The sequence below is a fragment of the Bradyrhizobium sp. NBAIM01 genome (genome assembly GCF_020194115.1).
Lineage (GTDB): Bacteria > Pseudomonadota > Alphaproteobacteria > Rhizobiales > Xanthobacteraceae > Bradyrhizobium > Bradyrhizobium yuanmingense.
The window spans coordinates 847194-904864 of record NZ_JADYVU010000001.1 but is presented as its reverse complement, the minus strand read 5'-3'; the positions used below and the strand labels follow the sequence as shown (position 1 = coordinate 904864).

Genomic DNA, 57671 nt, shown 5'->3' with positions numbered 1-57671 from the left:
TGAAGGCGGGCATCTCGGTCGAGCAACTCGCCGAAAGCATCGCGGCACGCACGCTCCTGCAGAGCCTCAACGTTCGGGCGGTCGTTGATGCCGAAGGCACCGAGACCGGCATGTTCGAAGTGCCTGCAGGCGGCAGGCGCTATCGCGCCCTCGAACTACTTGTGAAACAAGACCGCATGGCGAAAACGCAAGCGATTCCGTGCGTGGTGCGCGACCAGGGCATCGCGGAAGACGACTCGCTTGCGGAGAATGACGAGCGGGTCGGCCTGCACCCGCTCGATCAGTTTCGCGCCTTCCAGTGTCTCCACCAAGGTGGCATGAGCGAGGAAGACATCGCTGCCCGGCATTTTGTGACGCCGGCGGCAGTGAAGCAGCGGCTTCGACTGGCCTCGGTTTCTAACAAGCTGCACGAGGTCTACGCCGAGGACGGCATGACGCTCGAGCAACTCATGGCGTTCTCGGTGACTGCCGATCATGCTCGCCAGGAGCAAGTCTGGGAGCAGGTCAGCCGCTCAGGCTACGACGAGCCCTACCAAATCCGGCGCTTGCTGACAGAACAAACAGTCCGCGCGTCCGATCGCCGCGCTCGGTTCGTTGGCCTCGAGGCTTACGAACACTCAGGCGGCGGCGTTCTGCGCGATCTGTTCGAGCATGACGATGGCGGATATTTGCAGGACGTTGCGTTGTTGGACCGTCTTGTCACCGACAAGCTGAAACTGGAAGCGGAAAAGATCGCCACCGAAGGCTGGAAGTGGATTTCGGTGGCGGTCGATTTCTCGTACGGGCATACCAACGGCCTGCGCGAGCTCGAGGGCAAGCCTGTCGAGCTCTCCCCAGAGGAGCGGGCTACCATCGACGCACTCAACGCGGAGCAAGCCAGGCTTGAATCTGACTATCAGGATGCCGACGAGCTGCCCGACGAGGTCGACCAGCGGCTCGGTGAGATCGAAGCGGCACTGGTCGCGTTCGAAGATCGATCGATGATCTATGAGCCGGCCGAGATCGTCCGCGCCGGCGTCTTCGTCAGCCTCGATTCTGAAGGGCGCCTGTCGGTGGACCGGGGTTACGTCCGGTCCGAGGACGACGTCTCTGCGGTCGATCCTGATGACGGGCAGGGCGCTGATACACCGTCGATTGCGGGCCGGGAGAGCCGTGCTTCCGTCCAGCGGACGGTCATCGCGATCGCAGCTAGCGCTGCTGACGCCGAAGAGGAGGATGAGGACGCGACCAAAGCTCTGCCGGATCGGCTGATCACCGAGCTGACGGCGCATCGCACCTTGGCATTGCGGGATGCGCTAGCACAAAATCCCGCGATCGCGTTCCAGGCGGTGCTGCACAACTTCGTGCTGGCGGCCTTTTATCGGCTCGCCTCGTCCGGAAGCTCTCTGGAGATCGGACTTCGCACGCCGACCTTTCCCGCTCAAGCCCCCGGCTTGCGGGAGAGTGCGTCCGCAAAGGCCGTCGAGGCGCGGCATGAGTCCTGGAAGGCGCGGTTACCGAAGGGCGAGAACGATCTCTGGGATGCGCTCACAGCCCTGGACGGCGCCGCTCAGGCGTCCCTGTTCGCTCACTGTGCGTCATTTGCGGTCAACGCCGTCTATGAGCCAGCTAGCCGCTATAATCAGGGCCGCGTCTCCGCGCATAATGTCCGCACGCGTCTCGACCAAGCCAATGTGCTGGCGCGCGCGGTCGGGCTCGATATGGTGCAGGCCGGCTGGCGACCGACCGTCGATAACTATCTCGGCCGGGTCACCAAGCCTCGCATTCTGGAGGCCGTGCGGGAAGCAAGGGGCGCATCTTCCGCGCAACTGATTGACCACCTGAAGAAGGCGGGCATGGCCAAGGAGGCCGAGCGTCTTCTCGATGGTTCAGGCTGGTTGCCGGAGCCGCTGCGTCTCGTCGATCCCGATGCGGCGCCAGTTGAGCAGGAGGGTGAATTGGGCCCACTGCCCGAATTCCTCGCCGACGATGAGGATCGGGAGAACGCCGTCGACGACGATCCGGAACAGCTCGACGCGGCTGAGTAACACAGAGTGGGATGGCTTGGGCCATCCCACAGTTGCTTGGGGACCGGTGTGTAACGCTGGTCCCCATTTTTATGGGCGAGCGCTGAGAGTGAGAGCTGGGCCGGGAAGGGTTTGAATCGCCGTGGTCTTAGGGAGAGCGCCGCGCGGTTCGACCTGTTCCTGCTCTCCCGAGACATCCTGCCATGACCGAATCTCTCGCGGGCGGCACTGCCGCCGCGCCGCTCTCGATGCGTGCCGCTGCCACTCTGACCTCTGCCGCCCTCAAGGCCGCCCGACAGATCTCGACTGATCTGGAACGCGGCCGTCGCATCAATGCCGCCGTCCTGCGTAGCGCCATGGAGGCGGCCTTCGGCGCCTCGGACGCGGCCGGCGCCTGGAACTGGAAGACCGCCTATGACGTCTGCGAGGCGGCAACCGTTCTCTTCCTTCGTAAGTTCGGCCCGGCCATGCGAGCCAGAGCGGGCTCGACGGCTGCGATGCTGCCAATGCTCGCCAGAATCGCGAGCTGTCTGCCGACTCATACGCGGCGTTCCGAGGACAGTCAGGCGCTTCAGCAATTCTCGACGCCGATCCAGCTTGGGCTGGCCGCATGCACCGCAGCCGGGATTACGCCTGCGGACCGCGTTTTGGAGCCCTCCGCGGGGACCGGCCTGCTCGCCATCCTTGCCGAGCTCGCCGGCGCCTCTCTGATGTTGAACGAGTTGGCCGAACGCCGCGCGGCGCTGCTGGATCATCTGTTCGCCAACGTTGATGTCACGCGCTTCGACGCCGCGCAGATCGATGATCACCTCGACGCGAGCGTTGTGCCGAGCGTGGTTCTGATGAACCCGCCGTTCTCCGCGCTGGCGAATGTGGATAGACGAATGGCGGACGCCGCTTTCCGGCACATCGCTTCGGCCCTGGCGCGTCTTTGCGATGGTGGGCGCCTCGTCGCCATCGCTGGCGCAGGCCTTGCGCCCGATAACCCGCCGTGGCTAGAGGCCTTCGTTCGCCTGCAGGAGCGCGGACGGCTCGTGTTCTCTGCCGAGATCGGCGGCGCCGTCTACGCCAAGCACGGCACTCACACGGACACGAGGCTGCTCGTAATCGACAAGTTGCCCGCCGCCGATCCGAAGGTATTTCCCGCCTCGCAAGGCGTGGCCGGCGATGTCGCCACCTTGCTCGAGTGGGTCACCCAGCATGTGCCCCCGAGGCTGCCCGTCGCCGCGCCAGTCGTGGCCGACACCGTTAGGCGCCCTGCAATGCCCGGATCGGCCGGCGCCATTGCACCAAGCCTCTCTTCTACTTTGGGGGACGCGCCGGAAGGTGTGGAACTTACGTACAAAACCGTCGAATGGTCTCCGCCGGAAGGCGCCCGCCTCACCGATGCGCTGTATGAGGAGTACGGATTGCAGTCGATCCTTGTTCCCGGATCGTGCGCGCATCCGACCGAGCTCGTGCAATCCGCGGCGATGGCGTCCGTTGCGCCACCGAAGCCGTCCTACCGTCCGCATCTGCTTTCAAATCTGGTGGCAGACGGAGTTCTGTCGGGCGCACAGATCGAGAGTGTCATTTATGCTGGCGAAGCGCATTCCGAATTTCTCGCGGGCTCCTGGACGGTCGATGCGACGTTTGATGTTGTGACCGCCGCACGCGACGAGGCCGAGAATGCCGTCCGCTTTCGTTGCGGCTGGTTTCTCGGCGATGGTACCGGCGCCGGCAAGGGGCGGCAGGTCGGTGGGATCCTGCTCGACAATTGGCTCAAGGGCCGCCGTCGCGCGGTCTGGATCAGCAAATCCGACAAGTTGATCGAAGATGCCCAGCGCGACTGGTCCGCGATCGGCATGGAGCGACTTCTCGTTACGCCGCTGTCCCGGTTTCGCCACGGTACCACGATCCGGCTTTCGGAAGGCATCCTTTTTACCACCTACGCTACGCTGCGCACCGACGAGCGTGCCGAGAAGCTTTCGCGTGTCGGGCAGATCGTTGAATGGTTGGGCTCCGACTTCGACGGAGTGATCGTCTTCGACGAGAGCCATGCCATGCAGAATGCGGTCGGGGGCAAAGGCGAGCGTGGCGACCAGGCGGCCTCTCAGCAGGGACGCGCAGGCCTGAGGCTCCAGCACGCCTTGCCCAACGCTCGCGAAGTTTATGTGTCGGCGACGGGCGCTACCACGGTCCACAACCTCGCTTATGCCCAACGCCTAGGCCTTTGGGGCGGCGCCCACTTCCCATTCGCCACGCGCGCCGAATTCGTCGAGGCAATCGAGCAAGGGGGAGTCGCGGCGATGGAGGTGCTGGCGCGCGACCTTAAGGCGCTCGGTCTCTACGCCGCCCGCTCATTGTCCTATGAGGGCGTCGAGTACGAGCTCGTTCAACATCAGCTTACGCCAGAACAGGTACGCATCTACGACTCCTATGCCGATGCGTTCAGCATCATCCATAACAACCTGGACGCGGCGATGCGGGCCGCCAACATCACTGGCGAAACCGGAACGTTGAACGGGCAGGCAAAATCCGCGGCTCGATCCGCCTTCGAGAGCGCCAAACAGCGCTTCTTCGGCCATCTGCTGACCTCGATGAAGACGCCGTCGCTCATCCGATCGATCGACCGCGATCTCGACGCCGGCCATGCCGCTGTCATCCAGATTGTTTCAACGGGCGAAGCATTGATGGAGCGCCGGCTCGCCGAGATCCCGACCGAAGATTGGGGCGACGTCCAGGTCGACATCACCCCGCGCGAGTACGTGCTCGACTATCTCGCCCATTCCTTCCCGGTCCAGCTCTACGAACCCTTTACAGACTCGGAAGGTAACCTCTGCTCCCGGCCTGTCTATCGCGATGGCCGGCCGGTTGAGAGCCGGGAAGCCGTAGAACGACGCGGACACCTCATTGAGAAACTTGCCTCCCTTCCACCGGTCCCCGGAGCGCTGGATCAAATCGTGCAGCGCTTCGGCACCGACATGGTCGCCGAAGTGACCGGCCGTTCGCGCCGTATCATTCGCAAGGGCGATCGGCTGACGGTCGAAAACCGCGCCGGTTCGGCCAATCTCGCTGAGACCTCGGCCTTCATGGACGACGTCAAGCGCATCCTCGTGTTCTCCGACGCGGGCGGTACGGGAAGGAGCTACCATGCCGAGCTGTCGGCCAGGAATCGCCGCTTGCGGGTCCATTATCTGCTCGAGCCCGGATGGAAGGCGGATGCCGCCATCCAGGGACTCGGCCGGACAAACCGGACCAACCAGGCTCAACCACCGCTATTCAGGCCAATCGCGACCGACGTGAAGGCTGAAAAACGCTTCCTCAGCACCATCGCGCGCCGGCTCGACACATTGGGGGCCATCACGCGCGGCCAGCGCCAGACCGGAGGGCAGGGGCTGTTCCGGTCCGAGGACAATCTCGAAAGCCAGTATGGCCGTGACGCGTTGCGTCAACTCTACACGCTGCTGGTGCGAGGCAAGGTCGACGGATGCTCGCTCGCGAGGTTCGAGGATGCGACCGGCCTGAAACTCACGGATGTCAATGGGCTTAGGGATGACCTGCCGCCGATCACGACCTTCCTGAACAGGTTGTTGGCACTCACCATCCACCTGCAGAATGTCCTGTTTACCGCGTTCGAGCAGCTCTTGACCGCCCGGATTGAGGGCGCTGTTGTGTCGGGCACCTATGACCTCGGGCTGGAAACGCTCCGCGCCGAAAGCTTTGTCGTCAGCGGACGGAGGACAATCTATGTCCATCCCCGTACAGGCGGCGAAACTCGGCTGCTTACCATCGTCCAGCGCCAGCGTAACCATCCTGTTGGTTTGGATGACGCTCTTGCTCGTCTTTCCAATCATGGTGTCCTGCTGATCAACGAGCGCTCGGGACGGGCCGCCGTGCAGGTTCCGGCCCCGAGCATCATGCTCGAGGACGGCGAGATCGAGCGCCGCGTCCGCCTGATCAGGCCTATGGAGCAGCACCACGTCCCCTTGAACGTGATGCTGGAGAGCCGTTGGGTCGAAGCGGATCGCGAACGTTTTGCCACGGCCTGGCTCGCGGAGCTTGCCGAGGTGCCTGAGTTCACGGAAAGCACGATCCACGTCGTGGCCGGCTTGCTGCTGCCCATCTGGAAACGATTGCCGAACGAATCGACCCGCGTCTATCGGCTCCAGACCGATGCGGGCGAACGCATCATCGGCCGCAAAGTTTCTGCCGCGTGGGTCGCAAACGTCGTCTCGGCGGATGCGCCCACGCTGACCCCGGACGCTGCCTTGGCCGCGCTGATGGAGGGGCGGACCATCTTCGACCTCGCGGAGGGGCTTCAGTTTCGCCGCGTCCGGGTGGTGGGCGCATGCCGCATCGAGCTATCGGGATTCAACGACACGATGCGCGATCGCCTCCTCGCTTACGGCCTCTTTGGAGAGATCATATGCTGGAAGCTGCGAATGTTCTTGCCCACGGACGAAAGCGGCGTCGGGATCCTGACAAAGGTGCTCAACACCTACCCGGTCGCGCGTGTCAGCGAGCGGGAGGCCGCGTGATGTCCGCCGCGCCTTGCGAACTGGCACGCCGCCTCGCGCGCGAGGCCGAGGCCGTGTGCCGATACTATCTCTCCAATGGCAAACGGGCGGGGCGGTACTGGGTGGTCGGCGACGTCCGCAACACGCCGGGCCGCTCGATGTTCGTGCGGCTCCAGGAATCACCTAAGGGACCCGCCGGCAAGTGGACTGACGCTGCCACCGGCGAGCATGGCGACCTCCTCGATATTATTCGCGAGTGCCGGGGGTTGCGCGACTTCAGCGAGGTCACCGAGGAAGCGAGGCGGTTTTTGAAGCTGCCTCGTCCTGAGCCGCAACTGGCCTCCAAACCCGTTCGTTCGGTGGCGCCAACTGGATCGCAGGAAGCCGCCCGACGGCTCTTTGCGATATCCAGCCCGATCGAGGGCACCATGGTCGAAACGTATTTGCAGTGTCGCGGAATAGCTCACGTCCATCATGGTAGCAGCCTGCGCTTCCACCCTCGTTGCTACTACCGGCCGGACGAGCATGCGCCGACCGAAACCTGGCCGGCGATGATTGCCCGCGTCACGGACCTTGAGGGGCGGATCACCGGAGCGCACCGAACCTGGCTCGATCCAGACGGCTTTGATCGCATTCGTCTTGGCAAGGCTCCGATCGCCACGCCCAGGCGAGCGATGGGCGACCTTCTCGGCAACGCCGTTCGCTTCGGCGTGGTGGACGACGTGCTCGCCGCCGGCGAGGGAATCGAGACCATGCTTTCATTGCGTTACGTGCTGCCGACCATGCCTATGGCTGCGGCGCTCTCGGCCAATCACCTCTCAGCCATGTTGCTGCCGTCTGGCCTGCGTCGGCTCTATGTCGCCTGCGACGCAGATGCCGCCGGAGACGCCGTGCAGGCTATTCTCACCCAGCGTGCAAAGGCCGTCGGCGTTGAAGTAATCGCGTTGTCCCCCCGACTGGGCGATTTCAACGAAGACCTGCACATCTTCGGTCTTGAGAGCCTCCGAGCAGCGTTGCGGCTTCAACTCGTACCAGAGGACGTCGTCCGCTTCCTGCATGCGTCGACAGAAGCCGCAGAATAGGCCGGTGCTTCGATCGAGGTTGGTCGGTCATAACGAGGCCACTGCCGGAAGAGGACGCGACCTCGGCCTTCTAGAGGGCGATCGGACGGCAACCGGACCGGGCCGGCAATGGCTACGGCCGGCTATTTTCCGCCGCGCGCCGGCGATAAGACATCAGCCGTCAAAGTGGCGCGCTTTGCATCGCGAAGCAAAATAGCCGGCCTCCGCCATCCTCCGCTGCCGCTTCGGCCCTTGCGGGTTCTAGCCCGTTCCGCCCGCCGTCTGAGTGATCGCCACGAAGGCCGCGATGGGCGCGGCCGATCCGGCAAAGGATCCTTTCCAATGACCGACCACGACGACATCGAACCGCCGCACGCCTCTTCTCCAACGGACCACGTCCTCACCGAACTACAGCTCTTCGGCTTCCGCCCCTTCGACGACCAGCCTGACCCACGGCCGCTTCCCGAGGGCAAGATGATCGCTGGTGCCGTCGCCGATGTGTTCGACGCCCTGGTCGCGACGTTGAGCGACACGCGGCTCGAGCCGGACCTCGACGATCTGCTCTGGTCGACCGTCAACCTGTTCCACCGCGCCGTCGACCGTATCGGACGCCAACTCGACGACAACGAACAGGCGCAGCAAAAGAGCCAACGCGAGCAAAATGGCTCTGAGGTTCGATCGGCCGAACTCGAGCGCTTGACCGCCGAAGGCATCACTTTGATCGAGCGCCGGAACTGCCTGGAGCTCTTCCGCGACCAGGCCATCGAACGCTTTGAAGCGCACACCGGATCGTCCTGGCGCCCTCGATCGGGATCGCTCGTGAACCACCGTACGCTGACCGCAGCAATGATCGACTCCCGCGACTTCATCGCAGCCAAGCGTCGCGCTCAAACCGAGGTCTTGTTGCCGGCAGGACCGATGATCGCACTCACCGGCGGGCTCGACTTCAATGACCATCACCTCATCTGGGACCGCCTCGACAAGGTCTACGCCAAGCATCCCGACATGGTCCTGCTCCATGGCGGCTCGCCAAAAGGTGCGGAGCTTATCGCCTCGAAGTGGGCGACCAATCGCAAGGTGCCTCAGATCGCCTTCAGGCCTGACTGGACAAAGCACGCCAAGGCAGCCCCATTCAAGCGCAACGACGCCATGCTCGAACTCCTTCCGATCGGCGTCATGCACTTCCCAGGCACGGGAATCCAGGACAACCTGGCGGACAAAGCGAAGCGCCTCGGCATCCCCGTCTGGAGGTTCGGCGGCGCGTGAGCGCTACCTTCTCGCCTCCAGGCTTTAAGGCGGAGTTGCATGCGCCGCAACTCCGCCTCGTTTCGCCCCTATGTCCGGGTTGCGCCGTGGTGGTGGTGGAAGGCGCGACCGGTAGATGTGCACATGGAGCCACCACCATGCTCGCCCTTGGGCTTGTTCTCAACACACTCGGCATCGGCTTATTCTGCTGGGCGATCTTTGCGCTCGCTGTGTATGCCTTGCCATTTTTTGTCGCACTGAGCATCGCCATGACGGCACTTCAGAGCGGCGCCGACCTCATTGCTGCGCTGCTTATCGCGACGGCCGGCGGTGCGCTGACGCTCGTCCTCGGCCAAGTCGCCGTCGCAATTACGCGGTCTTTGGCTTTGCGCATCGCGATCGCAACAGCATTTGCTATTCCCGCGGCCGTTGCCGGCTACCATGTGGTGTTCGCCGTGTCCGAGATCGGGGTGTCTTCGTTGGCTTGGCGTGAGGTCTTCGCTTGCCTGGGCGCGGTTTGCATTGGCGTCACGTCATGGACGCGCTTGATTGTTCCGGCGGAGACCCGCCCGTTCGAGCCGGGTGGGGCGGTGGAGAGTCCGTCCTAACCGCTCTTTACGGCCGCAAGGCGGAGGATGAGCGTTTACTGCCCTCGTCGTAAGAGGTTGGCGTAAATCGGCGCGGTGAACGGGGGTGATCGAGACCTGACGCGGGCGAGGCAGTCCTCCTCGGAGCTCCTCGATTAAGCCGCCGGCATTTCGGTCTGGCCCACGCAGCCGCGGCGGAGCGGTATTGCCTCGATCCGTTCTTGGGGACGATACCGCCCTTTGCAGCAGATTGTTTCTCTTTCTGCGCTGAGCATTCCGACCTCTTGTTCAGCAAAACCGAGATGAGCCATGTCTTCTCCCGAGATTGCGATTCAGCACGCGGACGCACGTGGCCTCCTTGATGGCTTGATCTGGCCGAAGACCGGCTTCGCCTCGATCGTCTGAGCCGCAACGCCGTTGATGCGACTTTCTTCCCCTGGGCTTCGCCCATTCCTCGCGAGACAAGAAAGTCGCCACAACGGCGTCCTCCGCTCCGCTCCGGCCCTTGAAGCGGGTGCGTCGCCGATCGTCTTCGGCCTACAGATCGCCATCGAGGCCGCGGTGGTCGCGGGCTCGAAACACAACAGGAGAAGTGACATGGCTAACATCGGTTCTTTCAAGAAGGTCGGCAACGATTTCCAGGGCGAGATCGTCACCCTGAGCCTGCAAGCCAAGGGCGTCCGCATCGTCGTCGAGACCAACCGCTCCAACGACAACGCTCCCAGCCACCGCATCTACGTGGGTCGCGCGGAGATCGGCGCGGCCTGGTCGAAGCGCTCCGAAGAGGGTCGCGACTACCTCTCGCTCAAGCTCGACGATCCCTCCTTCAACGCTCCGATTTACGCCAACCTCTTTGACGACGAAGGCGGCGAAGGCTACACGCTCCTCTGGTCGCGGCCGCGCAAGAGCGGCGAGTAAGCTCGCTCAATCAAGCCCCGTCCGGTTTGCCGGGCGGGGCTCTTCGCGGCTGGGCTGCGGTGCGGATTACGATTTGCCTTTTCGAGCAGGTTTCCGGGTTCGACCCCCAATGCTTCGGAAATTTGGCCGAGCACGGTGACGCTTGCTGATAGGTCGCCGCTCGATGGCGCCGACTATAAGACGCCGAAATCACCGACATCGCTTGGGAATGTCTTCGCCGCAATGCGGATTACCGGCGCGAGTACGAGGTGATGATTGCCGATAGCCCGGACGGCGAAGTGACACCAGAATTCAGGAGGAGGCGGGGCCTCTGCTTTCGTCAATGACCCGCAGAGGTCCTCGACGAGCACACGACTTTTTGGGGCCTGAGGTTCTGGCGGGTGTCGTTCCGGTCAAGGTTGCTGTGCCGCCGATCTCTTCAGCGTCGCAACCGCTGCTTGACCTTGCAGCAGGTCAGGTGCGGCGCGCCGCGGACGGCTGGCACGCGGTGCTGCGCCTCGGCTCGGCGGACCACCGTGTCTGGTCCAAGGACCCGTCGGTGCTTGGCGCGTCATATGCAGCCGGATTGCCGTTCGATGGCGATTTCGACGCGCGTGTGTATGCAGCCCGCCGGCTGTGGCGTGTGATGAATGGACCCGCGTCCGGTCCAGCCTTTCACGAATTGCCTAAACAGCGGCACGAGCGCCTGAGCGCCGCAATCGGCGCGCTCGATGCTGACAGCGCCGGCGGTAGCTATCGCGATCGCCGAGGCGCTGTTCGGCAAAAAGCGAAACCCCGATCGTACCTGGAAGACTCATGATCTGCGCAATCGAACGGTCCGCTTGGTGCAAGGCGGTCTCGCGTTGTTGCGCGGTGGTTATCGCAAGCTACTGCGGCCCGGGTGCAGGGACGAGTAGCGCAGTCTCCGAAGGGTGCCGAAAATCGCATCGCCAGAATTCGGCATCCCACTCCGAGGTCGCGCTCCTCCATGATGAGCGCGCACACGCCGGCCTAGCCAAGCATAGTGCGCTGTCCTCTTGGAGTTCTCAAATGCCTGATCCGATAGCCGGTCTTCCCCCGCGATTCCTGCGTACACCTGAGGCCGCGCGCTATCTTGGCCTGTCCGGTCGCACGCTCGAGAAGCACCGCACGTACGGTACCGGACCGACGTACCGGAAGATCGGCGGACGTGTTGTCTACGCCGTCGATGACCTGAAAGCGTGGGCCGATCTCGGCTCCAAAACGTCAACGTCAGATCCCGGGAACGGCACTGTGCTGCCGGCCAAGAAGCATCCGGTCCTGCGCCCGTATGCGGGCCAGGAGCGTCGCTGATTGATGCGTGAGAACAACGACCATGCGGCGCAAACGCCATTCAGAGCGCGAGCAGCTTGAGCTCTTTCGGGCGCTACCCGGCGATCTTGCACCCCGCGACGCGCAGGATCTGATGGCATATCCGTTCTTCTCGCTCGCAAAGACCAAGCGCATCGTGCCGATCGATTTTCGTGCCGGCGCGATTGCAATTCGTGTCGAAGCGGTGCCGGAACACGGCATGGCGACCATCTGGGATGCGGACGTTCTGATTTGGGCGGCGTCCCAGATTGTCGAGGGGCGTGACGCAGGCTTGAAGACCTCGCGCCTAATGGCTGCAACGCCCTACGAGATTTTGACGTTCGTAGGTCGCGGCACCAGCGCACGTGACTATGACCGCCTGAAGGCCGGTCTTGACCGACTTCAGTCAACGACCGTGCTGACGTCGATCCGTCAGCCGACAGAACGACGGCGACACCGCTTCTCCTGGATCAACGAATGGAAGGAGACGGCAGACGCAAACGGTCGTCCATTTGGGATCGAGCTGATCCTGCCGGATTGGTTCTATGCTGGCGTCATCGATGAAGCGCTCGTGCTGACGATCGATCGGGCCTATTTCGAGCTCACGGGCGGACTTGAGCGGTGGCTCTACCGGCTCGTGCGCAAGCACGGAGGGCGCCAGGATGGCGGCTGGAGCTTTGATCTTGTGCACCTCCATGCCAAGTCCGGCATCCTCTCGCCGCTCAAACATTTTGCCTACGACGTACGGCAGATCGTCCAGCGGCAGACATTGCCCGGCTATCAACTCGTGCTCACACGGGATCCTAATGGCTCCGAGCGGCTGAACTTCGCGCCAGCTCCTGTTCATCCCTTAACGGCACGCCTGCGCCGGCGCGGTTTCGTTCCAAATTCGGAGGACAACCTGTGAATCAGCTCGTGCTATCGGGGACCGCAACCCTCGTGCTATCGGGGACCCGATGCTCGTGCTATCGGGGACCGGCATCGACCTTAAGGGCTTGTTTCTGCGCGCTTTCCAGCCGCTCTAACTTTACTAACCAGAAATCCTTCGGATTTCTTCTAACGGACCAGGCTGCAAAGCGCGTGGGAGGTGGCCGGCAAAGCCGGCCCGTCCGTCCTGCTGGCCTTCACAAGCCGTACACGTGCTTCCCCGCCGCGAAAGCGAACGGCTCCGAGCTCGACTGTAGGGGAGCCACGGCATGAGCGATCTTACCGAAGTAGAAGTGCTGTGGCTTGAGAAGCGTATCGAAAATCGCATTCGGTTCGGTCGTATCGTCAAGGAACGGAAGCTTGATCGCCATCGGCGCGTCCTGTCATTTGCGCCGGGCAGCATCTTTGCCTTCGTCCGATGGACCTCCAATGACTTTGGCACGATCATTTCGCGCATCGACATCTTGCGCGCAGTCGCTCCGGGACAGCGCTGCTCGAGCATCCCTTATGTGACACCCGGCGGAGAGATTTTGCTGCATCTGTCGGGCTGGCCGAAGGTCGAGCGAGTGCTGCAAATCACCGATGCCGTTGAGGCACTCGGCATCGATCCAGCTGATGTCGCGCCTGATCATTGGCATCACGTTCATAACCGCCTGTCCGTCAACGAGAACCCACGCTTGTATACGAGAGCGCGCCATCAGGCCTGGCTTCACCGGCAAAAGGTGATGCGATGACGAGCCGCCTCATGATGCTGGCCGTGACGATTGGGGTCGCTGCTGCGCTCACCGCGACGATCGTCCTGGAGCCGCTTCCGCTTTACATCTGGAACGCATCCGCGAGCGTGCCGATAGGTCTCTACCGCCTTCAACCGGTGGATCAATTCCAAGTCACCGAATTGGTCGCCGTGCAGCCGCCGGAGCCGCTCGCGACCTTTCTCGACCTTAACGGCTATTTGCCTATCGGCCTCCCGATGCTGAAGCGCGTTCTTGCCATTCCTGGGCAGACCGTTTGCAGAACCGGCCTCACGATTTCGGTCGACGACGTCGCCGTTGGCGAGGCGAAGGATCACGACGGACGAGGCAGGCCGCTGCCGAAATGGCAGGGCTGCCGCGTCGTCGGCGACGGCGAGCTGTTTCTGATGAACTGGCAATCGGACGACTCTCTTGATGGGCGGTATTTTGGATTTCTTCCGGCATCCAGCGTGATCGGCCGTGCAATACCGGTGTGCACGTGGGAGGAGTGATCGTGCGGATTCGACGTGTTCTCCTCGCCATTCGCTTGTTCGATCGATTGCAGGGTCATCCCTCCGTCTCGATCGATGTCTGCAATGCTGGCGCGAGCCCGATCGCGTGCTTGGGTCGGTTGGGCACGCGCGTCTGTACTGTCGTGCCCTTGCTGCTTCTTCTGACCGCGTGTGGCAGTGCTGCTTTGGCCCAGAGCGCATCAGAGGGACGTCCGGCGGTCAGTCAGACCGCTCACTCATTTGCCGGCTTCATCAATGAAGCCGCACAACGCTTTGGGATTGCGCCGAACTGGATCCGATCAGTCCAAAGCATCGAGGGCGCTGGTGACGTGCACGCCAGATCGCCAAAAGGCGCAATGGGCCTGATGCAAATCATGCCGGCGACTTGGGCGGAACTTCGCGAGCGCTACCATCTCGGGAACGACCCCTACGACCCACACGACAACATTCTAGCCGGCACGGCGTACTTACGCGAACTGCTGGATCGGTATGGCTCGCCTGGCGTGTTTGCCGCCTACAACGCGGGGCCATCTCGCTACGAAGAGCATCTCGCTGGCGGCTCCTTGCCAGAAGAGACGCGCGAATACGTCGCAAAGCTTGCAAATCTGCTTGCCATCGAACTGCCGGCGAGGTGGACGTCCAGCGGACAGTCATCAGCAGCTGCGACGTTGTTCGTCGGGCGAGCCAATCTCATGAAAACGCGTGATCGGTTGCTGGCCCTCATGCCGTCGAGCGGTGCCACGACCGCAATCTCGGCGCCCGATGTTTCGCCCATGGTCCCTCGGCCTGTTGGCGTGTTCGTCCCTCGATCGGATTCGGGAGTATCGCAATGACCAGGTGTGAGGGTTCGCAAGCTGATGGCGTATGGGCGATGCCTTCGGCCCGCGCTCTACTCGTCGCTTCGCTCCTCACCGAGCCACCCTTCGGGTGTCTCGGCCCTTCGGGTAACGATCGCTATCGCAAGCGCTCGGAAGCAGTGGGGGCTTCGAGAGTTGGCTGCCAAGTCGCGGCGGCTCTTTCGGGAACCGGCGGCCGGGAGACCACGACGGCAGGACGGCGAGATAAAAGGGGCTCGCCGGTCGAACCTCAAGCCATTGACATGGCTTGGGTTCTGGCGTGCCGGTCGGTCGGCGCGCGTGCCGCGCCTTGCATTTTGATTAATGCCATCAAGGATGTTTTCGGCACCATGTGCGCTTTTGATCGTTGGGAGACCCTGCCGTGAGCGTGGGCGACAGCGACCTGCGTGTTCGGCCTGGGCGCATCCGCAGCACTCGCTCGCCTAAGCCGAAGAGCTTCATCAACCAGGTGCTGCGCGCGGCGAAGAAAGCCGGACACACCTCGGGTCAGACCGGCACGGGCAGGCGTTCGGCGGCCTATGGGCGCTCGGCGTTTGGCCGTGGGCGCCTCGCATTTAGCCGCAGCCGGTTGTTCAGCCCGACGCGGCGCGTCGTGGTGAAGGCCCGCGTGGTTCGTCACAAAGGGCGAGCCTTCCGCTCCGCGCCACTGACCGCCCACCTCTCATATCTGAAGCGCGACGGCGTGAGCCGGAGTGGTGAGGGGGCCGAGATGTTCGATGCCAGCAGCGACCGCGCCGATAGCGCGGCTTTCGCCGAACGGAGCAAGGACGACCGGCATCATTTCCGGTTCATCGTCTCGCCAGAGGATGCTGGCGACATGACCGACCTGAAGGCCTTCACCCGCGATCTCGCCAAGCAGATGAAGGCCGATCTCGGCACGCGGCTCGATTGGGTGGCGGTCGATCATTGGAACACCGACAACCCTCACGTCCATCTTCTCGTTCGGGGAGTAGATGACGAAGGGGCGGATCTCGTGATCTCCCGCGACTACATCAGCCAGGGCCTGCGCTCACGCGCCGAGGAACTGGTCGCTATCGAGCTGGGGCCAAAACCTGAGCACGAGATCCGCAATTCGCTGGAGAGGGAAGTTAGGGCGGAACGATGGACGCGGCTCGATCGGGAGATCCGGCTGGCGGCCGACGAGACCGGCTATATCGATCTTCGCCCCGAGAACCCGGGCAACTCCGATCCCGAGATACGGCGCCTGATGGTTGGCCGCCTTCAGCACCTTGAGAGGATGGGCCTTGCTGCGTCCGCCGCGCCAGGGGAGTGGATGGTCGGGCTCGAAGCCGAGCGTAGCTTGCGCGACCTCGGCATGCGTGGCGACATCATCAAGACCATGCACCGCGCCTTCACCGAACGTGGGGAAGCCCGCGGCGTTGCCGATTTCGTCATCGAGGGTGGACAGCCGACGTCCCAGCTTGTCGGACGACTGGTCGACCGTGGATTGCATGACGAACTGACCGGCGAGGCCTACGTCCTGATCGACGGAACAGATGGACGCGCTCACCACGTGCGTTTCCGAGGGCTCGAGGCTTTCAACGATGCACCGCCGATCGGTGGAATCGTCGAAGTCCGACGCTTCGGTCAAGCCAGCGATCCGCAGCCGACCATGGTGCTGGCGATCCGCTCCGATCTCGATCTTGCCGAGCAAGTCACCGCGAAGGGCGCAACCTGGCTCGACCACAGGCTGGTCGAACGCGACCCCATGCCGCTCGCCATGAGCGGCTTCGGCCGCGAGACCCGCGACGCCATGGAAGCCCGTACCGAGCATCTGATCCAGCAGGGCCTGGCGCGGCGGCAGGGCCAACGCGTCATCCTGCAGCGCGATCTCCTGAATACGTTGCGCAGGCGTGAACTGGACGAGGTGGCAGCAAAGGTCTCGGCCGGCACCGGCCTGCCTCGCGTGAATGCCGCCTCCGGGGAGCATGTGGCGGGCACGTATCGGCAGCGGCTGACGCTCACCTCGGGACGCTTTGCCATGATCGACAATGGGCTCGGCTTCCAGCTCGTGCCCTGGTCCCGCGAACTCGAAAAGAGGCTCGGCCAGCACGTGGCCGGCGTCGTGAAGGACGGCGGTGGCATCGAATGGGGTTTTGGTCGGAAGCGCGACCTCGGCCTCTAGCAGACTCTCGAATTCAGTTGCGGAAGGGCGTTCGGGATGTCCGGAACCAAAATCCTTTGGGGGCAGGTGATCGTTGTCGGCCTGATCGTTTTGCTCGCCATCTGGGGAGCAACCGAGTGGACGGCCTGGCGGCTCGCCTACCAGCCGGAGCTTGGGCGCCCCTGGTTCGAGCTGTGGAGTTGGAAAGTCTATTACCCGCCGATTTTCTTCTGGTGGTGGTTCGTCTATGACGCTTATGCGCCTCAGGTCTTTGTCGAGGGAGCCTTCATCGCGGCGTCGGGGACCGTCGTTTCGATCGCGGCGGCGATCGGCATGTCCGTCTGGCGGGCGCGCGAAGCCAAGGACGTCGAGACCTATGGCTCGGCGCGCTGGGCCGATGCGGGGGAGGTTCGGGCGGCCGGACTTCTCGGTCCGGATGGTGTGGTGCTAGGTAAGCTCGACCGTGACTACCTTCGCCATGACGGACCGGAACACGTGTTGTGCTTCGCGCCCACACGGTCGGGCAAGGGCGTCGGTCTTGTCGTCCCCTCCCTGCTGGCGTGGCCAGGCTCGGCCATCGTTCACGACATCAAGGGCGAGAACTGGCAAGTGACCGCTGGCTTTCGCTCGCGGCATGGCCGCGTCCTGTTGTTCGACCCCACCAACCCGAAGTCCTCAGCCTATAATCCGCTGCTTGAGGTGCGGCGCGGGGAGTGGGAGGTCCGCGACGTCCAGAATGTCGCGGACGTCCTGGTTGACCCGGAAGGCTCGCTCGACAAGAGGAACCATTGGGAGAAGACCAGTCATTCGCTCCTGGTCGGCGCCATCCTCCATGTCCTCTATGCCGAGGCGGACAAGACTTTGGCTGGCGTGGCGGCGTTTCTTTCCGACCCGAAGCGGCCAATCGAGGCGACACTGAAGGCCATGATGACCACACCGCACCTTGGCGAGCAAGGTGCGCATCCCGTGGTCGCTTCGACGGCGAGAGAACTGCTCAACAAGTCCGAAAATGAACGCTCCGGCGTCCTTTCCACGGCGATGTCGTTCCTCGGGCTCTATCGCGATCCCGTCGTGGCCCATGTGACCCGCTGCTGCGATTGGCGGATAGCCGATCTGATCGCAGATAGCCGTCCCACGACGCTTTATCTCGTGGTGCCGCCCTCCGATATCTCACGGACCAAGCCGTTGATCCGGCTTGTGCTGAACCAGATCGGCCGGCGCCTGACTGAGGACCTGCACGCCCGTGACCGCCGGCATCGAGTCCTGATGATGCTTGACGAGTTCCCGGCGCTGGGGCGTCTTGATTTCTTCGAGTCTGCGCTCGCCTTCATGGCAGGGTACGGCATCAAGAGCTTCTTGATCGCGCAGTCGCTCAATCAGATCGAGAAGGCCTACGGACCCAACAATGCGATCCTCGATAACTGCCATGTGCGGGTCAGCTTCGCGACCAACGATGAGCGGACCGCTAAGCGAGTCTCTGACGCGCTGGGCACGGCGACCGAGATGCGCGCGATGAAGAACTATGCCGGTCACAGGTTGAACCCCTGGCTCGGGCACCTGATGGTGTCTCGCCAGGAGACGGCAAGGCCGCTGCTGACGTCCGGCGAAGTCATGCAGCTTCCGCCGATGGACGAGATCGTCATGGTGGCGGGCACGGCGCCGATCCGGGCCAAGAAGGTCCGCTACTACGAGGATCGGCGGTTCACCGAGCGGGTTCTGCCCCCGCCCGATCCGGCGAGCGCCGGCCGATCATCGCGAACGGATGGATGGTCAACACTTGGAGCGCTGGAGCCAGCGTTGCTTCCAACCAACAGAGGACAAGCAGACGAAGATACCGCGAATAGCGGGCTCCGTCGTGAGCCCGAACTTCCCGACCACGTTGCGATCGCCAAGGAAACGACCGAACCAACGCCGGCAGACGAATTTGCCGCCGTTCTCGGCGACGACGAGAACGCGGTCCCCCAGTCCCGGCTCATACGCCAGCAGATGCGCGGTGTCGCGCGTCAAGTCGCCATGGATCCGAATGACGGTATGGAGCTCTGAGGCAATATGCGCGACCGGATGAACGTCTATTTCCCGCCAGAGCTGCTGAAACAGATCTCGGAACTCGCCGATCGCAAGAAGCTTTCCCGGTCTGCGATCGTGGAGGCGGCGGTTGCATCGTTTCTCTCGCCGGATGGCACGGACAGGCGGGAGGCAGCGTTCGCCCGGCGCCTCGATCGGCTGTCGCGTCAGATGCAGAGGTTGGAGCGCGACGTAGGTTTGACGGCCGAAAGCTTGGCGCTCTTCATACGATTCTGGCTGACGATCACGCCGCCACTGCCCAATGACGCGCAGGCCGCCGCGCAAGCAAAAGGCCGGGAGCGGTTTGAAGGATTTGTCGAGGCACTCGGCCGCCGCCTGCAAAAGGGCCAAAGCTTTCTGCGCGAGATTCCGGAAGATATCCTCCGTCAGGAACCGGTCGAAGAAACTGATTGAACCATGTAGGCAGACCATTTTGCCGGTCCTTCTTTTTCCACGCCAGCCTACGATCGCAGCAATTTGGCCAAGCCCACAAAAAGCTGGACGCGCTATCGGCTCCAATGAATTGAGGAGCAAGAAGGGCCAGCATGCAGATTTCAGGGGCATGGCGTCTCACCGCGCGCGTATTTCTCCCGTTTGCTGCAGGTTACTATCTTTCGTATCTGTTTCGAACGATCAACGCTTTGATCGCCGGTCATCTCAGCTCGGATACTGGCCTTAGTTCTGCCGATCTCGGGTTGCTTACGTCAGTCTACTTCCTTGTTTTCGCGGCGGCTCAGATCCCCGTCGGCATATTGTTGGACCGATTTGGTCCGCGTCGCGTTCAGAGTGTTCTGCTCTTGCTCGCGGCCACGGGCGCCGGACTGTTCGCGGTATCGACCGGCTTCCTGTCACTTTTGATCGCACGTGCAATGATCGGGCTTGGCGTGGCGGCGGCCCTGACGGCAGGTCTGAAATCCATCATCCTTTGGTTTCCCAGAGAACGAGTTGCCTTGCTTAACGGCTACATGATCATGCTGGGATCGCTCGGAGCGGTGACCGCTACGGCTCCCGTCGAACACTTGCTCGCCTGGATGGGCTGGCGGCAGCTCTTTGGGATCCTGGCGGCCGCTACCGGTGCGACGGCCGCTCTCATCTATGTCGTGGTGCCAGAACGAGGCATTGTCACATCGATGGCGTCAATCCCCACGACCCTAGGCTCCGTTTTCGGCGATCGGCGCTTTTGGCGAATGGCCCCGTTGTCGGCGACTTGCATTGGATCGGCCTGGTCCCTGCAGGGATTGTGGGCATCGCTATGGCTGACCGACGTGGAGGGGCTCGATCGAGTAACTGTCGTAAGACAGCTGTTCATAATGTCCATTGTATTGAGCGGTGGCGCTTGGATATTCGGTACCACGGTCCATTCCATCAAGCGGAGAGGAATTGAAAGGGAGACGATCTTGGCGACGGTTGCAGTGCTGTTTATCGCGGCCGAGCTAGGCTTGATCCTTCGAGTGCCTCTCCCGTCCATCTTGCCCTGGTCGGTTATAGCAATTGCCGGAACGGCAACCGTGGTCAGCTTCGCGGTGATAGCGGATTACTTTCCGCCGCAACTTGCTGGTCGTGCCAACGGCGCCTTGAACGTCTTGCACTTTGGTTGGGCTTTTCTGGCACAATACGCGACAGGTCTTATCCTGGAGCAATGGTCGGCGAACGATGGCCATCGGCCGCTCCAGGCCTATCAAGTCGCTTTCGGTCTCAATGTAGCGCTGCAGATCGCGGCGTTGGTCTGGTTCGCGCTGCCCGGGCGCCGATCCATCACTCCGTGGATGAGTTCAATCCTCGTCTTCAAGCCGGCTGATGATTCCTGCGCCGTCGAGTCAGTTGGGTTATATGAGGATTCGGTCATCCTCCTGCCTGCGGATGACGATGCGGAATGGTGAGCAGCAAATCGTGGCACACGGATATGATTAAGTAGCCGTCAAATATCGGTTCTCACTCTTTCTTTTTCTACGCCAGCCTACGATCACGAAAAGCGCTTGTTGCGCCAAGTCCATCGGTGCCTTTTCTAATGTCCCCATCCGAGGGCGCTCTTTGGGCGTCCTCATTCGTGGGGGCGAACGGTGCCAATCTATTCTATTCAATCTGAAGCGAGTTCGCGCGGTGCGCGAATGCTGCGCAGCGCGCTTGGCTCGGCGATTGCCGGCTACCTCGAAGATGAAGCGATCATCGAGGTGATGCTCAACCCGGATGGGCGGCTGTGGATCGACCGGTTGTCGAATGGCCTGATCGACACAGGCGAAACCCTGTCCGCTGCGGATGGCGAACGCATTGTTCGCCTCGTAGCGCATCACGTCGGTGCCGAGGTGCATGCCGGGTCGCCACGGGTCTCGGCCGAATTGCCTGGGACCGGCGAGCGCTTCGAAGGTCTCTTGCCTCCGGTCGTTGCAGCACCGGCGTTTGCTATACGCAAACCCGCCGTCGCCGTGTTTACGCTCGACGACTACGTCGCCAGGGGGATTATGACCTCGGAGCAGGCCAAGATCCTGAAGGGCGCGGTCGACGCACGGAAGAACATCCTCGTCGCCGGAGGGACATCGACCGGCAAGACGACGCTGACTAATGCCCTCCTGGCCGAGGTGGCAAAGAGCGCCGATCGGGTCGTTCTGATCGAAGACACGCGCGAACTGCAATGCAAAGCGCCCAATCTCGTGGCGCTGCGGACCAAAGATGGCGTGGCTACGCTATCGGATCTCGTTCGGTCCTCGCTGCGACTGCGTCCTGATCGTATTCCGGTTGGCGAGGTCCGCGGTGCGGAAGCACTCGATCTGCTCAAGGCCTGGGGCACCGGTCATCCCGGTGGCATCGGCACTATTCATGCGGGCACCGCGCTCGGCGCACTGCGGCGGCTCGAGCAGCTCATCCAGGAAGCCGTCATCACGGTTCCGCGGGCCCTGATCGCCGAGACGATCAACGTTATCGCCGTGCTAGCGGGGCGCGGCGCCGACCGTCGCCTCGCTGAACTCGCCCTCGTCTCGGGGCTCGGCGCTGCGGGCGACTACAGCCTTTCAACAGCAGGAGACTGACATGCGTCAGGAATTTCGCTTTCTTCGAGGTGCATCGTTGGCCGCCTTCGGCACGGTGCTTTTGGCAGCTCAGCCAGCATGGGCGGCTGGCTCGAACATGCCGTGGGAGCAGCCACTCAATCAGATTTTGCAGTCGGTCGAGGGGCCGGTCGCCAAGATCATCGCTGTCATCATCATCGTGGTGACCGGTCTCACGCTCGCGTTCGGGGACTCGTCAGGTGGTTTCCGCAGGCTGGTCCAAATCGTGTTCGGTCTATCGATTGCCTTTGCAGCGTCGAGCTTCTTCCTGTCGTTCTTCTCCTTCGGCGGCGGCGTGGTGATCTGATGGACGAGCCGGTCGCAGGTTTCGTCGTACCCGTTCACCGCGCGCTCACCGTGCCGATCCTGATGGGAGGCGCGCCGCGGTCGGTCGCGATCGTCAACGGCACGCTGGCGGCCGCCCTCGCACTTGGACTGCGGCTCTGGGCCGCGGGGCTTGTCCTCTGGTTCATCGGCCACATGGCCGCCCTCTGGGCGGCCAAGCGCGATCCTGCCTTCGTCAATGTGGTGCGCCGACATCTGCGCATTCCCGGCCATCTCAACGTGTGAGGTCTCGGTCATGATGAACCTTGCCGAATATCGCCACTCCAACGCGCGTCTTGCCGACTTCCTGCCATGGGCAGCCCTGGTCGCCGAGGGAATCATCCTGAACAAGGACGGGTCTTTCCAACGGACGGCGAAATTCCGCGGCCCCGACCTCGACAGCGCGGTGCCGGCCGAACTCGTTGCTGTCGCCGGTCGCCTGAACAACGCCCTGCGTCGCCTGGGATCGGGCTGGGCCGTGTTCGTTGAGGCGCAGCGCCATTTTGCCGGTAACTATCCGCCGAACACGTTTCCGGATGTCGCGTCTGCGCTGGTCGACGCCGAACGCAGGGCTCAGTTCGAGGAGGCGGGTGCCCACTATGAGTCGAGCTACTTCCTGACCTTCCTCTATCTGCCTCCGGAGGAAGGCGCCGCCAGGGCAGAGCGATTCCTCTATGAGGGTCGCGATCGAACTGTGGGAGCCGGCGCGCGCGAGATCCTCCGCGGCTTTGTCGACCAAACGAACCGCGTGGTTCATCTCGTTGAAGGGTTCATGCCGGAATGCACCTGGCTCGATGATCAGGGCACGCTGACCTACCTGCACTCGACGATCTCAACCAAGCGTCATCGGGTTCGCGTGCCGGAGATTCCCATGTACATGGACGCGCTCTTAGCCGACCAGCCGTTGACCGGCGGGCTCGAGCCGATGTTGGGCTCAGCCAATCTTCGGGTCCTGACGATTGTCGGCTTTCCGGGCGCCACGACACCCGGAATTTTGGATGACCTGAACCGCTTAGCGTTTTCGTATCGCTGGTCGACCCGCGCGATCATGCTCGACAAGACCGACGCCACCAAGCTGTTGACCAAGATTCGGCGGCAGTGGTTCGCCAAGCGAAAATCGATTGGCGCCATTCTCAAGGAAGTCATGACGAACGAGGCATCGACGCTGCTCGATACCGATGCCCACAACAAGGCGTTTGATGCCGACGCGGCGTTGCAGGAACTCGGGTCCGATCAGATCGGGCAAGCCTTTGTCACTGCGACCGTCACTGTCTGGGACCGTGATCCCAATGCCGTGGATGAAAAGCTGCGCCTGGTCGAGAAGGTTATTCAGGGGCGCGACTTTACCTGCATGATCGAGACGGTGAACGCCGTCGAAGCCTGGCTCAGCAGTCTGCCGGGGCACGTCTACGCCAATGTGCGGCAGCCGCCGGTTTCGACCCTGAACCTCGCCCATATGATGCCGATGTCGGCCGTGTGGGCGGGAGAAGCGAGGGACCTCCACCTCAAAGGGCCGCCGCTCCTGTTCGGTAAGACCGAGGGATCAACGCCGTTCCGGTTTTCGCTCCACGTCGGTGATGTCGGCCATACCCTCGTGGTGGGACCGACGGGTGCTGGCAAGTCAGTCCTGCTTGCGCTGATGGCGCTACAGTTCAGGCGTTACCCGGACTCCCAGGTATTTGCGTTCGATTTTGGCGGTTCAATCCGTGCGGCCGTGCTCGCAATGGGTGGTGATTGGCATGATCTCGGCGGCGCACTGTCCGACGAGAGCGAAAACCCCATCGCCCTGCAACCGTTGGCTTGGATCGACGATTCCGCCGAGCGAGGGTGGGCGACGGAGTGGATTGGCGCGATCCTCGCACGGGAAAAGATCGAGATCACCCCGGAGGTCAAGGACCATCTGTGGTCGGCGCTGACGTCTCTCGCTTCGGCGCCGAGGGAGGAGCGCACGCTGACGGGCCTTTCAGTCCTGCTCCAATTGAACTCTCTGAAACGCGCCTTGCAACCTTATTGCCTGGGTGGACCCTCAGGCCGGTTGCTTGATGCCGAATTCGAGCGTCTCGGCGAGGCATCGGTCCAGGCGTTCGAAACCGAGGGCTTGATCGGAACGAGTGCTGCGCCGGCCGTGTTGGCGTACCTCTTCCATCGTATTGGTGACCGTCTCGATGGCCGGCCGACACTCCTGATTGTCGACGAGGGTTGGCTTGCCCTCGATGACGAGGATTTTGCAGGGCAACTCCGGGAATGGCTGAAGACACTTCGGAAGAAGAACGCGTCCGTCATCTTCGCCACCCAGTCGCTTTCGGACATTGATGGCTCCGCGATCGCGCCGGCGATCATCGAAAGCTGCCCAACGCGCCTGTTGCTGCCGAACGAGCGGGCGATCGAACCGCAGATTAGTGCCATCTACCGCCGGTTCGGACTTAATGATCGCCAAATCGAACTTCTGAGCCGGGCAACGCCAAAGCGCGACTACTACTGCCAGTCGCGCCGGGGCAACCGGATGTTCGAGCTTGGGCTTGGCGAAGTCGCGCTCGCCTTTGCCGCAGCCTCTTCCAAGACGGACCAGGCGGCCATCGCGCAGCTCCTCGACGAACATGGACCTGACGGCTTCGTACCGGCCTGGCTACAGCACCGTGGCGTCGCCTGGGCCCTCGACCTGATTCCCAATTTCGTTAATCTGGAGAAACCGCAATGAGGCGTCTTAGCCTATTGGCGGCCGCTGGCACGGTCGCGCTGACGCTCGCCGCCATAATGCCCACGCAGGCGCAGTGGATCGTCTTTGATCCCAACAACTACGTCCAGAGCGTCCTGACTGCCGCGCGAGAGCTGCAGCAGATCAACAATCAGATCACCTCGTTGCAGAACGAGGCGCAGATGTTGATCAATCAGGCCAAGAATCTGGCAAGCCTGCCGTATTCGTCGCTGCAGCAATTGCAATCATCGATCCAGCGGACCCAGCAATTGTTGACGCAAGCTCAGCGGATTGCCTATGATGTGCAGCAGATTGATCGCGCCTTTTCGACCAGTTACGCGCCCGCCACGAGCAGCCAGTCGAACCAGTTGCTGATCTCCAACGCTCAATCGCGATGGCAAAATTCCTATGCCGCAACGCAAGACTCGCTGCGCGTTCAGGCGGGCATCGTTGGTAACCTCGACACCAACCGCACCCAGACGTCCGCGCTCGTAACATCAAGTCAAGGCGCCAGCGGCGCTCTCCAGGCAACGCAGGCCGGCAACCAGATTCTCGCGCTAAACGCGCAGCAGCTCGCCGACCTCACCGCCGTCGTGACGGCGCAGGGCCGGGCGCAGAGTCTTGAAGCGGCTCAGCGCGCTTCAGCCCAGGATCAGGGACGAGAACAACTTCGTCGGTTCCTGACTCCGGGGCAGGGCTATCAATCATCCAACGTGCAGATGTTCCACTGATGACCGACATAAGGGCATTCAAGGCGGTGTCGCTGCTTACGACAATAGGCCTCGTAGCCGTCGCGGCCTGCACGATTCAGCTTCGCGGTGGTGACGAGCCGCCTGCGCCGCCGAAGGCGGAGCAGACGACAGGCCCAACCAGCTCTGATCTCGCACGCTGCCGCAGCGTCACTGAGGAGGAAACGGCAGGTTATCAGCATTGCAGACAGGTCTGGGCTGAAAACCGGCGACGCTTCTTGGCCAAGAAAGCCGGTGTCGCGGTTCCTGGCCAAGAAGTACCCGCCGCAGCGTTGGCGCCCGCCCCAAAGGATCAGAGCCGGATCCCGCAAGGATATCCGCAACCGGTGACACCTGAGGCGAGCAAGCCATGACTGGTACCGGGATCATTGACCAGTTTCTGGAAACGTTCACGCGTTATATCGACAACGGCTTCGGGCTCCTCGGCAGCGATGTCGGATATCTCGCAGCGACCCTTGCCGCGATCGACATCACGCTTGCTGCCTTGTTCTGGACTTGGGGGCCGGACGAAGACATCGTCGCGCGCCTCGTCAAGAAGACGCTCTTTGTAGGCGTCTTTGCCTATCTCATCGGCAATTGGAACAATCTGGCACGCATCGTTTTCGAAAGCTTTGCCGGTCTTGGGTTGAAGGCATCTGGCGCAGGCCTATCCGCGTCGGACTTCCTGCGGCCGGGAAAGATCGCTCAGGTCGGACTCGACGCCGGCCGACCATTGCTCGATTCGATCTCCAACCTGATGGGCTACATCAGCTTCTTCGAGAATTTCGTCCAGATCGTCGTTCTCCTGTTCGCCTGGGTCGTGGTGTTGCTCGCCTTTTTCATTCTGGCGATCCAGCTCTTTGTCACCCTGATCGAGTTCAAGCTCACAACGTTGGCAGGCTTCGTGGTCATTCCCTTTGGCTTGTTTGGCAAGACCGCTTTTGCGGCAGAGCGGGTCCTGGGCAATGTCATATCTTCCGGCATCAAGATCCTGGTCCTGGCCGTCATCGTTGGCATCGGCTCCACCCTGTTCACGCAGTTCACCGCAGGTTTCGGCGGTGCACCGCCGACCATCGAAGACGCGATGACGCTGGTGCTCGCGGCGCTTTCCTTGCTGGGCCTCGGCATCTTCGGTCCGGGTATCGCAAACGGCCTAGTGTCGGGCGGACCTCAACTCGGCGCCGGCGCCGCGATTGGAACAGGCCTTGCTGCGGGCGGCATTGTTGCGGCTGGCGCGGGACTTGTCGCTGGCGGTGCCGGTCTCGCTGGCAGTGCGGTTGCAGGCGCCGCGCGCGGTGGCGGAGCTGTCATAAGCGGAGCAACAGCGGCCTATCGAAGCGGGGGCCTTGCCGGCGTCGCGGAGGCGGGCGCTTCGGCTGCGACGAGTCCATTGCGTCGAGCAGCGGCTGCCTTCGGAGGCAGCCAAGCGGGCGAGCAGTCCGCGAGCCCCCCGGCCGAAGGGCAGCCTGATTGGGCGCGGCGCATGAAGCGTGCCGAGACTATTCGGCATGGTGCCTCGGCCGCTGGCCACGCCGTCCGCTCCGGCGATCACGGCGGCAGCGGCTCCTCCGTCGATTTGTCCGAAGGAGAACGCTGAGACGCATCACTGCACCTCCGCCGCACAGCAGCGTCTCAAACCTTGCCGTCGCACGACTTGAAACCGATCACTCGATATCACGGGCAACCATCGATGTTCAAACGACCATCAGTTCACTACGGGCGCATGCCCGAGCCGATTACGCCGTATCAAAAGGCCGCACAGGTTTGGGACGAACGCATTGGATCAGCGCGCGTGCAAGCCAAGAACTGGCGCCTAATGGCGTTAGGCTGTTTGATGCTGTCGGCCGGTCTCGCTGGCAGCCTTGTCTGGCAATCGAGCCGCGGATCAATCACGCCGTGGGTGGTCGAGGTCGATCATCTCGGCAAGGCCCAAAGGGTCGCGCCAGCCAACATCGACTATCAACCGACAGATGCCCAGATCGCCTACCATCTGGCGCGCTTCGTCGAGGATGTCAGAGGCCTGCCGGCCGACGGCATCGTTCTGCGCCAAAACTGGCTCCGGGCCTATGATTTTACGACCGATCGCGGCGCCGCTGCGCTCAACGACTACGCGCGCAACAATGATCCGTTTGCCAAGCTGGGTAAGGCGCAAATCTCCGTCGAGGTCTCGAGCGTCATTCGCGCGTCATCGGAAAGCTTCCGGGTCGCCTGGATGCAGCGCGTTTACGAAAACGGCTCGTTGAGCTCGACTGAGCGCTGGACTGCAATTCTCTCGATCGTGATCGAGGCACCGCGCGATGCCGAACGCCTGCGCAAGAATCCTCTTGGCGTCTACGTCCGTGCAATTAATTGGTCGAAGGAGTTGAGTCAGTGACAAAGACGCCGTCTGAGGTTCATTCGAAATGTTCCTTCCAGCAAAGCAGGTTCAATTCGGTTTGGCCCGCGTTCGTGAGCTCGAACCGCGCGATTCTGTCCGCTCTTGTGCTTTGTTCTTCCGCGCTCGCTGGGTGCGCGACCTACATTCCGCCGGAGATCAGCTATGACGCTGAAGTTCCTCCGTTACCAGCGATGCCGGTGGCTCTCGACGATCGATCGCGACCACTTCACGTTCCGCCCCTTTGGAAGCCCGCTCTTGGCGGGAAGTCGGGTGGGAAGGAAGACGCAGAACCGGTGAGCCGGGTTGAGACGGCAAACAGAGCGGCTCGCGTTGAACCGCGCAGGCGCGGGTATTTCAACGCGGCGCAAATCTACGCTTACAGTCCCGGAGCGCTCTATCAGATTTACGCCGCACCGGGGCAGATCACGGATATCGCGCTCGAGGAAGGCGAGCAGTTGACGGGATCAGGGCCCATCGCGGCCGGAGATACCGTCCGCTGGGTCGTGGGCGATACCGAGAGCGGGAGCGGCGACACACGGCGCGTCCACATTCTTGTCAAACCAACTCGCGCATCGCTCGAGACCAATCTTGTCGTCAACACTGACCGGCGCACCTATCTTATGGAGCTGCGCTCCTGCGAGCGGCCATACATGCCGTCTGTGGCCTGGTACTATCCGGAAACAGTACGCGAAAGAATGCGTTCGGTCGCTCTGAAACCCGTTCTTCCGGATCCGGCGCAGCGTATCTCCCGCTATGCCATCGAAGGGGACAGCCCGCCCTGGCGGCCGCTCGCCGCATATGACGATGGCCGCAAGGTCTACGTCGAATTCCCGCAAGGCATCATACAGGGCGAGATGCCTCCGCTCTTCGTCATCGGCCCGGACGGCAAAACCGAACTTGTCAACTATCGCGCATACGGCAACGTATTGATCGTCGATCGACTCTTTGCGGCTGCCGAACTGCGGCTCGGCGGTGAGCACCAGCAGAAGGTCAGGATCGTCAGGACCGATGGGAGGCCGTCATAATGAATGCCCCGAGTGGGAATGACAGGGAACAAGCGGTTCCGCCGCAGACACAAGATGATCACTCCAGGAGCTTCCGCTTGAGGGCGGAGTACCCGCGCGTGACACGGTTGTCATGGAAAGTCTTGGCTGGAGGGAGCGTGGTTGTTCTGCTTGTCATTGGTGGAACGACCTTGTGGTCGCTGCAAAGCAGTCGTTCCCGAAACCAGACGATCGATGAGCTTTACAGTACCGACCACCACAATGTCGCCGACGGTATTAGGACGCTGCCGAAGGACTATGCTGGCGTTCCGCGGCAGCCAATCCCGCAGCTTGGTCCCCCGCTTCCTGGTGATCTCGGTCGACCGATCCTTGCAGCTCAAGGCCAGTCGCCGACGTTCGGCGCTGATCCGGAGCAGCAGCGCCGGGATCAAGAGACCGAAGCAGCTCGCATCAGTCACTTATTCGCTTCATCGAATGGACGCGAAGTGCGTCCACCCACCGCTTCGGTGGTTGGAAGCGATCGTGTCGTGTCGGTGAGCGCAACGAGCACTGGTGATGATGGACCTGCACAGAACGGCCAGGATCGCAAGCTGGCCTTCGTGAACGCCTCCGTGGACCGTCGCACTGTCAGCCCTGACCATGTCACCAGGCCTGCTTCGCCATATATTGTGCAGGCTGGGACAGTGATTCCAGGAGCTCTGATCACAGGAATTAGATCGGATCTTCCAGGCCAAATCACCGCGCAGGTCACGGAAAACGTATACGACACGCCAACCGGTCGGCTCTTATTGGTGCCGCAGGGGGCTCGCCTGATCGGTGTCTACGATAGCCAGGTCACTTTCGGCCAGTCCCGCGTCCTGCTCGTCTGGACCCGGCTGATCATGCCGAATGGACGTTCGATCGTTCTCGAGCGGCAGTCTGGCACCGACACTGCCGGACATTCTGGTCTCGAAGACCAGGTCGACAATCACTGGGGCGAACTGTTCAAGGCTGCGGCACTATCGACATTTCTGGCCGTCGGGACTGAACTGGGTTCCGGCTCGGACAGCAACAGCAACGACAGCGCAATCATTCAGGCATTGCGACACGGCGCCTCCGACTCACTGAACCAAACCGGACAACAGGTCGTTCGCCGCAGTCTCAGCATCCAACCTACTCTGGCTGTGCGACCTGGCTTCCCGGTTCGCGTTCTTGTCAATCATGACCTCATACTTACGCCCTATAGAGCGTGACAACATGCCAAAACTCAAAATAGGCGAGCTTCCAGACGACAAGCCGGTCAAAGTGAGTACGGAGCTGCCTGCGACCGTGCATCGTGATCTCACTGCATATGCAGAAGCGCTTACACGTCAAGGTGGTCAAGTGGTCGATCCGACTAAGCTCATCGCTCCTATGTTGGCGCGATTTATGGCCACGGATCGAGGATTTTCTAAACTGAAGCGTCAAGGCCACGTACCGTCCGTTGGCGAAGGACAGTGATGGTCAAGGTGCCTTGAAACAGTTGGCCGACGCTAAATAGTTGCGTGCATCAACCTGGGTCTTGCCGAGCTGGCGCTAAGAGCTGAGATATCGTGTCGGAAAGGTGTGTTCCCGCATCTGCGCGATACAACTCCGACTTCGTTTTCTTGGTTTTCAGACGCGAGAGCGCTGGGCAAGGCGCATTACACTGCTCCGGCCATCTACGCTGACAGGCACGTCACCCTCAATCGTGGCCCGACGTACGACGCGATGCTGGTCTCCATAGTCGTTAACAGCGTAATGCTGCGTCGCGCGGTTATCCCATATCGCAATATCGCCTTCCAACCAGTTCCAGCGCACAGTGTTTTCGGGCGCGGTGATGTGAGATTGGAAAAGATCGAACAGCTTTTGACCGTCGTATTTGGGGACCCCAACAAAGTGCTTCACCAAGGCGCCAAGCACTAGCGTCCGCTCGCCTGTTTCAGGGTGGACGCGTACAACGGGATGCTCGGTCTCAAAAACCGTTCTGGTGAACACCTCGTCAAAGTGCTTCTTGTCGACCTCGCGGACACGCGCGATCCCGGCGTAATCGAAAACGTTGCTGTGAACGGCCCATAGGCGCTCGGCAAGCCGTTGTAGTGGCGGCGGCAGATCAAGATAGGCGGCAGCTGTGTTCGACCAGACGGTGTCGCCTCCGAACGTTGGCATCACAACGGCCCGCAGGACCAAAATCTTGGGATAGGCGTCGGCGAAAGTCCCATCCGCATGCCAAACGTCGGCGCGACCGCCGCCGCGAGCGGAGTCCAATTCGAGGAGCGATGCCATACCTTTGGTGGCACCGAGCATCGGATGCGGCACTAGCTTTCCGAGACGAGCGGCAAAGCGCTCCTGCTCGGCATCATTGAGATGTCCTTGATTGCGGAAGAAGATCACCTTGTGCTCGAGCAACAAGCTGTTGATCGCAGCAATCGCGTGATCCGGTAGATCGCCCGATAGCTTCACATGTTTGATTTCAGCTCCGATGCGCGCTGCACGTTTCACCACATTCGTGCTCGGAATGAGGCCACCGATCAAACCCGTTGTGCTCATATTGCGTTTTTAGGCCCTAGGAGAGTCTTTCGTGCCTCTGGGAGCGAATGATCTTCAGCAAGCATCGTGCCAAGCAATAGACAGCCCTGTACCGCCATCGAGCACTGAACCGTAACTGAGCCGATGGTTGGAACGAGTGACGAAAGAACTCTCTCGCCGGTCTCACCCTTCTAATGTCGTGATGACGAAGCGGACGCAGGAGCGCGCCAACCCGGCAGATATTCGTTAGCTTTTTAGTCACTCAATTGCGTTGAAAAAAGAAATGCTTCTGTAGGATCGATTTGTCTGAGCAATGGCCATCCCAAGCGGCGCTGGCAAGCCACAATGCCGAATGGGTTCTCGACAGTCTCATGCTTACTATGCGCGCTGTGTTGCGCCTGACACGAGATTGTGCCTCTGTCAGAAAACGGACAAGTGTCTACAGCACGGTAAGCCCGAGTTGACTGTTCGGCTAGTAAATCTGGCGAGGTAATTGATAACCCGAGTTAATCTCGACCAATGTAGATGGAGCGTGTGAGAGCTGCAGACCTACCAAAAATGGTCGGTCGTACTGTTGCGAGAAGTTGGATATACTGTCGCTCTCAACGGGGGGATCCGTGCCTTACAGTATTAGGTGTCATCGAACGGGGTTTAGCCGAAAGCATTTTTCGGTTCAAAGGTTGAGTGCAAGAGAAGCCCTCTGTAAGGCGGAGTGTCTTGAGAAATCGGGAATAGACATAGACTATATTGATACTCCCTCGGTCGGACGTGTCGACCTCCGCACGCTCCGGAAGCTGGCTGAGAAGGAGGGCAGTTTCGAGCAAAAAGATCCCAGCCAATGATGCCCATCATACCTGCGCTTTCAGGTGAATACTCAAAGGTTGAGCTCGCACCTACGAAGCCCCGTCACTTCAAAGCTGGCCGTCGCTTTCATGCGATAGCCTGGTGCGCGAGCTGTCTCGGATCCCACCGGAGCAGTGTCGCCTGCCGGTTAGATTGTTTGAGATGAGAAGATGCTGCGCTTTTCAGGTAGCTAAAAGACCGTTTCACAGTCTTCAAGCCGAGCCCGTATTACAGCAGGATGCATGACACGGCGAAACAGCTTGGTCTGCACTGCAGGCCACCTTTTCAGTGATTGTCGACAGGTCGACTCTGGCGCCGAACCGGTTTGATCTCGACAGCAGCGCAGGCGCGACTCGGCGCCTTAACTCAAGAGAAACTCGACGCTGTCCCTGCCGCGCCCACGCTGCCGGTGAAGTTAGCCAAGACGTGACTCGCCGCTTGTGCTGGTCCGAAAAGCGCTGTCCCTACCACGTCCCCACTAACTTCGGTGGCCAACCTTGCCATAATGAGGCTAGCTACGTCGCCTTCCCGGGAGTGGCTCAATCTCCGACGGGCCGCGGAATTGTAGCACCAAGAGCGATCATGGGGCGCCTACCGGGATGGGTGGCTGGCCTTTACAGCTTAATGGCCGCACGAGATGGGCACATGCAGAAGGCCTTCGAGTTCGGGTGGATAACGATGAGGCGTAGGGAGACAGACGATCAGATACAGGGCGGTTCGGCTGAGTGTCAGGCTGCGCTCTTACTATCGTGCATTGTTACTATCGTGCATTATGCTCCCCGCGCAGCCCCTCCTCATGCGACTGTTCTCCAGTAGTATCTGTGGCGCACGCGATGCGGACCAGGTGTTCTGGCGAACATCCTCGCGGATTCCAGACGGTCTGGAAAGCAACTGTCATTCCTTGTAGCGGGAACTTAGCAAATGGAGCTGCTAGTCCCATAAGGTGTGTTCCGCACCGGAGTGCTGCACGATGGATGACGAGTCCCCGACCGAAACTCTCCGCAAAATGATTCAGCTCCAGATCGAAGTCGTTGCGGCGGCTATTTGTGACGGCAACAGCGCCGTCGAAGCCGTGCGCCGTCTGGAGTGGCTTACACGTGAACTCGTGCAGGAAGAGGTGAGCCTCCGAGGAGAGCCAGCTTTGTGTGGCGGATTACAACGTCATGTGCAAGAGTCTTTGCCTCTTTGTCGTTGGACCTGCAAGAGGTGCTGCGCCGCGATTAGCGGAGCGGTCATTTGCTCAATTGAGCGCAGGCGCCGTCTCGTTCGCCAGGCCTTCCCCGAGATCATCCTACGAGAACGCGTGGTCCTGCCGCCTCCGACCCACAGCCCGTGCTGCGGGCGGCGGCAGTCGCAGCTCTGCGATGGGGCGACGCCGACGGGAGAGATCCCACGTCGGTTCAAGGTGATCAACACGGTGCGAGAGAAGTTAAGCTGTCGAACCGCGAGGCGATCACGACCCTTCCGGCGACACTGGTTCTGCCGTCGCTTTGGAGGGGCCGGACTTCTGGTTCATCTTCGCTCCCTGTGGCTAGGATGAAGCAGAATATCTCTGCGCAGAGAACCTGGGAACTCGTTCGAGCAGATGGCCGGCCGACGTCATCCGCCGCCGGCCATCCTACGCTGCCCTCGGCCTGGGGGCTGGATAAGGAGCGGTCCACTGAGTGGTCACAAGCTTTCGATCGCCGATCACAACGCGCCAACCAATTCCAGCAAGCTACGGGCTTGATCGAAGCTGAGAAATCGATGGTCTTGCGCTACTCAGCAAGCGCCTGAGCTGCTGCCGCCTTAATGGACACCGGGTTCAGGTAAACCTCGTTGCGGTCGAACTAAACCGGGCTGACATAAGCGTGCTCGAGCCCCTGCGGGTCGCGTTGCAAAGTTTTTGGTAGCCGAACACATCGGCGCGAGCTTCGTCTCTCGTTCTTGAGATCTTTCCTGCCGTACGTTCGGTTTTGAGAAGACAGGAAGCTTTCCATCTCGGCATTGTCCCACACGTCCCGGAACGGCTCATGCTGAAAACGATACCATGGTCGGCTATTAGGCTTGGAACTGCTCGCTGGTGTGCTGGCGCATCAGTCGGGTGCTCTTGTGATGATGGATAACCCCTGGGGGGCACCGCTCCACTCTCATGCAGCCACGAAATACCTCGCTGGTTATTCCGACGCATTCCTCGGAATCGCAGCAGCAATGAGGGCGCATGGCCGGCGCTACGGGCGAGTGCTCATCAGTTCGGAGAGGTCGCCCGGCCCAAAAATATCTATTTGGCCCTGCGGGGACTATACACCGTCGTGGTCCGCACCAAACAGCATTGGGAAAGCGGCATTAAGCTGGCTCGACGCTGACAAGCAACTCCGGCAGTCGCGCGTGCTTTACACGCAGCACTGCCAGAGCCCCTGTCACTTGGAATCGAGAGTTTGTCGCGGGCTCAGCTAGCGGCGTAGCAAGCACAGCGTCCACTTCTCACTTGCTCAAGGCGCCGAGACACGTACACGTTGCTTCGGAAGCGACATGCGTGCGTCGACAGCTACGAGCCCAATCCGAGGCATCGGAAGCACGATGTGGCAGGCCGATATACAGGAAGGGCCGAGAACTTGAGTTAGTAGCTGGCCGCCTCCTGCGGCTCGCCCGGTTGCGGTGAGAGTGCGAATCCCTAGTTGTCGCGTCGGCGCAGCTCCCGTCAGGTGTCTGGCAGGAGATGCGAATGCGACGGATGATTGGCATTGACGTCCACCAAACCTTCGTAGGGTGTTTGGGAGAAGCTTCGATCCGCAGGCCGCTTTGATATGACGCGCACTGCGCTGCAGGACCAGGCGGCTTAACAGTCCTGCAGAAGCTGGTGAGCTATTTGGGGCTGAACCCGCGGGTGCGGCTGTCGGCAATGGGAGCTACCCATCACGGCCGTATCAACAAGTCGGCCGCAGTTATGCGAGCGCCGTGCTGGTCGAGGCGGCATTGGAGCGGCGAAGGCGCCCGGTCCACTGCATATTTCGTACTGCCGGTTCTGGCCGCGGCGGGCGATCCATAGCGATAGACTATGGCACGCAGAGTAACTCCAGGGCCGAACGCCCATCTCACAGATGGTCCGTCACGGTCTAAGGTGAGTCCTAGTGGCTCCAAAGCATCCTTCGGCTATGCCAACGTATAGCTTTCGAAGGAAATCCTCCGCTGCCAATTTGAAGTGGACACGATCACGAGGTGATCGAGGCACGCTATGGGCGGCCATACAGTTGGGAGACTAAAATCTGGTCAGATCGGTGTCTCCATCCTAATTGACTGTACTCCGCATTCCAGAACACGAACGCGGAATCGCAGACCGAGCTTGGCAATGCGCTCGGGCTGGCGGACAGTTCTTCTTCAGAACCGCATTAACTCAGACCTAGGAGGTTACATTGAAGGCCGCTCTCCGCTCTCCTCGTTGGACCATACGAGAAGATGAACTGTTGCGCGACCTTGTCGATGCAGGCGCGCCTGTGGAATCCATTTGCGAAACGCTCAACAGGTCCGAGCCGGAACTTCGGAGGCGGGGCTACTACATTGGCCTACCAAGGAAATGGTTTAAGCGAACAGTCGCCTTTTGACGTTGAGGTCGCGCTCGGCAGGCGGCAGTTCGTCATGAAACTGCCCTCTAACTATTGGGTGGCGGGCCAAATCTGATCAGCCCGACCGTCATTAGAAGAACACCTGTGGCGGCACTAAAATGGGAATTGCCGCAGCCGGAAGAGCCCAGGAGAGCTACGAGACCCCAAATGCCCTTCTTCGGTGCCAAACCGTTCTCTTGTGCACAGCGCGAGTGCGATTCCGGGCGGGCTCCGGCCCCGCAATACGACTGGAGCGCCCAAACCGCGCTCGCCTTCTATTTCCCACGCTGTCGCTCGATCTCGCACGAGTGCGGTTCGTGACGGTTCACACCTCTCGTCAATGGCTTAAGGCGGGCCCGCTCGGCGCTCGCAAATTGCCACATGCAAAGGAATGGATGAGATATCGTAGGTTCGGCGGGTGTGGGGAAAAGCGGTAGCGCTCCCCCGCTACCAAATCCCAGCGCAAATCCTCGGTTTTGTCTTGCATGCCAAATCGCAACGCTGGTCTGGCCGTCACGATCCTGCTTTCCGAAACCCGCACGTGACCAACTCGGTTTCAAATTCGCCTACGCAAGTATCGGGTACGGCAAGGACCATCAAGTTTCGCGCTCTAGTGACCGCCACATACCCGATCCTCCCAAGCTCCGTACCGGTACCATCGAGCAATGCGCGTACCTGTCGTTTGTCAGCAATGTACATCACCGCGTCAATGCTTTCGCCCTTAACCTGATGGATCGTCGAAACGCGAAATGGCGTAGAGGTCGGCGTCGAAGCCAAATCCGGTGTCGCGATGAGGGGCTTGTTCAGGAGACCGCTCTTCTTAAGCTTGTTTCCGATATTATCCGTCGGCGTCAGATTAAATTCCTTTTCCAGCCTACCGAGAAGCTGTTTCACTCGTGCGACGAGCAATGGATGCCATTGAGAGTCGGCGAGTAGTCCACCGGCAGGCACGCCCGCATCAGCGTCCCTTACGAACGCCCAAAGGACGCGCCTTAGCAGTTTGACTTCGGTCTCCTGGTTGCGTGAAATCCGGCTAACAAGCTGCCCATGCTGATCAGCAAGCAAGCCCACCACCGCGCTGCATACATAGCGAAACGCGTCGTGATACTGGTGGAGCTTGTCGCGGTAGATGGTCGCGTTGACGAACTGCTTGATCGTTCCTTGACCCTGATCCTCTTCGCCGCCACGCCATTCATCTACGCCTTTACCGGATCGGCAAAGAACCGCTGCCTTGCTTGGATGGATATTGGCCGAGGCGAGCATGTTTCGGAACGCATCAAGAAGCCGCTCTTTTTCGGTGATCTTGTACGGAAGGAAAAGCGCCCCTTGGGAAGCGGTTGCAGCCTTGCGGTCTGCTTCGTCGTTCCGGCCGGAAAGTTTATTCGCGACCCTAACGATAGCTTCCACGGACCGATAATTGACCGTGAGACCTTTATCCGTCACGCCTGACTGCGCCTTGTAAGCGCGGAGAAATTCTCCAGTCGCACCCGAGAACTCGTAGATTCCTTGGTTTGGGTCGCCAATCAGCGACAGCTCGGAGCCTGCCTTAGCTAGCATCTCGAGAATTTCTTGGTGCTCTTTTCCAATGTCTTGCGCTTCATCAACTAGTATCAATGGATAGCGGCGCGCTAGTGATCGCAGGACGAAGGGCTGCTCCTTCAACGTTCGGATTGCCCAATAGCGACCCGATGAATGTGTATAGGCTCCTATCTTCCCGAGCTTCTCCAGTGCCCTTTGGCCATCGGATGCGGCGATCTTTACTGCGGCATAGCTCGGTCCCGCCTCGTACGCGAAGGCGCCACTTTCGTAACTTATTCGCAGGTCAGCCGTAAGGTGCCCCCGCCTACCATCCCAAACTGTGAACCCCTTCAAAAACGTTTCCCGCCCGTCGACGAGGAAAGCAGTTCGCGGGGCGCCCATTGCCCGATGCGAATGAGGACGGATAACGTTTGTGGTTAGGAAGCCATCAACGGTGTCGATCTCGACAGCGGATGGCCGCAAGGAAGCTGATTGTGCGTGCTCCAGTGCGTAATAATCTCGACGGAATGTATCGACCGCAACGTTGGAGAATGAGAGCAACGCCACGATACCATGGCGGTCGTCCAGCAACTTGCGCATCTGACGCAAGCGATGTGTCGCAGTCGTAGTCTTGCCGCTTCCGGCGCACGCTGTCACACATACCGGCCCCAAAGGAAGCTCTACAACGCTCCTTTGCTGGGAAGATAAAATTGTCATTTCTTCACTACGTGCTCGATCGCAGCCGAAATATAAGGAGGAATCTCGATATCGAGGCCGCCGTCGACGATTTTAGTGGCAAGCGTCTGGGCAAACCTCCCTTTTTGGACATTACCAGACGTTCGTTCGAACATGCCGCTGAACAGCACACGAGCTTTGGCGGCATCGTCTGGGGCCATTCCAACTTCAATGCGCAAATCAGCTCCAATCTGGGGATGGAGTTCCTCCAAAGCGTCCAACATTAGTTGTCGATTCTTATCATAAAGCGCGAAGTCGTACTCGAACGTCTTCACTCCATGGAAAACCCTCACGAATTCGTCTTCCGATTTTTTCATCGCAAGGACGTTGTCCGATGGGACGATTGCTTCTCCTAATTTGGGGTAGTACGGCTCTTTCTTGCCGTGAGCGTCTGTCACCTTTGCCGGATCGGCATCGGTGAGGATCGCCACTGGAATTTTTATAGCCTTCACCCCGAATAGGGGCATGAACGAGTCGAAGTTCAGCCCCTCGACGCTGATTAGGCTAATGCCGTGATCTCGCAGATCCTTGCCAGCTTCTTTTGCGAGCACATGGACCATCATGAGTTCAGCAGCGCCTTCGACAAAGATCACGCGGCGCGCGAAAAAGAGTTCTGCGCGCGTCACGTCCAGATAGCGCTCGAGTTTATCGCGCTTACCCTTTTCGAACTTCACATCTCGCGGGTGAAAGCTCTCGACTGCTGAACCAGTGTCAACAAGACAGCCTATTGTAGAAAGTTTTGCGATACTCGCAAAATTCGGCGAGTGCGATGTCACAAAAACCTGTACGGGTTTCTCCCCAACCTTGCAGTCGATCTCGGACAGATATCTTAGAAGTACTGATTGAAGTTGAGGATGTAGATGCGCCTCCGGCTCCTCAACGATCAAACCTCGGAAGGCTGATTCGGCGTTTTTGGACAGCTCGCTCAATACAACGGCCATGAAAATCAAGTTGTTGTAGCCGAGCCCATTGCTTTCGATCTCAAAAGCGTCAACTAACAACGAAACGCGTGACGCCAGCTTCTGAAAATCGCTCGCGCTTAACCCCACATTGAGAATTTGAGCGAGCTGCGCACCAAGCATGGTTTGATGACGCGCGGTAATCGCATTCTGTGTGTCGACGATTGGTTGGTGCTTCTTAAGTTCCTCATCAAATTTTTTCAGTTCCGCCTCGATCCCAGTGCGGCCAATTTCGTCCGAAAGTAGGTTTAGGAGCCTTGAGAGCTGGCTCGTCCGGCTGGGTTTGAGACCTTGTGCCGCATCTCGCAATGGCGGAAGATAAACACTCCTCAGATTTTCAAGCATTCCCGAGGTCACCGATACGTCGTCATGATCTCCGCACCACTTACGTACCCGTAGCCGACCGCTCTTGTCCGGTTCACCGTAGGTAACGCCGAGAATGGCCTCGATATTACCTTCCGCGTCAGATTTCAGGGCATGAGAAAAGTCGGCCTCATCCTCACTGGAGAGATCACGAAACGTATATTTGAAAGCGATGTCGCCGCTCGCCTTTCCGCCTTTGGGAAGATGGATGTCGTCAGTGTCGAAACGAGGATACGGGTCATCCATGCCAGCCAACAGTGCACGTAGTGCGTCGACGACCGCGGTTTTTCCGACGTTATTGGGGCCGACCAAGACGTTCAGGCCTGGAGCAAATTTCAAAGTGACATCACTAAGACGCCGGAAATTCTTAATGGCGAGTTCGGCCAAATACATGCGCTTCCTCAAAAGAGAATCTGTGGCAGTAAATTGCAATCAGAGCGGGCATTTTGCAACCGCCGGCGGCGCCGCAGAACTTATTTCGTCGGCGATCTCTCGCCCCTAAGGCGGAAAGGAATGAATTTGTCCCATGGGCAAAACACCTCCTCCACCCCGTCAACCCCTCCCCACAAAAATATTCCCCTTTACCGAATTTCGGAAATGTCGTACACCCCGCCCATCCCGGCTCATCCTTGAGGGGCGATCGCGTCGTCGTCTTGATCGCGAGCCGGGCTTGCGGTGGACGCGGCAGCGTCGGGCGCGAAAGGTGCGGGCAGGGAGGGTAGTCCCCGGTGAGCTCGCGGCCGCGCGCGGACGAACGGCGCTGCTAGGTTTCGTCTCGTCTGTAAGTTTCCGGCTCCGTCGACGGTGCAGGGAAAACTGCGGCGAAATGGCGGGCCGTGCGTACGGCAAAACCGTGTGGTCCTGGCCGTCGTTGCTACGGTCAAGCTCTTGCGGATGCGGCAGTCGCGTCAACCGGCGCGGCGGCCGGTGAATTCCGCGAGGCGCGAGGGAGGCCAGAAGGAACTCGGCTCCCGGGAGAGCGCGGCATAAGCCGTCCGACCATCGCGCAGGGAAGGCCGAGTGATCGGCACCACCTGTATGCTGCTGTGCGGTTTTCTGCGTGTGCATTTTGCGCAGCAGACCGCGGGTGCGATGTCAGCACCCGGCCTTCCCTGTGCCCTCTTGGCTTTCAGAGGGTGAAGTGACGAAGCAAGGCTCGGGCGAAATCAGTCGCGAGGCTGCGAAGGCGTGTCTGTGATGCGAAGCGCTGTCGGAGCCCCCACGACGCTGCCCTTTACTCTCTCGGCGCGGGCGCCCTGTCCGTGCTGGAGACAAGGACGAGACCCTCGACCGTTCACGCCGACTTATGCTCGAATACCGATTTGACTTGGCCGTCGCGCCGGTCCTCGAAGGTTTGCTCGGGAAGCAAGCGACCGGTTCTGTGATCACCATCACAGGCGTGGCCGCCTTCCTGTGTGTATATTGCCGGCTCGGAGCAGGGTGGCGACCATGCGGAATCGGATTGCACTGGTTTTCAGTTTCTTTTTTTTCACTTCTCTGGCAGCTGCTGATCTTGCGGCCGCAGACGACCGGACCATCTGCGTGCAGCGCGGCCATGAAGACCGCATCGCCGCGTGCTCGCGGCTGATCGCAAAGAGCGGCGGGCGCGACGCCGTGGCGTACGACAATCGCGGTGCCGAATACGGCGACAAGGGCGACTACGATCGCGCCATCTCCGATTTCAGCGAGGCCATCCGCATCGATCCGAAATACGCGCTTGCCTGGCAGCATCGCGGCGCCGCCCTGCTTCGCCGGAACGAGGTGGATCGGGCCATTGCCGACCTGACCCAGTCGATCCGGCTCGATGCAAACAATCTGAACGCCTTGAACGACCGCGGCATGGCCTATGCCGCAGCAGGTGATTCCGGGCGCGCGCTTTCGGATTACAACGCAGCGATCCGCATCAATCCGAGGTTCAAGTTCGCCTACTTCAATCGAGGGCGGCTCTATGCCGGCAAGGGCGACCACACCCGGGCGATCGCTGAATACTCCGAGGTCATTCGCATTGACCCGACCTACGGCTATGCGTTCAACAATCGCGGACTGTCCTATCGGGACACCGGCCAGTCCGAGCGTGCCGTGGCCGATTTCAGCGAGGCGATCCGGCTTTTGCCGAGGACGACGCTGGCCTACAACAACCGCGGCGACATCTATCTCCTTCAGGGCAGGTACGATCAAGCCCTCGCCGATTTCAATGAGTCGCTGCGCAATGATCCGCAACATCAGAGCGCGCTGGTAAACCGCGGAATGGTGTTCGAGAAGCTGGGCGAGGTCGCAAAGGCCCGCGCCGACTTCAACGCAGCTCTGGCTGCCCTGCAGAAGTACGACAGCGCGAAATGGGCGATGGACAAGGCGCGCGAACGCCTCGCCGCGCTGGACGATACGTCCATCAAGACCGTTCCCGCCACCACCACGTCGGTCATCGCGCTGCCGGGACCGTCAAATAGAAATGACAGGCGCATCGCGCTCGTGGTCGGAAACTCCGCTTATGAGAATGTCGCAGCGCTCGCCAATCCGGCGCGCGATGCGGCGCTCGTCGCCGAAACGCTCAGGCTCACCGGATTCGAATCCGTCACGCTGCTGACCGATCTGCGCAAGGATGCGTTGACCGCGGCGCTGCGCGACTTTGCAAGGCAGGCGGAAATCGCCGACTGGGCGATGGTGTATTACGCCGGTCACGGCATGGAGGTCGGCGGCGTCAACTACCTGATCCCGATCGACGCGAAGATCGCCTCCGACCGCGACGTCAGCTTCGAAGCCGTGGCGCTGGACCAGGTGTTGAACGCGGCGGAACGCGCCAAGCGGCTGCGCCTCATCGTCCTCGATGCCTGCCGCGACAATCCCTTCGCCAACCAGATGAAGCGCACCATGACGCTGGCGTCGCGTTCGGTGTCGCGCGGCCTTGCGGCGATCGAGCCCGAGGCGGGCACGCTGGTGGTGTATGCCGCAAAGGACGGAGAGATGGCGCTCGACGGAGAGGGCAGGAACAGCCCGTTCGCCACGGCGTTCGTCAACAACATGCGCAAGCCCGGTCTCGAGGTGCGCCGGCTGTTCGACGTCGTGCGTGACGACGTCATGGAGGCGACCAATCGTGCACAAAAACCGTTCAGCTACGGATCGGTCTCGGGCCGGCAGGATTTTTACTTCGTTGCCGGGAAATGAGACGCAAGGCTTTGGCTGTCGCGCCGGCCAAAATTCACGGTATTGAGCCGAATTTCGGAATATCGTACACCCAGCCCATCCCGGCTCATCTTGAGGGGCGATCGCGTCGTCGTCTTGATCGCGAGCCGGGCTTGCGGTGGACGCGGCAGCGTCGGGCGCGATGGTAGCGGGCAGGGAGGGTAGTCCCCGATGAGCTCGCGGCCGCGCGCGGACGAACGGCGCTGCTAGGTCGCCTGCAATGAGTGGCGCCTGTCGGAGGCATGTTGCCCCTTGGTCCATCGGCGCAAGGGCCCTGTCCGCGGGTCACGCATCGTGCCCGACAATCGGACTTGCGACATGGTGACATTTTCGGCCGCTCACGCCGGCCACGCCTGTCCACCGCCGTCGATCCGCAACACCTGGCCCGAGACGAAGGCACCCATGGGTCCTGCAAAAAACTCGACCACGCGCGCGACCTCGTCGACGGTGGCGATGCGGTCGAGCGTCCCGGTCTCGACCATCCGGTTGGGGTCGACCGCTCGGGTGCCAAGAAATCGGCCGGTGCGGGTGTCACCGGGCGCGATGCAGTTGACGGCGATGTCGTAGGCACGGAGCTGGTCGGCAAGACAACGCGTGTAATGCGTCACGCCGGCCTTCGCCACCGCATAGATCGAGCCGTTGGTGCGGCCCTTGAAGGCGGCGACCGAGCCGAGCGTGACGATGCGGCCGCGCCGCCGCTCCATCATGCCCTTCGCGACCGCCTGGCAGGTCAGGATGGTCGAGAGCAGGTTCCGCTCCAGCACGGCCCGTATGTCGGCTTCCTTGATGTTCACGGCATCGTTCGGATCGGGCTTGCCACCCGCAGCCGCGATATCGCCGCCCGCATTGTGCACGAGGATGTCGATCGGACCGAGAGCGGCCTCGGTTTCGGCAATCACCCGCGAGATATCGTTGGTCCTGGTGAGATCGCCAAGCACGCGCACGGTGCTCACGCCGAATTCTCGGCTGATCTCCGCGGCAACGGCAGTGAGCGTGGTGCCCTCGCCATATTCGGCCGGTCCGTTCTCGCGCATGCCGTGTATCGCGACGCTGGCACCGAGCGCGGCGAGCTTTTCCGCAAAGGCGCGGCCGAGCCCTCGCCCTGCGCCGGTCACCAGGGCCACCTGCCCAGCCAAAATCCTCGTCCTGTCAGGCGATGCCATGATCCTCTTCCTGCTATGAAATGTCACTCAGCTGCGACATTGAAGCCGATCGCCAGCGCTTGCACCAGGCACACTGCCGGACGGCGAATTTCATCCGGTTTGGGCATTTAGCTTACCTCTATTTGGCCGCTCCTCGAGTTGGGCGCCGGACGGGCTGGAACTCGTGGGCGTGATGGTCGTTTGCTTGGCCGGGGCAGCAGTAACGATCGGGGAGAGCACGTGAACCGACGCCAGCTTGTTCAAGGGTCGGCAGTGCTGCCGGCGTTGCTGCTTGCTTCCCGATGCAGTCTGGCCGCCCCTTCGGATGACATTTTCGGGCCGTCCACCGTGAGGGACCTGGCGCGGAGGCTGGCGGGCAAGCCGTACGAGGCGCCGGACGAGAAGCTCCCGGGCGGATTGAAGGACCTGGACTACGATCAGTATCGTTCGATCCGCTTTTTGCCCGAGCGGGCGCTCTGGCGCGGCAAGAATCTTCCGTTCGAGGCGCAGTTTTTCCACCGCGGCTTCTTCTACAAGAACAGAGTGAACATCTTCGAGGTCGCGGACGGAAAGGCATCCGAGCTCAAGTACCGCAAGGCGGACTTCTCCTTCGGCGAGAAGGTCCCGCCGTTCGAGGACAGCGATCTCGGGTTCGCGGGCTTCCGCATCCATGCGCCGATGAACCGTCCCGACTATTACGACGAGGTCTGCGTCTTCCTAGGTGCGAGCTATTTCCGCGCCGTGGCCAAGGGGCAGACCTACGGGCTTTCCGCGAGGGGGCTGTCGATCGATACGGGCGAAGCCAAGGGCGAGGAATTTCCGCTCTTCAAGACGTTCTGGCTCGAACGGCCGGCGCCGGGTGCGACCTCGTTGGTGATTCATGCTCTGCTCGACAGCAGGAGCTGCACCGCGAGCTACCGGTTCACCGTGCGCCCCGGGGAGACGACGGTCTTCGACGTCGAGATGTCGGTCTACCCGCGCGTCGAGATGCCGCGCGCCGGTCTCGCGCCCATGACCAGCATGTTCTTCTACGGTCCGAACGACCGCAACGACATCGACGATTTCCGCCCTTCAGTCCACGATTCCGACGGCCTTGCGATCTTCAACGGGAAGGGCGAAAGCCTGTGGCGGCCGCTCAGCAATCCCCGCGACCTCCAGATCAGCACCTTCCAGGATCTCAATCCGCGTGGCTTCGGGCTGATGCAGCGGGAGAGAAACTTCTTCGCCTACCAGGACATCGAATCCAGTTTCGAAAAACGTCCAAGTCTCTGGATGGAGCCGATCGGCGATTGGGGCGAGGGCGGCGTCGTGCTGTTCGAGATCCCGACCAAGGAGGAGATCCACGACAACATTGCCGCATTCTGGCGCCCGAAAAGCCCGCTCCAGGCCAAGGGCGAACACAACTACACCTATCGGCTGCATTGGGGGCCAGATAGCCCGAAGCCGCATTCGCTGGCCAGATTTACGCGAAGCGGGATAGGAGCGAGGGGCGGAGATGCGCGCCTGTTCGTGCTCGATCTGCATGGCGACAACCTCAAGGGCGTCGATCCTGCCGGTGTCAAAGGCGTGGTGACGGCGGAGAAGTCCGAGGTGAAGAACATCGTCACGCAGCCCAATCCCTACACCGGTGGCTGGCGGCTCAGCTTCCAGTGCCGGGTCAAAGGCGAGCCGGTCGAACTGCGGGCGTTCCTGGCCGAAGGCGACAAGCCCTTGTCGGAAGTCTGGGTCTACCGATGGGCGCCCTGAGCACTGCACCGCTGCCGATTGCCGGCGATATCGCGACCCAGCGCCTGCTGCCGACGGAGGCCCCCCTGCCGATGGCTCCTGGCGACCTCGGAAAAAGCCTGGTACCCGACCGTATTCCTGCGCCGGTTGCCCCCGCAATGGCCTGGCGGCGCGGCCTCATCCTGCTCTCGACGGCGGCGCTCACGGGGGCCGGCGGATACGAGATGTATCGCGTGCTGCAGGTCGGCGGCGTCACCGTCCTTGAAGCCATGGTGCTGGCGCTCTTCCTGGTCCTGCTCGCCTGGGTCGCCTTCTCGTTCGCTTCCGCGCTGGCCGGCTTCTTCGTGCTGCTGGCCCATCGTCCAGGCGCCTTTGCGCCGGACGAGGAGCTGCCTGCGATCGCAAGCCGCACCGCCATGCTGCTTCCCACCTACAACGAGGATCCGCACCGATTGACGGCGCGGCTTCGCGCGATCATCGAATCCCTGGAGACGACCTCGCAAGGAAGGCTGTTCGACTGGTACGTTCTGAGCGACAGCACCGATCCCGACATCTGGGTCGCCGAGGAAAAAGCGCTCCTCGCGCTGCGACAAGCCGTCGGAACGCCAAGCCTGTACTATCGCCATCGAGCCGACAACACGGCTCGGAAAGCCGGCAACATCTCCGAGTGGATCACGCGGTTCGGCGGCGCCTACGACTTCATGATCGTGCTCGACGCCGACAGTCTCATGAGCGGGCAGACCATCGTCCGACTGGTCCATGCCATGGAGAGCAATCCGAGCGCCGGCCTCGTCCAGACGCTCCCCATGGTCGTCAACGCGCGAAGCCTGTTCAGCCGGGTCCAGCAATTCGCAGGCCGCCTCTACGGACCGATGATCGCCGCCGGCGTCGCCTGGTGGCACGGCTCGGAAGGTAATTACTGGGGCCACAACGCGATCATCCGGGTGAAGGCGTTCGCGGAATCGGCCGCGCTGCCGCAGTTGCGCGGACGCAAGCCATTCGGCGGGCACATCCTGAGCCACGATTTCGTCGAGGCTGCGTTGATGCGGCGGGCCGGGTGGGGCATCTACATGCTGCCGACGCTCGGCGGGAGCTACGAAGAGGTGCCGCCTTCGCTGCTCGATTTTGCGGCGCGCGACCGACGCTGGTGTCAGGGCAATCTTCAGCATCTGGCTGTCGTGCCAGCGCGGGGTCTCCACTGGGTATCGCGTGTCCATTTCATGGTGGGCATAGGAGCGTATCTGACGGCGCCGCTGTGGCTGCTGTTCCTGCTGCTGGGAATGCTGATCTCGCTGCAGGCCCGCTTCGTGCGGCCAGAGTATTTTCCGAAGGGGTTCTCGTTGTTTCCGACCTGGCCGGCCCAGGATCCCGTGCTCGCCATCTGGGTGTTCGTCGCCACGATGGGTCTGCTGCTGTTGCCGAAGCTGCTCAGCCTGGTCCTCGTTTGGATGCGGGGCTCGGTGAGACGCCAGTTCGGCGGCGCGTTGCGTGCTTCGGCCGGAGTTCTCGCAGAGATCATCGTGTCCGCGCTGATGGCGCCGGTGATGATGATCTTTCAGTCGATCGCTGTCGTCGAGATTTTGGCCGGCCGCGATGCCGGCTGGCAGACGCAGAGGCGCGACGACGGCACGGTGGAGCGCCGTGAACTCTATCGGAAGTACGGCATTCCAACCCTGTGCGGCGTTGCGATGGCCGCAAGCGCGTACGCGGTTTCGGTGCCCCTTCTGCTTTGGATGTCGCCGGTCATCGTTGGGCTGCTGTTCGCCGTTCCCATAGGCGCGCTGACCGCCATGCCCGCCTCCGGAAGATTGTTTGTTACTCCCGAAGAACGAGAGCCGCCTTCCGTGCTGCGGCGAGCGAACGAACTCAGCGCGTCGGCAGACGTAGGGGGCAGCCCCGCCTTGGTGGAGCTGCGCCAAGACCCCGCGCTCCTGGCCTTCCACCTCGCGCAGTTGCTGCCTCCTCGCGCCACCAGGCCCGACACGGTCGACGCCAACCTGGCGGTCGGCCGTGCCAAGGTCGATGCAAGCGAAACTTTCGAGGAGGCCGCAGAGCATCTATCCTCGCGGGAAATCTTCTCGATCTTGAACGACGGTCCGGCGCTTTCCAGCGTGTTGCAGAAGCGATGAAGCTGCGGCCTGGATCTGTCCTGCGGCCGTTTGAAGCTTTTCTCGTTGCATAGTCCGGTATTGCTCTCTCTCTTGATGGCCGGCATCCTCGAACCAAGTGCGCGGAAAAGCGCCCCAAAACGTCCAAGGAAGGAAGCACGCGATGAAGATGATCAAAGGGCCTGCGATATTCCTCGCTCAGTTCGCTGGCGATGCGGCGCCGTTCAATTCGCTCGATGCAATGTGCGGATGGGCGGCATCGCTGGGCTACAAGGGAATCCAGATTCCGAGTTGGGATGGGCGGCTCTTCGACCTGAACAAAGCCTCGGAGTCTCAGACCTATGCCGACGAGGTGAAGGGTGTTGCGGCTCGGCACGGGCTTTCCATCACCGAGCTTTCGACCCATCTGCAAGGCCAGCTCGTCGCCGTTCACCCGGCCTATGATGCGGCGTTCGACGGCTTCGCCGCGCCGGACGTGCGTGGCAATTCCAAGGCCCGCACGGAATGGGCCGTCGATCAGGTCAAGCGCGCCATCCTGGCGTCCCGGCGGCTCGGGCTGACGGCCCAGGCAACGTTTTCCGGCGCGCTTGCCTGGCCCTATGTCTATCCCTGGCCGCAGCGCCCCGCCGGCCTGATCGAGACCGCCTTCGACGAACTCGCCAGGCGCTGGCGGCCGATCCTCGACTATGCCGACGAGCACGGTGTCGATCTCGCCTATGAGATCCATCCTGGCGAGGACCTCCACGACGGTGTCTCCTACGAAATGTTTCTCGAGCGGGTGAACAACCACTCGCGCGCGAACCTGCTCTACGATCCCTCGCACTTCGTTCTGCAACAGCTCGACTATCTCGACTACATCGACATCTACCACCAGCGCATCAAGGCGTTTCACGTCAAGGACGCCGAATTCAATCCGACCGGTCGCCAGGGCGTCTATGGCGGTTTCCAGAGCTGGGTCGACCGTGCCGGCCGCTTCCGCTCACTCGGCGACGGTCAGGTCGATTTCGGCGCCATTTTCTCCAAGCTCACGCAATACGATTACGACAGCTGGGCGGTGCTCGAGTGGGAGTGTGCCCTGAAACATCCCGAGCAAGGCGCGGCCGAAGGCGCCGAGTTCATCCGAAACCATATCATCCGGGTGACGGAGAAAGCCTTCGACGATTTCGCAGGCGGCGGCGCTGACGCGGCTGCCAACCGCAAGATGCTCGGCATCTCCTAAAAGAGAGGGTGCAACATGGCGATCGAAGCAAGCAATGAAACCGGCGGCCATCGCCGTATCCGCCTCGGCATGGTCGGCGGGGGCCAAGGCGCCTTCATCGGTGCCGTCCACCGCATTGCCGCGCGCATCGACGACCAGTTCGAGCTGGTCGCCGGCGCGCTCGCGTCGGATCCGGTTCGCGCCAAGACGTCCGCAAAGGAGCTCGGTATCGCCGACGACCGGGCCTATGGCTCGTTCGAGGAGATGGCGCGGGCTGAAGCGGCGAGGGCGGATGGCATCGAGGCGGTCGCGATCGTGACGCCCAACCACATGCACCGCCCGGTCGCGAAAGCCTTCCTCGAAGCCGGCATCCACGTCATCTGCGACAAGCCGCTGACGACGACCGTTGCAGAGGCCGAGGAACTGGTGGCGCTGGTCAGGAAGACCGGCAGGATCTTCGTCGTCACGCACAATTACACCGGCTATCCCATGATCCGGCAAGCGCGCGCCATGGTCGCGAATGGCGATCTCGGCGAGATCCGTCTCGTCAAGGTCGAGTATCTGCAGGATTGGCTGACCGAGCCATTGGAAACCACCGGCCAGAAGCAGGCGGCGTGGCGCACCGACCCGTCCCGGTCCGGCGCCGGCGGGTGCATCGGCGACATCGGCACCCATGCTTACAATCTTGCCTGCTTCGTCAGCGGGCTCGAGCTCGACGAGCTGCTCGCGCAATTGTCGACCTTCGTCGAGGGGCGGCGGCTCGACGATGATGTCCAGATCCTCCTGAAGTGGAAGGGCGGCGCCAAGGGCATGCTGTGGGCGAGTCAGGTTGCCGTCGGCAACGAGAACGGGCTCACGCTGCGCGTCTACGGCAGCAAAGGCGGCCTCGAATGGGCGCAGGAGAATCCGAACCATCTCTGGTTCACACCCTACGGCAAGCCCAGGCAGCTCCTGACCCGCGGCGGAGCCGGCGCAATGGGCGAGGCCGCCCGCGTTAGCCGCATCCCATCAGGCCACCCTGAGGGCTACCTTGAAGGCTTCGCAACGATCTATGCCGAGGCGGCGCGCGCCATCCGCGCGGCAGCGGCCGGTGAAAAGCCGCATCCCGATGTCATCTTCCCGACGGTCGAGGATGGCCTCGCCGGCGTGAAGTTGATCGATGCTGCGGTGAAGTCGTCCGCGGGTAATGGCGTCTGGGTTCGGATGACGTAAGGCGGTCGCGAAGCCGCGGAACCCGTTGTCGACGGATCTGCTCTATATGGATGCAATCATGACCGATGACTTCGCTTTGTCGAGTACCGCCGAGTGAGACAACTTGCACGGCATTCGGTGCGTCACGTCATGCGACAGCTTGCGGCGTCCGACGTCCGCACGAAAGATGCATCAAATGCGAGCAATTGTGGCGCCTGCAATTTGCATGCTGACTATGGGCTACCTCACACATCTGAAATTTCCGCTCTCACAAATTGCTGACGCGGAGCCAAGGCGAGTTCCATTGCTTTGTCTAACCTAGATTGTATGGTGCCCGTAAGAGCATCCGGTCTGATCGACGATGTGCGGCCAATCGGCGCTGTCCGTGTCCTAGTGATCATGATCATAAGAAGAATGTTCGCCCCTGGATAGAATGAGGGACAGAAGACAATGACCGAAGGAAAAGGACAATGTCGCTGCTCCAGATCAATCTCTTCGGCGGTGTCGAGGTCGTGTGTGCGACCGGCGAGTCGGTGTTGATCCCCAGTCGCAAGGCTGCAACTCTCCTGGGCTACGTGGCGCTCAGTTCCCCTCGCGCCATTTCGCGCGGCAAGCTCGCGACGCTGTTGTGGGACGGTCATTTCGGCGATCGCGCGCGCGCCAGTCTTCGACAAGCCCTGCTCACGTTGCGGCGTGAGCTGCCGCGATATTCGGATGTGATCCTGGCCGATCGCGATGATATACGCATCTGTCCGAACAGCATCAGCACCGATGTCGGGGAATTCGAGCGGCTTTTGACGGGAGGGGATCCCGAACGTCTGGCCCGCGCGGCGGTGCTTTATCGCGGCGACCTTCTCGAGGGCATCGGCTCGACTTCATGCCAATTCGAGGCCTGGCTGTCTGCCGAGCGCCAGCGACTGCGGACCCTGGCGATGCGGGCGCTTGCGGGCCTGCTCGACTCCGGCGGGCGCGAACACATGGATATCGCGATCGCACTCGCGCTACGGATCCTCGCAATCGACCCGTTGCAGGAAGAGATTCATCGCATCTTGATGCGCTGTTACGCGCAGCAAGGCCGCCGGACCGATGCGCTCCGTCAGTACGATCTCTGCCGCTCCGTACTGTGGCGCGAGGTTCGCGCAGCGCCGGAGCGAGAGACGGAACGGCTGCAGCTCGAAATCCGGCACACGTTCCGAGCCGCTGTAAGATCTACTTCACTCAAATTGCCTCGCGATAAGAATTCTGACGCAACTTTCACGCTCGACGTGACGCCTGCATCACGATCCCTGTCGTAGCCTTCAGCCGCTCGCACAATCGTGCGCAGTGATCCCGCCTCCCTGTGGGGAGCGCGTGTCGCTCACGGCTCAAGCACTTCATCAGGAGATTTTGAACATGACTGGATTTCAGCAACAGACTGAGGACTACGGCCAATTGGACCCGCAGGGGATCTTCGGCTCGATCCTCGGCGGCGCGGCCGGACGCGTTATCGGCAACCTGCTCGGCGGCAAGAAGGGGAAGCAGATCGGCGGCGCGATCGGCAACATCGGTGGTGGCTTCCTGCCGTTCTCGGCCGGTCCGGACATGCAAGATACCGTGCAGGTCTCCGACATGGAGTTGCAGGGCTTCTGGAGCGTGCTGAAGAAGATCGGCCAGGGCGTGCAGACCGGCGTGAATGTCGGCAAGCAGCTCGGCGTGTTCAGCGCCCAGCCTGGCCTGGAGCCCGCGGCGGCGCAGGTTTCCGACATGGAGCTGCAGAGCTTCTGGAGCGTGCTGAAGAAGATCGGTCAGGGCGTGCAGACCGGCGTGAATGTCGGCAAGCAGCTTGGCGTGTTCAGCGCCCAGCCCGGCTTGGAGCCCGCCGCGGCGCAGGTTTCCGACATCGAGCTGCAGAGCTTCTGGAGCGTGCTGAAGAAGATCGGCCAGGGTGCCCAGACCGGCCTCGATATCGGTCGCCAGCTCGGCGTGTTCAGTGCCGGCCCCGGCGGTCAGCCTGCCGCGGCGCAAGTCTCCGACATGGAGCTGCAGAGCTTCTGGAGCGTGCTGAAGAAGATCGGCCAGGGCGTGCAGACCGGCTTGGACGTCGGCAAGCAGCTCGGCGTGTTCAGCACCCAGCCCGGCCTGCAGCCCGCGGCGGCGGAGGTCTCCGACATGGAGCTGCAGGGCTTCTGGAGCGTGCTGAAGAAGATCGGGCAGGGCGTGCAGACCGGCTTGGATGTGGGCAAGCAGCTCGGCGTGTTCAGCGCCCAGCCCGGCCTGCAACCCGCGGCGGCGCAAGTCTCCGACATGGAGCTGCAGAGCTTCTGGAGCGTGCTGAAGAAGATCGGCCAGGGCGTGCAGACCGGCTTGGATGTCGGCAAGCAGCTCGGCGTGTTCAGCGCCCAGCCCGGCCTGCAGCCCGCGGCGGCGCAGGTCTCCGACATCGAGCTGCAGGGCTTCTGGAGCGTGCTGAAGAAGATCGGCCAGGGCGCCCAGACCGGCCTCGATATCGGCCGTCAGCTCGGAGTCTTCAACGCCGGCCAGCCCGCTGGCACGATGCACTAGACCCAACGCGTGGGGGCGGGCGCAAGCCCGCCCTCTGCGCTTAGACGTGAATGGAAACCAGATGGCCGATTCAACCGCGTCGCAGCAATTCATCGTGCAGGGAGGCCCGGTCCAATCCGGTGAGCTCAACGAACACTTGCAGCGTGAACCCGGCGTGAAGCGAGTCGCGCAAGTCGCACCCGATGTCGTCATCTTGTCGATGACGACCACACAGGCCGATCGCCTGAAATCGACGTTTGCCACGCTGGTGGTCGAACCGGATTCAGCGCTGAAGCCATTCGATGCCGACTGACGTCGGTGGGCAAACATTGGACACGCAAAACATCAAGGAGGCCGCAGATGGCCACGAAAGGCAAATCAGGAACTTCCACGCAGGGCGAGCACGACGCGACCGAAGCCGCGATGAACGGCAACGGGTCCGTTCCGGACCAGGGCACCGCTCCATCATCGTCACGGGGGCAGGAGCCCGCAACGATCGCAGCGCGCCCGGCGCAATTCATGATCGCGCCGCAGCAGCAGCCCGGGCTTGCGACCTTCAGCGTCGATTTCCTGACTCAGCAGCTCAGCAACAGTCCCGACATCGAAGTGGTGAAAACGGTCTCTCCGCCGCGCCTGTTCGGATTTCAGAGCGCAGAGCTCGGACAAGTGCCGCTCAGCCCGCTGGTCCTCGCCAAGATGACTCCTGACAAGGCCAAGTTGCTGCAGACCCAGGCGGGACAGCGTTGCGCGGTGGAGCGCGACGAGCGGCTGAGCTACATGCTCGATCCGACCACGCCGCAGCTGCCCAATCCGGGGGTGCTGACACCGCTGGCCGACGGCTTCACGACCACGATCGAAGTGCTGGGCCAGGATGGTCCGCTGCCTGAAGCCGAGGTTTATGTGTTCGGCAGCATGTGGCCGGCCCAAGGCATCACGGACGCCACCGGCCGCGCCACAGTGACCCTGCAAGGCGAAAGACCCGAGACCATCCGCTCGATCCTGGTCAAACCGAAGATCGACTACTGGACCTTCTGGCTCGATCGTCCGCAGCTCGTTCCTAACAGCGTCAACCGGATCGTTGCCAGGGCGCTCGGCGCGGTGTTGCGGAATTTCCCCGGCCAGCAATTGATGGGATGGGGTGAGCGCGCGATGGGCCTTGATCGTCTGCCGCCGTCCTTCGATGGCGCCGGCATGAAGATCGCAGTCATCGATTCCGGCCTGGCGCCGACCCATCGCAATCTGCACGGGATCACGGCAGGCACCAGTATCGTCGGGACCGACAAGGCGGCCTGGACCGTCGATACGATCGGCCACGGATCGCATTGCGCTGGAATCATCGCTGGCGGACCCGTCGGCGCCGGTGGCGGCATCCGCGGCTTCGCTCCCGCGGCGGAAATCCACGTCTGCCGCATCTTCCCCGGCGGCCGGTTCAGCGATCTCGTCTCCGCGCTCGATTACTGCATGGAGCATGGCATCGATGTTGCCAATATGAGCCTGGGCGGCGGCGAGCCTTCGCGCATTATCGAGGAACGCATCATCCGGGCCAAGCAAATGGGTATGGCCTGCATCATCGCCGCGGGCAATTCCTCGGGGCCGGTGCAGTTTCCCGCGTCGACGCCGCATTGCCTGGCGGTTGCCGCGATCGGCAAGTGGGGCGAATTCCCCAACGACAGCTATCATTCGCAGCAGGCCCTCGACGGCTTCCAGAGCCGCGACGGATATTTTCCGGCAAAGTTCTCCTGCTTCGGTCCGGAGGTCGACGTCTGCGCGCCTGGTGTGGCGATCGTCTCGTCGCTTCCCGCCGATGGCTTCGGAGCATGGGACGGCACCTCGATGGCGACTCCCCATGTCACGGGCCTGGCCGCGCTGGTGCTGGCGCATCATCCGGACTTCACCAAAGGCAACTTTCAGAATCGCGACGCACGCCGTGTCGAGCGGCTGTTCCAAATTCTGAAGGAAACCGCGACGCCGCTGCAGTTTGGCGACCCAAATCGGACCGGCGCGGGATTGCCGAACGTGATGCGGGCACTCGGCCTGGAAACCGGCGTCGCCCCGGTGATCGCCGCCGCTACCGCAACCGACCCTGCGCTGGCAACGTTGCGGCGTCTGCTTGGATTGCAGTCGGTCGAAGCGCCGAGCATGGTTCCCGTGGGGTCGCCGCCGCCGTCCGCCGATCCCGTGCACGGCAGTGCGATCCACGTGGCGCGCGGTCCGGCACAAACGGCGGCCGCAATGAATCTGCAGTCCGTCGATCCGATCAAGAACGGATCGAGCTCCGTCGCTCACGGTCCCGCACAGACCGCAGGCGCGGCAGTCGCGCCCATGATGGTGGATCCGAATCCGGCGCAGATCCGGGAAATCATGCACAGGGTGGGATTGCTCTAACGCGCGTCCTTGGCATCTCAGAAAGGGGCACAGCAGCAGCTGTGCCCCGAGTGCCGACTGCCTTGAGGCAATTGCTGCGGCCGCTCGCCTTGGGAACATGGTGGATTGTTTGCCGCGTCCTGGATTTTCCTTCGCGGCGTCGTGCCGCACAGGCGCAGCTTGGAACTCTCGCGCCCGATCGAAACTTGACTCCGCGGGTCAGCATCGCCGCCGATCGCTGGCCTGCACGGCCCCGCCTCCAAGCCCCCCATACCCCCCTGGGTGGGGCCGTGCTTCCAAGCAGGAGGTGCAATTGTCCGAGCCGACCGAGCAAGAGATCAGAGAACGCGCGCACCAATTGTGGGAGCAGGCGGGCAAGCCCGAAGGGCGCGAGGAGGAATTTTGGCACGCGGCGGAGCAGGAGCTGCGCAACGAGGACAGGTCGAGCACGCTGCGGACGCCGGATACGCTGTGACCGACAAGACCTGCCCATTCTGCCAGGGTCTTGGATGGGTCTGCGAAAACCATCCGCTCCGGGTCTGGAGCGAGAAGCTCGGCGGCTGCCGCTGTGGCGAGGGCATGCCCTGCTCCTGCAACACGACTGAGGACCCTGAAATCAGGGTGGTGATCGTCGAAGCCGACACGACGTGGCACTAGCGGCGCCCAACCGATGCCTGCTCGGCTGGTCACTTCCGAAACGCTGCACCTCAGGGAACGGACCATCCCGGAAAGGAATTTAGTGTCCGCACGGCTCCGACAACAATTCTTTCCGCGGCAGTTTCGGTGGTGGACGAGCAGAAGAAGCTAGAGCACCAGATCGAACTCGCAACGCGAGCGGCCTCGCTCGTCAGGGATGAAACCACCGGACAACGCTTCAGGAGCTTCGCGGAGGAACTGAAACGAAAGCTGCTTCGCATAATGCGCCGTGGCAAGGTGCGCACACGCGCCTATGAGCTCTGGGAGCAGGCGGGACGGCCGAGCAATCGCGAGTTGGAGTTCTGGCTGGAAGCCGAACGTCAGATCGAAGATGAACGCGAGGAGCGAAAGAGCTCGGGCGCTTCATAGCGCCGGGCGGTATCTCCGTCCTCTGCGCGCGGACCGCAGGTCGCGCGAGCAAGGAAAAAGCCGCCGGGTTGTTCACCCTGGCGGCGTCACAAAGTCCGTAGCTGTTGATGGTCTTCCCAGCCTCGTGCGTACCGCCGTTACCTTGTTTGCGGCCATGCCTGATCCTTGTAGGCGAGGTTGCGCGATTCCGCTGTGATCTGGAGCACACAGTGGACGGGATTCGGCATCGCGATCTGAATCCCGCGCTGCGCTGCAACCATCAGCGCGCTCACGAGCCCCCTCAGGTCCGGTACCACGCCGCCAGGTTCCACGTGATGGTGTCCCAGCCGGAGATGTCGATCATCAAATTGTTGGCGCCGGCGTTGACGACGTGGCGCGACAGCAGCGGCAGGAACACGTTTGCCTCGCAGAAGATCTCGTCGACCTTCATCAGCAGCGCGGCGCGCTTGACCGGATCGAGCTCGTTCTGCGCGGCCTTGTAGGCTTTGTCGGCTTCGGGGTCGGAATAGCGCGAATTGTTGCGGCCGAGCCATTTGTTGTCTTTGGTGGCGATCTCCCAGGACACGCACTGGTTCAAGAGGCGCTCCGGATCGGGCTGCGGCTGCGTGGTGTTGTACATCTCCATGTCGGCATAGAATTTCGAGTAGGTGTCGGGATTGCCGACGTCGGATGAGAAGAACACGGAGGCGGTGACCGCCTTGATCTCGATGTCGATGCCGGCCTTCTGGCACGCCTGCTTGATGATGGCCTGCGTCTTCTGCCGCGGCGCGTTGGTCGAGGTCTGGAATACGTATTTGAGCTTCTTGCCGTCCTTCTCCCGGATGCCGTCCGCGCCCTTGGTCCAGCCGGCCTCGTCGAGGATCTTGTTGGCCTTGTCGATGTCGAACTCGTATTTCAGCTTGGGCGACTTGAACTGCTTGGGCGCGTTGACGAAGCTCGCGGTGGCGATGGCGCCGCGGCCGTAGATGAACTTCTGGATCGAATCGCGGTCGATCAGGAAGTTGATCGCGCGGCGAACGGCGGGATCGGACAGCGTCGGATGCTTGGTCTTGACGCTCGAGCGCTCGCCGTCGACCTCGGTCCAGGGGTCTGTCGTGTTGAGGATGATGAACTCGACATTGCCTGAAGGCGTGATCTCGAGCTTGCCCTTGCCGCCGGCCTCCATGCGCTTGAGGACCTCCTCCTCCACCTGCATGTTCCAGGCGAAGTCGTACTCGCCGGTCTGCAGCACGGCGCGCGCCGCGGACACCGCGTCGCCGCCACCCTTGATCTCGACCATGTCGAAATGCGGCTGGTTCTTGATGTGATAGTCGGGATTGCGCTCGGCGCGGATCATATCGCCGGGCTTGAACTCGACGAATTTGTACGGGCCGGTGCCGACCGGCCTCAGATTGCCCGGCGCTTCGCGCGACTTGGCCCCGACATACTCGCCGAAATGATGCTTCGGCAGGATCATCCCGACCGAGCCGACGAACGGATCGGCCCAGAACGGCGTCGGCGCCCGGAAGATCACCTTGACGGTGTGGTCGTCGATCTTCTCGACCTTGATGTCCTTGTAGGAGCCCGTGGTGTAGGCCGCGGTGGCGAGATCTGCGGCGTATTGCCAGGTGAAGACGACATCGTCGGCGGTGAAGGGCTTGCCGTCATGCCACGTCACGCTCCGCT

Annotated in this window: 46 protein-coding genes and 2 pseudogenes (2 of these 48 cut by a window edge); 42 read left to right on the top strand and 6 right to left on the bottom strand. The window is 61.7% G+C overall.

From position 1 onward, the window contains the following. The 29 genes from I6F31_RS04150 to I6F31_RS04015 all read left to right on the top strand — a co-directional run. Nucleotides 1-2027 carry the 3' portion of a ParB/RepB/Spo0J family partition protein gene (locus tag I6F31_RS04150; protein ID WP_225184743.1) on the top strand. 91 nt of this gene lie to the left of the window's left edge, so only the last 2027 of its 2118 coding nucleotides appear in the window; its start codon lies beyond the left edge, outside the window; the stop codon is at nucleotides 2025-2027. Between the two features lie 182 nt (nucleotides 2028-2209). Next, the gene (locus I6F31_RS04145; protein WP_225184742.1) at nucleotides 2210-6526 is read left to right on the top strand and encodes a strawberry notch-like NTP hydrolase domain-containing protein; all 4317 of its coding nucleotides are present in this window, start codon (nucleotides 2210-2212) and stop codon (nucleotides 6524-6526) included. Continuing rightward, nucleotides 6526-7587 carry a toprim domain-containing protein gene (locus I6F31_RS04140; protein WP_225184741.1) on the top strand — a complete coding sequence of 354 codons (1062 nt, stop codon included), beginning with the start codon at nucleotides 6526-6528 and terminating at the stop codon, nucleotides 7585-7587. Before I6F31_RS04145 ends, I6F31_RS04140 begins: the two co-directional genes overlap by 1 nt. Before the next feature lie 321 nt (nucleotides 7588-7908). After that, a complete protein-coding gene (locus tag I6F31_RS04135) occupies nucleotides 7909-8832 on the top strand; it encodes a DUF2493 domain-containing protein (RefSeq protein ID WP_225184740.1) in 924 nt (307 codons plus the stop codon). A 137-nt stretch (nucleotides 8833-8969) separates the two neighbouring features. After that, the gene (locus tag I6F31_RS04130; protein WP_225184739.1) at nucleotides 8970-9419 is read left to right on the top strand and encodes a hypothetical protein; all 450 of its coding nucleotides are present in this window, start codon (nucleotides 8970-8972) and stop codon (nucleotides 9417-9419) included. Nucleotides 9420-9995: 576 nt separating this feature from the next. Then, nucleotides 9996-10316 carry a DUF736 domain-containing protein gene (locus tag I6F31_RS04125; RefSeq protein WP_225184738.1) on the top strand — a complete coding sequence of 107 codons (321 nt, stop codon included), beginning with the start codon at nucleotides 9996-9998 and terminating at the stop codon, nucleotides 10314-10316. 188 nt (nucleotides 10317-10504) lie between these two features. Beyond that, nucleotides 10505-10642: a DUF6499 domain-containing protein gene (locus I6F31_RS36440; protein WP_225185130.1), complete on the top strand. Its 138-nt coding sequence runs from the start codon at nucleotides 10505-10507 to the stop codon at nucleotides 10640-10642. 32 nt (nucleotides 10643-10674) lie between these two features. Continuing rightward, the gene (locus I6F31_RS04115; protein ID WP_249788059.1) at nucleotides 10675-11115 is read left to right on the top strand and encodes a DUF2285 domain-containing protein; all 441 of its coding nucleotides are present in this window, start codon (nucleotides 10675-10677) and stop codon (nucleotides 11113-11115) included. Next, nucleotides 11027-11212 carry a DUF2285 domain-containing protein gene (locus I6F31_RS36335; protein WP_249788058.1) on the top strand — a complete coding sequence of 62 codons (186 nt, stop codon included), beginning with the start codon at nucleotides 11027-11029 and terminating at the stop codon, nucleotides 11210-11212. The genes I6F31_RS04115 and I6F31_RS36335 overlap by 89 nt, the downstream gene beginning before the upstream one ends. Nucleotides 11213-11345: 133 nt before the next feature. Then, the gene (locus I6F31_RS04110) at nucleotides 11346-11627 is read left to right on the top strand and encodes a helix-turn-helix domain-containing protein (RefSeq protein WP_225184737.1); all 282 of its coding nucleotides are present in this window, start codon (nucleotides 11346-11348) and stop codon (nucleotides 11625-11627) included. 22 nt (nucleotides 11628-11649) lie between these two features. Further along, nucleotides 11650-12531, top strand: a complete 882-nt coding sequence (locus I6F31_RS04105) for a replication initiator protein A (protein WP_225184736.1) — start codon at nucleotides 11650-11652, stop codon at nucleotides 12529-12531. Between the two features lie 289 nt (nucleotides 12532-12820). Further along, nucleotides 12821-13285, top strand: coding sequence for a DUF2840 domain-containing protein (locus I6F31_RS04100; RefSeq protein WP_225184735.1), 465 nt, complete (start codon nucleotides 12821-12823; stop codon nucleotides 13283-13285). After that, the gene (locus I6F31_RS04095) at nucleotides 13282-13794 is read left to right on the top strand and encodes a S26 family signal peptidase (protein WP_225184734.1); all 513 of its coding nucleotides are present in this window, start codon (nucleotides 13282-13284) and stop codon (nucleotides 13792-13794) included. The genes I6F31_RS04100 and I6F31_RS04095 overlap by 4 nt, the downstream gene beginning before the upstream one ends. A gap of 2 nt (nucleotides 13795-13796) precedes the next feature. Next, nucleotides 13797-14627 (top strand): lytic transglycosylase domain-containing protein, encoded by an 831-nt coding sequence (locus tag I6F31_RS04090; RefSeq protein ID WP_225184733.1) that lies wholly within the window; start codon nucleotides 13797-13799, stop codon nucleotides 14625-14627. A gap of 385 nt (nucleotides 14628-15012) precedes the next feature. Continuing rightward, entirely contained in the window at nucleotides 15013-16776 is a 1764-nt protein-coding gene (locus tag I6F31_RS04085; RefSeq protein ID WP_225184732.1) for a DUF3363 domain-containing protein, read from the top strand. 36 nt (nucleotides 16777-16812) lie between these two features. Next, complete coding sequence (locus I6F31_RS04080) at nucleotides 16813-18798, top strand: conjugal transfer protein TraG (protein WP_225184731.1); 1986 nt, start codon at nucleotides 16813-16815, stop codon at nucleotides 18796-18798. Nucleotides 18799-18804: 6 nt separating this feature from the next. Next, nucleotides 18805-19233, top strand: coding sequence for a CopG family transcriptional regulator (locus I6F31_RS04075; protein WP_225184730.1), 429 nt, complete (start codon nucleotides 18805-18807; stop codon nucleotides 19231-19233). A gap of 131 nt (nucleotides 19234-19364) precedes the next feature. Further along, complete coding sequence (locus I6F31_RS04070; RefSeq protein ID WP_225184729.1) at nucleotides 19365-20699, top strand: MFS transporter; 1335 nt, start codon at nucleotides 19365-19367, stop codon at nucleotides 20697-20699. A gap of 228 nt (nucleotides 20700-20927) precedes the next feature. Continuing rightward, entirely contained in the window at nucleotides 20928-21842 is a 915-nt protein-coding gene (trbB, locus tag I6F31_RS04065; RefSeq protein ID WP_225184728.1) for a P-type conjugative transfer ATPase TrbB, read from the top strand. A gap of 1 nt (nucleotide 21843) precedes the next feature. Next, nucleotides 21844-22167, top strand: coding sequence for a TrbC/VirB2 family protein (locus tag I6F31_RS04060; protein ID WP_225184727.1), 324 nt, complete (start codon nucleotides 21844-21846; stop codon nucleotides 22165-22167). After that, nucleotides 22167-22430, top strand: a complete 264-nt coding sequence (locus tag I6F31_RS04055; RefSeq protein WP_225184726.1) for a VirB3 family type IV secretion system protein — start codon at nucleotides 22167-22169, stop codon at nucleotides 22428-22430. The genes I6F31_RS04060 and I6F31_RS04055 overlap by 1 nt, the downstream gene beginning before the upstream one ends. 10 nt (nucleotides 22431-22440) lie before the next feature. Beyond that, nucleotides 22441-24882: a conjugal transfer protein TrbE gene (trbE, locus tag I6F31_RS04050; RefSeq protein ID WP_225184725.1), complete on the top strand. Its 2442-nt coding sequence runs from the start codon at nucleotides 22441-22443 to the stop codon at nucleotides 24880-24882. Next, the gene (trbJ, locus tag I6F31_RS04045; protein WP_225184724.1) at nucleotides 24879-25610 is read left to right on the top strand and encodes a P-type conjugative transfer protein TrbJ; all 732 of its coding nucleotides are present in this window, start codon (nucleotides 24879-24881) and stop codon (nucleotides 25608-25610) included. The genes trbE and trbJ overlap by 4 nt, the downstream gene beginning before the upstream one ends. Next, entirely contained in the window at nucleotides 25610-25981 is a 372-nt protein-coding gene (gene trbK-alt / locus I6F31_RS04040) for a putative entry exclusion protein TrbK-alt (protein ID WP_225184723.1), read from the top strand. The genes trbJ and trbK-alt overlap by 1 nt, the downstream gene beginning before the upstream one ends. Then, entirely contained in the window at nucleotides 25978-27204 is a 1227-nt protein-coding gene (gene trbL, locus I6F31_RS04035) for a P-type conjugative transfer protein TrbL (protein ID WP_225184722.1), read from the top strand. Before trbK-alt ends, trbL begins: the two co-directional genes overlap by 4 nt. A 93-nt stretch (nucleotides 27205-27297) precedes the next feature. After that, entirely contained in the window at nucleotides 27298-27981 is a 684-nt protein-coding gene (gene trbF, locus I6F31_RS04030) for a conjugal transfer protein TrbF (RefSeq protein WP_225184721.1), read from the top strand. Continuing rightward, nucleotides 27978-29009 carry a P-type conjugative transfer protein TrbG gene (trbG, locus tag I6F31_RS04025; RefSeq protein WP_225184720.1) on the top strand — a complete coding sequence of 344 codons (1032 nt, stop codon included), beginning with the start codon at nucleotides 27978-27980 and terminating at the stop codon, nucleotides 29007-29009. The genes trbF and trbG overlap by 4 nt, the downstream gene beginning before the upstream one ends. Beyond that, nucleotides 29009-30220 carry a TrbI/VirB10 family protein gene (locus tag I6F31_RS04020; protein WP_225184719.1) on the top strand — a complete coding sequence of 404 codons (1212 nt, stop codon included), beginning with the start codon at nucleotides 29009-29011 and terminating at the stop codon, nucleotides 30218-30220. Before trbG ends, I6F31_RS04020 begins: the two co-directional genes overlap by 1 nt. A gap of 4 nt (nucleotides 30221-30224) precedes the next feature. Further along, complete coding sequence (locus I6F31_RS04015) at nucleotides 30225-30467, top strand: DUF2274 domain-containing protein (protein WP_225184718.1); 243 nt, start codon at nucleotides 30225-30227, stop codon at nucleotides 30465-30467. Between the two features lie 153 nt (nucleotides 30468-30620). Here the strand turns inward: I6F31_RS04015 and I6F31_RS04010 are convergent, their stop codons facing one another. Continuing rightward, a complete protein-coding gene (locus I6F31_RS04010; protein ID WP_225184717.1) occupies nucleotides 30621-31535 on the bottom strand; it encodes a TauD/TfdA family dioxygenase in 915 nt (304 codons plus the stop codon). Nucleotides 31536-33591: 2056 nt separating this feature from the next. On the opposite strand from I6F31_RS04010, the pseudogene I6F31_RS04005 reads away from it, so the two are divergent. Further along, nucleotides 33592-33798, top strand: a pseudogene (locus tag I6F31_RS04005) (IS66 family transposase); the annotation flags it as partial. A gap of 388 nt (nucleotides 33799-34186) precedes the next feature. Here I6F31_RS04005 and I6F31_RS04000 read toward each other — a convergent pair. The 3 genes and pseudogenes from I6F31_RS04000 to I6F31_RS03985 all read right to left on the bottom strand — a co-directional run. Further along, nucleotides 34187-34427, bottom strand: a pseudogene (locus tag I6F31_RS04000) (IS3 family transposase); the annotation flags it as partial. Between the two features lie 2024 nt (nucleotides 34428-36451). Next, on the bottom strand, nucleotides 36452-38173 hold the full coding sequence (locus I6F31_RS03990; protein ID WP_225134421.1) for an ATP-dependent helicase: 1722 nt from the start codon (nucleotides 38171-38173) through the stop codon (nucleotides 36452-36454). Then, the gene (locus tag I6F31_RS03985; RefSeq protein WP_225134422.1) at nucleotides 38170-39906 is read right to left on the bottom strand and encodes an ATP-dependent endonuclease; all 1737 of its coding nucleotides are present in this window, start codon (nucleotides 39904-39906) and stop codon (nucleotides 38170-38172) included. The genes I6F31_RS03990 and I6F31_RS03985 overlap by 4 nt, the downstream gene beginning before the upstream one ends. A 1149-nt stretch (nucleotides 39907-41055) precedes the next feature. On the opposite strand from I6F31_RS03985, the gene I6F31_RS03980 reads away from it, so the two are divergent. Then, nucleotides 41056-42675, top strand: a complete 1620-nt coding sequence (locus I6F31_RS03980) for a tetratricopeptide repeat protein (RefSeq protein WP_225184716.1) — start codon at nucleotides 41056-41058, stop codon at nucleotides 42673-42675. Nucleotides 42676-43031: 356 nt separating this feature from the next. Here the strand turns inward: I6F31_RS03980 and I6F31_RS03975 are convergent, their stop codons facing one another. After that, nucleotides 43032-43856, bottom strand: a complete 825-nt coding sequence (locus I6F31_RS03975) for an SDR family NAD(P)-dependent oxidoreductase (protein WP_225123894.1) — start codon at nucleotides 43854-43856, stop codon at nucleotides 43032-43034. Nucleotides 43857-44075: 219 nt separating this feature from the next. Between I6F31_RS03975 and I6F31_RS03970 the strand changes: the two genes are divergently transcribed. The 11 genes from I6F31_RS03970 (at nucleotide 44076) to I6F31_RS36610 (ending at nucleotide 56006) form a co-directional block, all read left to right on the top strand. Continuing rightward, on the top strand, nucleotides 44076-45581 hold the full coding sequence (locus I6F31_RS03970) for a glucan biosynthesis protein G (RefSeq protein WP_225184715.1): 1506 nt from the start codon (nucleotides 44076-44078) through the stop codon (nucleotides 45579-45581). Beyond that, nucleotides 45569-47689 (top strand): glucans biosynthesis glucosyltransferase MdoH, encoded by a 2121-nt coding sequence (gene mdoH, locus I6F31_RS03965; protein ID WP_225184714.1) that lies wholly within the window; start codon nucleotides 45569-45571, stop codon nucleotides 47687-47689. The genes I6F31_RS03970 and mdoH overlap by 13 nt, the downstream gene beginning before the upstream one ends. Before the next feature lie 142 nt (nucleotides 47690-47831). Beyond that, a complete protein-coding gene (locus tag I6F31_RS03960; protein WP_225184713.1) occupies nucleotides 47832-48887 on the top strand; it encodes a sugar phosphate isomerase/epimerase in 1056 nt (351 codons plus the stop codon). Nucleotides 48888-48902: 15 nt separating this feature from the next. Beyond that, the gene (locus I6F31_RS03955) at nucleotides 48903-50078 is read left to right on the top strand and encodes a Gfo/Idh/MocA family oxidoreductase (RefSeq protein ID WP_225184712.1); all 1176 of its coding nucleotides are present in this window, start codon (nucleotides 48903-48905) and stop codon (nucleotides 50076-50078) included. A gap of 449 nt (nucleotides 50079-50527) precedes the next feature. After that, a complete protein-coding gene (locus tag I6F31_RS03950) occupies nucleotides 50528-51352 on the top strand; it encodes a BTAD domain-containing putative transcriptional regulator (protein ID WP_225184711.1) in 825 nt (274 codons plus the stop codon). 97 nt (nucleotides 51353-51449) lie between these two features. Then, nucleotides 51450-52598 carry a hypothetical protein gene (locus I6F31_RS03945; protein WP_225184710.1) on the top strand — a complete coding sequence of 383 codons (1149 nt, stop codon included), beginning with the start codon at nucleotides 51450-51452 and terminating at the stop codon, nucleotides 52596-52598. A gap of 61 nt (nucleotides 52599-52659) precedes the next feature. Continuing rightward, nucleotides 52660-52890 (top strand): hypothetical protein, encoded by a 231-nt coding sequence (locus tag I6F31_RS03940; RefSeq protein ID WP_036006916.1) that lies wholly within the window; start codon nucleotides 52660-52662, stop codon nucleotides 52888-52890. A 47-nt stretch (nucleotides 52891-52937) separates the two neighbouring features. Beyond that, nucleotides 52938-54962, top strand: coding sequence for a S8 family serine peptidase (locus tag I6F31_RS03935; protein ID WP_050996019.1), 2025 nt, complete (start codon nucleotides 52938-52940; stop codon nucleotides 54960-54962). A 292-nt stretch (nucleotides 54963-55254) separates the two neighbouring features. Beyond that, nucleotides 55255-55416 (top strand): DUF2934 domain-containing protein, encoded by a 162-nt coding sequence (locus I6F31_RS03930; protein ID WP_074447557.1) that lies wholly within the window; start codon nucleotides 55255-55257, stop codon nucleotides 55414-55416. Next, the gene (locus I6F31_RS03925; RefSeq protein ID WP_074447556.1) at nucleotides 55413-55598 is read left to right on the top strand and encodes a hypothetical protein; all 186 of its coding nucleotides are present in this window, start codon (nucleotides 55413-55415) and stop codon (nucleotides 55596-55598) included. The genes I6F31_RS03930 and I6F31_RS03925 overlap by 4 nt, the downstream gene beginning before the upstream one ends. A gap of 129 nt (nucleotides 55599-55727) precedes the next feature. After that, nucleotides 55728-56006 carry a DUF2934 domain-containing protein gene (locus tag I6F31_RS36610; protein ID WP_036006918.1) on the top strand — a complete coding sequence of 93 codons (279 nt, stop codon included), beginning with the start codon at nucleotides 55728-55730 and terminating at the stop codon, nucleotides 56004-56006. Between the two features lie 280 nt (nucleotides 56007-56286). Here the strand turns inward: I6F31_RS36610 and I6F31_RS03915 are convergent, their stop codons facing one another. After that, nucleotides 56287-57671, bottom strand: partial view of a peptide ABC transporter substrate-binding protein gene (locus tag I6F31_RS03915; protein WP_225146801.1) — the 3' portion only. Its footprint extends 403 nt past the window's final position; only the last 1385 of its 1788 coding nucleotides appear in the window; the start codon falls outside the window, past its right edge — the gene reads right to left on this strand; the stop codon is at nucleotides 56287-56289.

Coding starts and splice junctions, on each gene's coding strand:
- trbK-alt (WP_225184723.1), top strand. CDS start 25,610: ATGACCGACATAAGGGCATTCAAGGCGGTGTCGCTGCTTACGACAATA.
- I6F31_RS04110 (WP_225184737.1), top strand. CDS start 11,346: ATGCCTGATCCGATAGCCGGTCTTCCCCCGCGATTCCTGCGTACACCT.
- I6F31_RS04105 (WP_225184736.1), top strand. CDS start 11,650: ATGCGGCGCAAACGCCATTCAGAGCGCGAGCAGCTTGAGCTCTTTCGG.
- I6F31_RS04125 (WP_225184738.1), top strand. CDS start 9,996: ATGGCTAACATCGGTTCTTTCAAGAAGGTCGGCAACGATTTCCAGGGC.
- mdoH (WP_225184714.1), top strand. CDS start 45,569: ATGGGCGCCCTGAGCACTGCACCGCTGCCGATTGCCGGCGATATCGCG.
- I6F31_RS04020 (WP_225184719.1), top strand. CDS start 29,009: ATGAATGCCCCGAGTGGGAATGACAGGGAACAAGCGGTTCCGCCGCAG.
- I6F31_RS04055 (WP_225184726.1), top strand. CDS start 22,167: ATGGACGAGCCGGTCGCAGGTTTCGTCGTACCCGTTCACCGCGCGCTC.
- trbB (WP_225184728.1), top strand. CDS start 20,928: ATGCTGCGCAGCGCGCTTGGCTCGGCGATTGCCGGCTACCTCGAAGAT.
- I6F31_RS04140 (WP_225184741.1), top strand. CDS start 6,526: ATGTCCGCCGCGCCTTGCGAACTGGCACGCCGCCTCGCGCGCGAGGCC.
- I6F31_RS04100 (WP_225184735.1), top strand. CDS start 12,821: ATGAGCGATCTTACCGAAGTAGAAGTGCTGTGGCTTGAGAAGCGTATC.
- trbJ (WP_225184724.1), top strand. CDS start 24,879: ATGAGGCGTCTTAGCCTATTGGCGGCCGCTGGCACGGTCGCGCTGACG.
- trbL (WP_225184722.1), top strand. CDS start 25,978: ATGACTGGTACCGGGATCATTGACCAGTTTCTGGAAACGTTCACGCGT.
- trbF (WP_225184721.1), top strand. CDS start 27,298: ATGTTCAAACGACCATCAGTTCACTACGGGCGCATGCCCGAGCCGATT.
- I6F31_RS04075 (WP_225184730.1), top strand. CDS start 18,805: ATGCGCGACCGGATGAACGTCTATTTCCCGCCAGAGCTGCTGAAACAG.
- I6F31_RS04130 (WP_225184739.1), top strand. CDS start 8,970: ATGCTCGCCCTTGGGCTTGTTCTCAACACACTCGGCATCGGCTTATTC.
- I6F31_RS04080 (WP_225184731.1), top strand. CDS start 16,813: ATGTCCGGAACCAAAATCCTTTGGGGGCAGGTGATCGTTGTCGGCCTG.
- I6F31_RS03960 (WP_225184713.1), top strand. CDS start 47,832: ATGAAGATGATCAAAGGGCCTGCGATATTCCTCGCTCAGTTCGCTGGC.
- I6F31_RS03945 (WP_225184710.1), top strand. CDS start 51,450: ATGACTGGATTTCAGCAACAGACTGAGGACTACGGCCAATTGGACCCG.
- I6F31_RS04145 (WP_225184742.1), top strand. CDS start 2,210: ATGACCGAATCTCTCGCGGGCGGCACTGCCGCCGCGCCGCTCTCGATG.
- I6F31_RS03990 (WP_225134421.1), bottom strand. CDS start 38,173: ATGACAATTTTATCTTCCCAGCAAAGGAGCGTTGTAGAGCTTCCTTTG.
- I6F31_RS36335 (WP_249788058.1), top strand. CDS start 11,027: ATGCTGACAGCGCCGGCGGTAGCTATCGCGATCGCCGAGGCGCTGTTC.
- I6F31_RS03985 (WP_225134422.1), bottom strand. CDS start 39,906: ATGTATTTGGCCGAACTCGCCATTAAGAATTTCCGGCGTCTTAGTGAT.
- trbE (WP_225184725.1), top strand. CDS start 22,441: ATGATGAACCTTGCCGAATATCGCCACTCCAACGCGCGTCTTGCCGAC.
- I6F31_RS03975 (WP_225123894.1), bottom strand. CDS start 43,856: ATGGCATCGCCTGACAGGACGAGGATTTTGGCTGGGCAGGTGGCCCTG.
- I6F31_RS03935 (WP_050996019.1), top strand. CDS start 52,938: ATGGCCACGAAAGGCAAATCAGGAACTTCCACGCAGGGCGAGCACGAC.
- I6F31_RS04060 (WP_225184727.1), top strand. CDS start 21,844: ATGCGTCAGGAATTTCGCTTTCTTCGAGGTGCATCGTTGGCCGCCTTC.
- I6F31_RS04015 (WP_225184718.1), top strand. CDS start 30,225: ATGCCAAAACTCAAAATAGGCGAGCTTCCAGACGACAAGCCGGTCAAA.
- I6F31_RS03950 (WP_225184711.1), top strand. CDS start 50,528: ATGTCGCTGCTCCAGATCAATCTCTTCGGCGGTGTCGAGGTCGTGTGT.
- I6F31_RS03940 (WP_036006916.1), top strand. CDS start 52,660: ATGGCCGATTCAACCGCGTCGCAGCAATTCATCGTGCAGGGAGGCCCG.
- I6F31_RS04070 (WP_225184729.1), top strand. CDS start 19,365: ATGCAGATTTCAGGGGCATGGCGTCTCACCGCGCGCGTATTTCTCCCG.
- I6F31_RS04135 (WP_225184740.1), top strand. CDS start 7,909: ATGACCGACCACGACGACATCGAACCGCCGCACGCCTCTTCTCCAACG.
- I6F31_RS03955 (WP_225184712.1), top strand. CDS start 48,903: ATGGCGATCGAAGCAAGCAATGAAACCGGCGGCCATCGCCGTATCCGC.
- I6F31_RS04095 (WP_225184734.1), top strand. CDS start 13,282: ATGACGAGCCGCCTCATGATGCTGGCCGTGACGATTGGGGTCGCTGCT.
- I6F31_RS04010 (WP_225184717.1), bottom strand. CDS start 31,535: ATGAGCACAACGGGTTTGATCGGTGGCCTCATTCCGAGCACGAATGTG.